Annotated in this window: 41 protein-coding genes, 1 tRNA gene and 1 pseudogene (1 of these 43 running past the window's edge); 9 read left to right on the forward strand and 34 right to left on the reverse strand. The window is 41.7% G+C overall.

The features are described 5' to 3' along the window. Window positions 1–307: 307 nt before the first annotated feature. From KTO63_RS18570 to KTO63_RS18605, 8 genes are all read right to left on the reverse strand, one after another. Window positions 308–2,656, reverse strand: a complete 2,349-nt coding sequence (locus KTO63_RS18570; protein ID WP_217793134.1) for a GAF domain-containing protein — start codon at window positions 2,654–2,656, stop codon at window positions 308–310. Window positions 2,657–2,660: 4 nt separating this feature from the next. Then, a complete protein-coding gene (locus tag KTO63_RS18575) occupies window positions 2,661–6,266 on the reverse strand; it encodes a BamA/TamA family outer membrane protein (RefSeq protein ID WP_217793136.1) in 3,606 nt (1,201 codons plus the stop codon). A 117-nt stretch (window positions 6,267–6,383) separates the two neighbouring features. Continuing rightward, window positions 6,384–7,259: an SdiA-regulated domain-containing protein gene (locus tag KTO63_RS18580; protein ID WP_217793138.1), complete on the reverse strand. Its 876-nt coding sequence runs from the start codon at window positions 7,257–7,259 to the stop codon at window positions 6,384–6,386. Window positions 7,260–7,356: 97 nt separating this feature from the next. Then, a complete protein-coding gene (locus KTO63_RS18585) occupies window positions 7,357–8,580 on the reverse strand; it encodes a Pycsar system effector family protein (RefSeq protein ID WP_217793140.1) in 1,224 nt (407 codons plus the stop codon). 170 nt (window positions 8,581–8,750) lie between these two features. Then, on the reverse strand, window positions 8,751–9,281 hold the full coding sequence (locus KTO63_RS18590; protein ID WP_217793142.1) for a DsbA family protein: 531 nt from the start codon (window positions 9,279–9,281) through the stop codon (window positions 8,751–8,753). 327 nt (window positions 9,282–9,608) lie between these two features. Then, window positions 9,609–10,373 carry an MBL fold metallo-hydrolase gene (locus KTO63_RS18595; protein ID WP_217793144.1) on the reverse strand — a complete coding sequence of 255 codons (765 nt, stop codon included), beginning with the start codon at window positions 10,371–10,373 and terminating at the stop codon, window positions 9,609–9,611. Window positions 10,374–10,650: 277 nt separating this feature from the next. Continuing rightward, window positions 10,651–13,089 (reverse strand): TonB-dependent receptor, encoded by a 2,439-nt coding sequence (locus KTO63_RS18600; protein ID WP_217793146.1) that lies wholly within the window; start codon window positions 13,087–13,089, stop codon window positions 10,651–10,653. Window positions 13,090–13,299: 210 nt separating this feature from the next. Next, on the reverse strand, window positions 13,300–14,295 hold the full coding sequence (locus KTO63_RS18605) for a helix-turn-helix domain-containing protein (protein ID WP_217793148.1): 996 nt from the start codon (window positions 14,293–14,295) through the stop codon (window positions 13,300–13,302). Window positions 14,296–14,461: 166 nt separating this feature from the next. Between KTO63_RS18605 and KTO63_RS18610 the strand changes: the two genes are divergently transcribed. Next, entirely contained in the window at window positions 14,462–15,175 is a 714-nt protein-coding gene (locus KTO63_RS18610) for a ferredoxin reductase domain-containing protein (protein WP_217793150.1), read from the forward strand. A 154-nt stretch (window positions 15,176–15,329) separates the two neighbouring features. Here KTO63_RS18610 and KTO63_RS18615 read toward each other — a convergent pair whose 3' ends face one another. The 8 genes from KTO63_RS18615 to KTO63_RS18650 form a co-directional block, all read right to left on the reverse strand. Next, a complete protein-coding gene (locus KTO63_RS18615) occupies window positions 15,330–16,727 on the reverse strand; it encodes a TlpA family protein disulfide reductase (RefSeq protein WP_217793152.1) in 1,398 nt (465 codons plus the stop codon). A gap of 76 nt (window positions 16,728–16,803) precedes the next feature. Next, window positions 16,804–18,234 (reverse strand): TlpA family protein disulfide reductase, encoded by a 1,431-nt coding sequence (locus KTO63_RS18620; protein ID WP_217793155.1) that lies wholly within the window; start codon window positions 18,232–18,234, stop codon window positions 16,804–16,806. Window positions 18,235–18,265: 31 nt separating this feature from the next. Further along, a complete protein-coding gene (locus KTO63_RS18625; RefSeq protein ID WP_217793157.1) occupies window positions 18,266–20,413 on the reverse strand; it encodes a S9 family peptidase in 2,148 nt (715 codons plus the stop codon). 113 nt (window positions 20,414–20,526) lie between these two features. Next, window positions 20,527–21,963 (reverse strand): RagB/SusD family nutrient uptake outer membrane protein, encoded by a 1,437-nt coding sequence (locus KTO63_RS18630; RefSeq protein WP_217793159.1) that lies wholly within the window; start codon window positions 21,961–21,963, stop codon window positions 20,527–20,529. Between the two features lie 19 nt (window positions 21,964–21,982). Next, window positions 21,983–25,885 (reverse strand): SusC/RagA family TonB-linked outer membrane protein, encoded by a 3,903-nt coding sequence (locus tag KTO63_RS18635; protein ID WP_217793161.1) that lies wholly within the window; start codon window positions 25,883–25,885, stop codon window positions 21,983–21,985. 210 nt (window positions 25,886–26,095) lie between these two features. Then, the gene (locus KTO63_RS18640) at window positions 26,096–27,265 is read right to left on the reverse strand and encodes a FecR family protein (RefSeq protein WP_217793163.1); all 1,170 of its coding nucleotides are present in this window, start codon (window positions 27,263–27,265) and stop codon (window positions 26,096–26,098) included. 138 nt (window positions 27,266–27,403) lie between these two features. Further along, window positions 27,404–28,018 carry an RNA polymerase sigma factor gene (locus KTO63_RS18645; RefSeq protein ID WP_217793165.1) on the reverse strand — a complete coding sequence of 205 codons (615 nt, stop codon included), beginning with the start codon at window positions 28,016–28,018 and terminating at the stop codon, window positions 27,404–27,406. Window positions 28,019–28,624: 606 nt separating this feature from the next. Then, window positions 28,625–28,698: transfer RNA gene (locus tag KTO63_RS18650), tRNA-Arg, on the reverse strand. Between the two features lie 84 nt (window positions 28,699–28,782). On the opposite strand from KTO63_RS18650, the gene ung reads away from it, so the two are divergent. From ung to KTO63_RS18665, 3 genes are all read left to right on the forward strand, one after another. Further along, the gene (gene ung, locus KTO63_RS18655) at window positions 28,783–29,454 is read left to right on the forward strand and encodes a uracil-DNA glycosylase (protein ID WP_217793167.1); all 672 of its coding nucleotides are present in this window, start codon (window positions 28,783–28,785) and stop codon (window positions 29,452–29,454) included. Window positions 29,455–29,588: 134 nt separating this feature from the next. Beyond that, the gene (locus tag KTO63_RS18660; RefSeq protein WP_217793169.1) at window positions 29,589–30,335 is read left to right on the forward strand and encodes a lysophospholipid acyltransferase family protein; all 747 of its coding nucleotides are present in this window, start codon (window positions 29,589–29,591) and stop codon (window positions 30,333–30,335) included. A 289-nt stretch (window positions 30,336–30,624) separates the two neighbouring features. Further along, window positions 30,625–31,692 (forward strand): T9SS type A sorting domain-containing protein, encoded by a 1,068-nt coding sequence (locus KTO63_RS18665; protein WP_217793171.1) that lies wholly within the window; start codon window positions 30,625–30,627, stop codon window positions 31,690–31,692. Between the two features lie 48 nt (window positions 31,693–31,740). Here KTO63_RS18665 and KTO63_RS18670 read toward each other — a convergent pair whose 3' ends face one another. The 15 genes and pseudogenes from KTO63_RS18670 to KTO63_RS18740 all read right to left on the reverse strand — a co-directional run bounded on the left by KTO63_RS18670 (window position 31,741) and on the right by KTO63_RS18740 (window position 49,896). Further along, the gene (locus KTO63_RS18670; protein ID WP_217793173.1) at window positions 31,741–33,186 is read right to left on the reverse strand and encodes an NADH-quinone oxidoreductase subunit N; all 1,446 of its coding nucleotides are present in this window, start codon (window positions 33,184–33,186) and stop codon (window positions 31,741–31,743) included. Window positions 33,187–33,355: 169 nt separating this feature from the next. Then, on the reverse strand, window positions 33,356–34,807 hold the full coding sequence (locus KTO63_RS18675) for a complex I subunit 4 family protein (RefSeq protein WP_217793175.1): 1,452 nt from the start codon (window positions 34,805–34,807) through the stop codon (window positions 33,356–33,358). Continuing rightward, window positions 34,804–36,693, reverse strand: coding sequence for an NADH-quinone oxidoreductase subunit L (nuoL, locus tag KTO63_RS18680; RefSeq protein WP_217793176.1), 1,890 nt, complete (start codon window positions 36,691–36,693; stop codon window positions 34,804–34,806). Before nuoL ends, KTO63_RS18675 begins: the two co-directional genes overlap by 4 nt. A 75-nt stretch (window positions 36,694–36,768) precedes the next feature. Then, window positions 36,769–37,080 carry an NADH-quinone oxidoreductase subunit NuoK gene (nuoK, locus tag KTO63_RS18685; protein ID WP_217793178.1) on the reverse strand — a complete coding sequence of 104 codons (312 nt, stop codon included), beginning with the start codon at window positions 37,078–37,080 and terminating at the stop codon, window positions 36,769–36,771. A 132-nt stretch (window positions 37,081–37,212) separates the two neighbouring features. Then, window positions 37,213–37,746 (reverse strand): NADH-quinone oxidoreductase subunit J, encoded by a 534-nt coding sequence (gene nuoJ / locus KTO63_RS18690; protein WP_217793180.1) that lies wholly within the window; start codon window positions 37,744–37,746, stop codon window positions 37,213–37,215. A gap of 3 nt (window positions 37,747–37,749) precedes the next feature. After that, entirely contained in the window at window positions 37,750–38,265 is a 516-nt protein-coding gene (gene nuoI / locus KTO63_RS18695) for an NADH-quinone oxidoreductase subunit NuoI (protein WP_217793182.1), read from the reverse strand. Between the two features lie 200 nt (window positions 38,266–38,465). Next, a pseudogene (gene nuoH, locus KTO63_RS18700) lies at window positions 38,466–39,425 on the reverse strand (NADH-quinone oxidoreductase subunit NuoH); the annotation flags it as partial. Window positions 39,426–39,574: 149 nt separating this feature from the next. After that, complete coding sequence (nuoG, locus tag KTO63_RS18705) at window positions 39,575–42,277, reverse strand: NADH-quinone oxidoreductase subunit NuoG (protein ID WP_217793186.1); 2,703 nt, start codon at window positions 42,275–42,277, stop codon at window positions 39,575–39,577. 152 nt (window positions 42,278–42,429) lie between these two features. Then, window positions 42,430–43,704, reverse strand: a complete 1,275-nt coding sequence (gene nuoF, locus KTO63_RS18710; RefSeq protein ID WP_217793188.1) for an NADH-quinone oxidoreductase subunit NuoF — start codon at window positions 43,702–43,704, stop codon at window positions 42,430–42,432. A 65-nt stretch (window positions 43,705–43,769) separates the two neighbouring features. Beyond that, window positions 43,770–44,249, reverse strand: coding sequence for an NADH-quinone oxidoreductase subunit NuoE (gene nuoE / locus KTO63_RS18715; RefSeq protein ID WP_217793191.1), 480 nt, complete (start codon window positions 44,247–44,249; stop codon window positions 43,770–43,772). Window positions 44,250–44,358: 109 nt separating this feature from the next. Beyond that, entirely contained in the window at window positions 44,359–46,107 is a 1,749-nt protein-coding gene (nuoC, locus tag KTO63_RS18720) for an NADH-quinone oxidoreductase subunit C/D (RefSeq protein WP_217793193.1), read from the reverse strand. A gap of 240 nt (window positions 46,108–46,347) precedes the next feature. Beyond that, complete coding sequence (gene nuoB, locus KTO63_RS18725; RefSeq protein WP_217793195.1) at window positions 46,348–46,986, reverse strand: NADH-quinone oxidoreductase subunit NuoB; 639 nt, start codon at window positions 46,984–46,986, stop codon at window positions 46,348–46,350. 161 nt (window positions 46,987–47,147) lie between these two features. Continuing rightward, entirely contained in the window at window positions 47,148–47,573 is a 426-nt protein-coding gene (locus KTO63_RS18730; RefSeq protein ID WP_217793197.1) for an NADH-quinone oxidoreductase subunit A, read from the reverse strand. A 101-nt stretch (window positions 47,574–47,674) separates the two neighbouring features. Beyond that, window positions 47,675–48,106 carry a CBS domain-containing protein gene (locus KTO63_RS18735; RefSeq protein ID WP_217793199.1) on the reverse strand — a complete coding sequence of 144 codons (432 nt, stop codon included), beginning with the start codon at window positions 48,104–48,106 and terminating at the stop codon, window positions 47,675–47,677. Window positions 48,107–48,447: 341 nt separating this feature from the next. After that, complete coding sequence (locus KTO63_RS18740) at window positions 48,448–49,896, reverse strand: DUF1254 domain-containing protein (RefSeq protein WP_217793201.1); 1,449 nt, start codon at window positions 49,894–49,896, stop codon at window positions 48,448–48,450. Between the two features lie 231 nt (window positions 49,897–50,127). Here KTO63_RS18740 and KTO63_RS18745 point away from each other — a divergent pair, with 231 nt between their 5' ends. The 4 genes from KTO63_RS18745 to KTO63_RS18760 all read left to right on the forward strand — a co-directional run bounded on the left by KTO63_RS18745 (window position 50,128) and on the right by KTO63_RS18760 (window position 54,937). Then, complete coding sequence (locus KTO63_RS18745; RefSeq protein ID WP_217793202.1) at window positions 50,128–51,153, forward strand: isoaspartyl peptidase/L-asparaginase family protein; 1,026 nt, start codon at window positions 50,128–50,130, stop codon at window positions 51,151–51,153. Between the two features lie 270 nt (window positions 51,154–51,423). Further along, complete coding sequence (locus tag KTO63_RS18750; RefSeq protein ID WP_232373250.1) at window positions 51,424–52,767, forward strand: alpha-L-fucosidase; 1,344 nt, start codon at window positions 51,424–51,426, stop codon at window positions 52,765–52,767. Window positions 52,768–52,845: 78 nt separating this feature from the next. Next, entirely contained in the window at window positions 52,846–53,715 is an 870-nt protein-coding gene (locus tag KTO63_RS18755) for an alpha/beta fold hydrolase (RefSeq protein WP_217793204.1), read from the forward strand. Window positions 53,716–54,103: 388 nt separating this feature from the next. Continuing rightward, entirely contained in the window at window positions 54,104–54,937 is an 834-nt protein-coding gene (locus KTO63_RS18760) for a hypothetical protein (RefSeq protein ID WP_217793206.1), read from the forward strand. Between the two features lie 124 nt (window positions 54,938–55,061). On the opposite strand, the gene KTO63_RS18765 is transcribed toward KTO63_RS18760, so the two are convergent. The 3 genes from KTO63_RS18765 to KTO63_RS18775 are packed head-to-tail and all read right to left on the reverse strand — an operon-like array spanning window position 55,062 to window position 56,954. Beyond that, on the reverse strand, window positions 55,062–56,039 hold the full coding sequence (locus tag KTO63_RS18765; protein WP_217793208.1) for an aldo/keto reductase: 978 nt from the start codon (window positions 56,037–56,039) through the stop codon (window positions 55,062–55,064). A gap of 10 nt (window positions 56,040–56,049) precedes the next feature. Continuing rightward, window positions 56,050–56,340: a putative quinol monooxygenase gene (locus tag KTO63_RS18770; RefSeq protein WP_217793210.1), complete on the reverse strand. Its 291-nt coding sequence runs from the start codon at window positions 56,338–56,340 to the stop codon at window positions 56,050–56,052. Further along, window positions 56,337–56,954, reverse strand: a complete 618-nt coding sequence (locus tag KTO63_RS18775) for an NAD(P)H-dependent oxidoreductase (protein WP_217793212.1) — start codon at window positions 56,952–56,954, stop codon at window positions 56,337–56,339. Before KTO63_RS18775 ends, KTO63_RS18770 begins: the two co-directional genes overlap by 4 nt. Window positions 56,955–57,054: 100 nt before the next feature. On the opposite strand from KTO63_RS18775, the gene KTO63_RS18780 reads away from it, so the two are divergent. Next, window positions 57,055–57,671, forward strand: the 5' portion of a protein-coding gene (locus KTO63_RS18780; RefSeq protein WP_217793213.1) for a LysR family transcriptional regulator. The gene runs 286 nt beyond the window's last position; only the first 617 of its 903 coding nucleotides appear in the window; it begins with the start codon at window positions 57,055–57,057; its stop codon lies off the right edge, out of view.

Raw genomic sequence — 57,671 nt, forward strand, 5'->3', positions numbered from 1 at the left:
TATTTACAAGCCGCCTAAAAACATTTTTTGGCAGTTTATGAGTCTTAGAATACACAAAGGTGACGCAACGGACGCAAAGGTCAGTCTCGAACGTTTACCACTAAGGCACTAAGGGCACTGAGGTTCACTAAGAGTACCCTAAAACAACATCACTTCGCTTCCTTTGCGCTTTTGAATACTACATAAAGAAGTAGTGAAATGCTTCTTCGCGTACTTTGCGGTAAAATGAATGCTGTAAAAAAAACTCTGCACATCCCAAAGCATGGTACACCTAAACAATTCCTAATTCCTAATTTCTAACTCCTCGTCAGTCCACCATCACCCCTACTCTCAACGCTTTCAATCCTGAAACGCCCTGAAGGTCTTCCAGATCAAGGTATTCAAGATCGTCCATTAACATTTTTTCGCCTTGCAGATATTTGATGTAAGAGATGTATTCGTCTGCTTCTTTCTGATTGAAATAGATAAGCGCTATTTTGTTTGGTTGCGTAAGACGCTCACCCGTATCGCGAATATGTACTTTGTCAATTCGTTTTTTAATGATGTGGTAACGGATATTGTAAGCCCCTTCCACATCAAAACGCTTTTCGTCTTTTCGGAAGCGTATATCGATCGGATGTGAGTGAATAAAAATAAGTTGCGTTGTTTCTACATGCCTAGGTATATGCGGCAACAGAGAGTGCGAATACTTGGCCACTGTAACCATTGATGTAAGCTGCATCAGACGAAGATTGCTGAGATACATGTCGTTGTACTGCTTATCGGGCGTAATGGACTGCCCAATATAAATATCATACTCAACACCATCCGTCCTGAACTTTTCAAAGTAACATGGATATGCTTGTTGTATTTCTATCTTCAGCAATTCAAAATAATTATTGAGCGATGAAATCACTGTATTCATCGATCTTTCAAGTTGCCGGCGATTATGGTACGCCTTGCCGGCTTTCTCATCTATCGCACTGAAATATTCATCTGTTACCGCTCTGTAGGCTGGATTGCTTTCCGTGAAATTGATCAGAAAGGGTGTGATATCATTCTCCAGAAAATCATTCAGCCTTACTTCTTCATTGAACTCATTGACTGCAGCTATCTTTTGAATCCATTGCTGGGTAACAAATATCTTTTCGTCGATCAATCCAAATCCTGAACGCTTTTTCAGTTCCTGCAACACCTTTACTAAAATATTGAATTGCACCTGCATGTCTTTGTAAAGGGCCGCGTTACGCTCTATGGTTGAATTGCGAATATCAACTGCTCCGTACAACGGATATACATTTTCGAAAACAATGTCTTCAATCTCCGGATTAGGAACCTGCTGCGATACATCGCGCATATGGTGCCATGCCACTTCATTGAATTTCCATTGAACGGAAGGCTGGATAGCAGTAAACTTTTCCTTTATCACCTTATTCAATCCGTTTCCAAACTCGTCAATGGTATTCTTCATTAACTGGGAAATCAGTGGTATTGCAGGATCAAGGCGCGACAATAAACCTTCAGTGAACACGCCTTCTTTTTTACAAAACACTTCCAACATTCCAACCAGCAGGTTGTTGAAGAAAACCGGAATAAATGCAAAGGAACGAACGCCTGCCAGTTTCATACATTTCAGATAGTTTTCCTTTTCCGTATCCTCTTCACTAATCTCATTATAAAAAACAACCTTCGGATTTTTGAAGTATTTATCAGTCAGGTTTGCATAGGCAGTTTCCATGTGCACAAAGTCTTTTGTGGATCTTACCAGCATACTATTTGTACACGCTTTATCCTTAAAAACGAGTTTGTTGTTTATCTGCAAAAATGGCAACGCCCCAAATTCAATATCCTTGCTACCTATCAGCGTTTTCAAAGCGTTGGTGATCTTTGCATAGTTTTCGCTTTCGTCATCGGAATGCGACAATAAAAGATTTTTAATTGTATCCAGTGCATAAGCAGATGTCACATCTTCCGCGTTTGTGATACCAAAACCTTCAAAGCGGAACATGCTTAGCGGCATGATTTCATGCAGCCTTGCAAGTATTTCATCTTTATCGGTTTGCCTTGATTGGAACAACGTCATATCCAGCTGTGGCAATGGTTTCAACGGAATGATGTCTGTAAATCTTGTATCAGGATTGATCTTGTAATATTTAGCCAATCCCGTTTCTTTGTCGTCCAATTGCTTGATCATTTCCTGGTTGAAAAAGCAGGGAATATCGAAGAATCTTTCAAGTATAAGAGAATAGGACATTTCAGCGTGTCCCTTGCGCAACTCTTCATTGTCCTTTGTGATCGCATTGTTGATCACGCCTTTCGCATTTTTATCAATAATGAGATTAAAGAATGCGTTTGTGCTGTAAAACAATGATGGAACACCGGGTGTGCAAAGCGCCCAGTAATGACTTTCTTCCTCTACTACAACCGGCGACACGGCAGCATATACCAGCTCCAATTGTTTTGAATACTTATACATTTCCTTTACATCAATCGGGCTCAACAATTCCGGATGGCGTTCAAACTGATCAATGATGTATTTGAAGAAATGATTTTTATGCATGTTGTCTTTGTCGTTCCTGCTTTTTAAAAAGCGGATGAATGGCCCGAATGACAATGCAACTTCAACAGTTGAATCAGGCGGCAAATCAGGGAAGACGTTTATTATCGTGTTCTGCATAGTATTAAAATCTAAATCCCATTGTAAAATAAGGATACCAGCCTTCGGGAGAGTATCCCATTACAAAATTAAAAGAGAGCATTGAAGCAGGCGCAAAATAAATGCCACCTCCTACGCCATTGTGCCATTTGTTAGAATTGTCAGGCACTTCCCACACACGGCCGATGTCCCAAAAACCAGTGAGCCCCAATTGTCCCGGTAAAATATAATTGGCAACATCTGCCACTTTTATTCTGAGTTCCAGGTTGTTGTAAAAACTATGCTGCCCTGCAAAGCGATATTGCCTGTAGCCCAGCAAGTTTTCTTGTCCACCGATAAACGCAGATTGATAAAAAGTTGTTTTGCCAACACTTACGGTTCCGCCAAATCTTTCTGCCAGCACGACAGTCGCACGAGGGTTCAAACTCTTGTACAATGCCACCTCGGGTATAAACTGCATGAAATCATTGGCGTATTCACCAATGCCTTTATAGGCCTGTATGCGCAGGCTTACATATGTGCCCCATTGCGGGATGACCTTGCTGTTTCGCTTGTCGCTTAACAACGTTATCTGGCCACCAAGGTGCATTTTGTTTTTATCGATGATCAAACTATCGTAAGAACCGATGTGAGAAGTATTTTCGATAAACCTGCCTTCGTTGTCCTCTGAGTCATAGGCGTAGTAGTACAATGACGGCCCTATGCTCAAACTACCATCCTTTCTGCCATTCCAGCGCAGCGCCGGGTCAAGTTGGTAAGCACCATACCTTGTGCGGTAATACCTTTTATAATCACCTGTTTTATCGTAGACGGTTTCATTACCTCTGCCAAAGAAATTGATCGTGTTATTCGGTGCCCTTACTACTGCCTGTAAAGTAAAATCTGCCTTACCTACGGCATCGATCCATTCGCCATTATATCTTATCCTGTATGCTTTTGTGGAGAACGAATGCCCGGCTACCAACTGATGCATACTTGCGTAAGGAAACTTCCTGAAACCTTCCTGCTTCGTGTATTTGAAGCCTGCGCCAACAATAAGACCATCATCAATATTAATGCCCACCAGCGCCATCGGCATCCAGATATTGTAAAGATTCGTTTGAGTGTAAGATGTATTCAAACTATCATCTGAGATGTGTCGTTTCAACAAAGATGTATCGCCTGTGAAACGTGAGCCATTGTTCTTATCGTACAATTTTACTTTGTTCTTCGAATCAACAATATTATAGCTCTTGCTGTCATCGCCGCCGATAATGCGCAGTTTAACAGCAGATGCCGGACTATTCAGGATCACGCTGTCGTTGCCATCGCCCAGATATAAACGCACTTCTTTAGTAGCACTGGCAGGATAGGTTTTGTTCATTAATTCATCTTTCACCTTACCATCCTTGTTGATCTTCGAAATACGAATGTTCATTCCTTTATCAGGCGCGTCACTTATTTCCACCAATTCATTTTTGTTACTTACCCTTATGTCAACGATCTTTTGAATGAAGTCATAATAATGCAGCATCGTTTCCGGAAGCCTGTCACGGCGAGATCTCAATATGGTAGTCAACTCATCATGCCGGATCGCGTAAGAGGCAGCAGGCAATCGTTTCAGTGATTCTTCTATTACTGAATCTGTAACCGCTTTGGCAAACTTGTCGGCTTCTTTTTTCCATTCTTCCCGGTTGAATTGCATCTCCGGGTAAGCATTACCAAATCTTGTTTTGAACAGCAACCATTTCCAATGCGATATTTCTGCATCGAAATTCCTGAATGTAGGCAACACATATTCTTTCGACACTATCTTAGGGATAAAGCCTTGTACTACGTGGAAAACCTGGTCGCGATCGCGTGGCACAGCGAGATATTCTTTAGCCTTTTTATCGTCATTATCATTGTACCATCGCCATTGATCTTCGTGCCTGTCCCAATCACCCAGCAGCGCATCCAACATTCTCGCCCGTAAAAATTCTTTTGCATGAAGTTGATTGTCGTTGTCCTTCTGCAAATTCTTTTTCATTTTTTCTGAGTTGTCGGATTTGCCCAAAGGCTCTCTTTCTTCCAACAGTACAACAAGATTTGAAAACACCCTGCCATACATACCAAGGTTCTTGTCCGGAGACAATACACCAATAACAGGTGATGCATGCGGCACCTTTACAGCATTCGCAATTGGCGGCACAACTAAGGCGGAGAAAGGATGCTGGCCGCTTGTTACATCATCCAGCCAATCTCTCGCAAACGTTCCTTTCAGTGCATCAGGCAATAACGCGTCGGGCAATTTTTCAACGCTGCGTATCACCCATTCTTTTCCATCTTTATCTTCTAATCGAAGTGACTTTGATTGCATACCACCGCCGAGTTGCAACGGCTTTAAGCCACCGTACAATTCAGAGATGCGCAACACCGGCAGCTTTGTGGGAGCGGCCCATTCTTTTCTGTAATTTTCGCCAAAGAAAAAGCGATGCGTTTTTCCAACAGAATCATACGACGCATGTACACTAACTACAACACTATCTTCTTTTATGGGCACACTGTTTGGCGCAGCAATTTCGTGTTCTGGTGCATACGGTATTGCATACGTGAAAGCCTGGTGTACCGTATCATTTTCGTAGATGTAGTAAGTTACACGCAGCGCTGAGGTATTCAACAGATCAACCGTAACATAACCTTGCGTGGCATCTGCAAACAAAGAGCCCTTTCCTTTTTTTGCATTGGTATGTTTTGCTCCTGCGCCACTTACAACCTGCGTGCCTTTATCTTCAATGAATTGCAAGCCATGTTCATGTCCTGCTACACGCACGAGATTGGGCGCACCCTCAAATACGGCATCTACGCGATTGATCATGTCCTGGTACAATGGATGTTTTAAATCTTCAGGATTGGGAAAAGTAGAACGTAAAAAAGGGTACAGTGAACCTATACCCGGCAGCGGAATGTATAAGTTTTTACTGATCGATGTTAAAGGAAAAATATGATCCTTCCAGGTGAACTTGCCGCCGTGTACGCCATAGCTTTGAAACGGATGGTGCGATGCGAGCAAAACAATCTTGCCCCTGTTGCGGTAACGCATTTCCGCAAGCTTGGCAAGCACATCTTTCTTTGTGTAGCAATCACAATCAGCATCCTCATTGCTTTTATCGAAGGGAAACAACCACCATTCGCTATCAAAGGCAATGATCACCAGATCATTGGTAAGATGTATCTCCACAGGATCGGGGCAACCGTTTGGTGGTATCAACTTCAACAATGAATCATTCTGTTCTTCCAGATACTGCCATTGGTATTTAATTTTCGACAACCCTTTAGGCCCCATCTTGTCCCAGTCATGATTGCCCGGAACAAAATATACAGGTGCACCTTTTGCACGCATCGGCTGAAATTGTGATTGTAATATCTGTTTTGTTTTGTCTGCATTCTTGCTTCCGGGCAGCGCCATTCCGCGGGGGTACACATTGTCACCTAAATACATCACGGTAGTTTTTCCCTGCAATATGTGATTGGAAGCATGTACCAATGCCTTTTGCTGTGCAGGATTCATTTCACCCGCATCCCCAATAAATATTACGCGATGCTCGATGCTGTCTTGTGCAAATAGCAGATTGACACATAAAATAGCTAGTATGGTAAATAGAGATTTCATTTGGTTCTTTGGTGTTATTGCAGTGTGGGATGTACGAAGTACGGTGTACGAAATAGTTTACGGTGTAACATCCAAATGACTTTCGTACATCGTACACCGCACATCGCACATTGTCTATTATTTCTCTTTTCTCTTAAACTTCAAAATATTTCCAGCAGACAAATCATCTCCCTCATTTGATATGTACATGTTGCCTTCAGCATCAAATGCAATGCCTTCCGGTTGATTGAACATGTTACCGTCTAAATGATAAGCGCCCTTCACCTTCCATTCACCGTCTGTAATGACCAACAATTTATTGACCGCCGACAAAATAAACCATTCTCCTGTGATCGGATTTTTGGTTAAGGCAGAAGGCCTGAATCCACGTTTAACCTTGCCGGTAAATGGTTTGATGGACTGCACATCAATTGTAAAACTTCCCGTTTGGTACACAGAGTCACCGCCCTGCAAAATGTAACCGGTTACAAAATCTTTGTTTTCATCAGTCTCGCAGTTTTTGCAAAGCACGTATAGTTTATTTGTTGCCTCCTCCGCAAACAAACCTTCGTATTCACCTTTTGGCAACAGCCCCTTCCATTCTGTTGTGCTGTCTATCTCTTCATACACTGCATCGCCAAAATCTATCACGTAAATACTCCCGCTGCTTTTAAGAATATACACTTTGTTATTTGCAATGCTAACATCTTCATAATCGCCGCCCTTTGCAAACTTTGCATGGTATTGCTTTTTGGCGCCCCATGCCAACCTAAACAATTTACCTTCTTCATCCTGGATCGCGTAAACCGTATCATTTCTGCCTTTGGGGAAACTAATTCCGGAAATTTCCAGCAATGTTTCTGGCATGGTGAAACGCTCAGGTTTTGACAGATCATAATGAGGCGGCATTCCCTTTTGTTTTTCGCCATCATCTCCATCAGCCGAGCCGCAAGCAAACAAAGCGAGCAATGCCATCAGCATACTTAAAAAATATATCTTACGATTCCACGTCATAATTTTCATTTACTTTAAATTTCTTTCGAAGTCGCAGCTTTTCCTTGTGATTACTTCACTAACTATTTGACCGCACTGTGCATAGCGACTCAACTTTTTAATGTGCAAAGAATATCACTGCTATTGTATAAGCAATTACAGAAACAATGACTCCAAACATGAAGACGTTGTATCCTGCACGAAGCAACCTGTATTTGCGCCCCAGCACTACGCCTTGCGAATACACATCGCGTGTAAGGTTGCCATATAGGAACTCACGATCGCTCATCATGTATTGCATTGCATCGCTGTACTCTTCATAATTCATGCGATAGAAATTACCGAAGAACAGGAGGTTCACTTTTTTATCTGCAATATCCTGTGGTGTAAAAGTTCCCGGAGGTATAGATGGGCGTGTTGACAAAATAGACAGCGTCATTGTTACTACACACACTGCCAGCAACAATATGGTCGGAATGATGAGATGGTGGTTATCTTCCAGTTTTCGCAACATTACACTTAGCAGCACGGATAAAATGATGGATGTTGTCGTGATCATGATATGCGCTTTGTTGTCGGCCATATCACTAAGTCGCTGATGATTGTTAGAAGTAATGCGAAACATTGTTTCAATGCCTCTTTCCGGTCTGTCTGGTTTCTGTTTTTTGGTTTCCGTTGGGGCCGGTTGTTCTGCAACCTCCGCATGGTTTGATTTTTTCACTTTCTTGTGTTTGTTTGGTTCGTCTTCTGCTTCTTTGCTTTTCAGTTTTTCCAGGTTCTGTTTTTTTACGGGATCGAGAAATATATGCGCATAATCTGTATGATAATGATGAAATTCAAAAAGTTTTATCGTTCCTAATCTCCATTCGTGTTTTGATATTTCTTTGCCAAGCCTATGCTCCATTTCTTTTCTAACCTGTTTATTTTGCTCGCTGAACTCTTCCGTGCCTAAATGATAAAGATCCGCATCGCATACGATCTGCTCAAGCAATGTTTGTGGCGCCTGTGGCAGCTTTGTAGCGAGTATGCAATTTTTGACAGCCTCGATAATGGATTGATCTACGGCCCTGGCAAGTAAAAAATTTTCTGCCATTGCGGCGCCCTGCTGTTCATGATCCCTTCCCCCTCCTATCTGATAACCGGTATCATGATACCAGGCAGCAGCGTTTACAATGAACGAATCTTTATCATCAAGCTTATAATAGCGGGCAATTTTTCCGACATTGGCCACCACGTTTTGCGTGTGTGCGAGATTGTGATAGGAATAAATCCCTTTATCGTTCATCTGAAAAAAAACCGTGACTTCATGTTTTATATCTTCTAGTAATTGGGCGTAGTTCATATGAGTGGTTTTGTGGCAATGGCTGAATAACTGAGTAACTGAATAACTGAACTTGAATGTCAACTAGTTCATCATTAATTCAATTATTCAATAATTCAAACCTTCAGTTATTCAGTTATTCAGTTATTAATCTTCGGTAAATTAAAACAATTCAGGAAATAACCTCCTCTTCACTGGTCTCCCAAAACACTGCTTTTGATATATTGCTCCAGCCTGTTGCCTTCCCAGCCAAGGTTATATTTTTCTCCGTTGATGAAAAAAGTTGGCGTGGCATTTACGCCGCTGCGAATGCCGGTCTCAAAGTCGCTGTCTACTTTTTCATACAACATTTCATCATCAAGATCGTAATTAAACTGTTCTATATCAAGCCCCAGCTGCTTTGCATATTTGAGGAGTGCCTCGCGGCTAAGGTCCTGCTGGTTTTCAAAAATAATATCATGCATTTCCCAAAACTTCTCCTGGCGTGCCGCAGCCTCTGTAGCGACTGCAGCAATAGTCGCTTCGGGATGGATTTTAGCTAAGGGAAAATTGCGGAAAATAAATTTAAGTTTGGAGCCAAATGTTTCCTGTAATTTTTTTACTATCGGGTATGCATGTCCGCAATGTGGGCATTGATAGTCGCCATATTCCACTAATTCAATTGCAGCGAAAAAATTCCCCTCGATATGGTCGTGGTCTGAAACCGGCGGTCTTAAAGACATGAGTGTTGTTTTGATTATAATACAATTTAGGGAGGATTATGTTTAGAAGCAACCTTAGGGAGTGCCTGCGGCACCTGTTTGCCACTGGGAAACAGAGGCGCGTTTTAAGGGTGACGTTTTTTTAACCGCAAAGAGCTCAAAGGTTGCGCAAAGGAAACGAAGGTTTTATTATTTGTAACCACCGCCTGCACGAGAGTCTTGGTCGAGAAATTAATGTGTTACACGCAGGAGCTCAGAAAAAATCGCCAACCTGATAAATTCTTAAAACAATTCTTTGCTTCCTTTGCGCAACCTTCGCGCTCTTTGCGGTTAAATGAACCTTGAGCTTCAACTCACGCAATAAACGGCTGTTTCACCAAATCTTGAGGCTACAATTATTTCAGTGCCGTTAGCGTGTTCGGTGAAAAGATTTTGAACAAGCTCGGGATTATTATTGTCTTTTGACAAATGAGAAAGTAGTAAGTGCGTCATGAACGACGGCCTATGATCTCTAAAAACCTGCAGCGCCTGCGCATTCGACAAATGCCCCTTGCCGCCGCGGATGCGGTTTTTAAGAAAATAAGGATAGCGTCCTTTTTCCAGCATTTCCTCGTCATAGTTTGTTTCAAGAAACGCGGCATGGCATTGCTGAAAATGATGGATCAGTTGCTCGCAAGGAGAGCCAATGTCTGTGAAAACACCAATATTGATACTATTGTAGCTTACCATAAAGCTATGTGGATCAGCCGCATCGTGCAATTTTGGAAACGCAGTTACCACCAGTTCGCCAACGTTTATAACAGCATTGCCATGCAACGGCATTACGACATGATCGTTCAGCAAGAGCCCTGCATACTGCAAAGTTGCAGCGGTAATATATACAGGTAGCCGGTATTTTTTTGCCAGTACCGCAACGCCCTTTATGTGATCGGTATGTTCGTGAGAAATAAAAATTGCCCGCACTTTATCCATCGATAAATTAAGCCTGCGCATTCTTTTTTCCGTTTCACGGCAGGAAATTCCTGCATCTATAAAAATAGCGTCCGTCTCGTTGCCCACGTAGTAACAATTCCCGTTGCTCCCCGAATTTAAAGATGTGATGTAGAGTGACATTGAGCTGCAAATAAACGATTTTTTTGGAAGCACCTGCGGCGCTTTTTTTGCCACAGAGGCACAGAGAACACAGAAAAAAAGGAAAGAAAGGTCAACCCCCGTTATTATAAAGGCAGGGAGCTAAAAAAATTTTCTATCTCGGTCTTTTTTCTTGTGTTTCACTTACTATTTGTTCAGTTATTTTTACTTTTTTTCGGTGTTCTCTGTGCCTCTGTGGCAAACAAAAAAAATGCGTCCCGAAGGACGCACTTGCAATTAAACTGTAGATGATAAAAAACTAGAAGCGGAAAGAGATACCGGCTACGAACCTCCTCGGCATTTGAGGTTCGATAGTGGACCAGCCTTTGTAATATTCTTTGTTGGTAATGTTATCCAATTTTGCGGTGATCGTGAATTTATCTGCATTGTAGAACAGAGAGGCATTCAACACTGTGTAAGAAGGCAATGTAAACACGCCTGTTGTTGTTCTGTTCAGAATCATATTTTCACTTGCATAGTTACCACCGAAGCCTGCGCCAAATCCTTTGACAGCACCTGATGTAAACTTGTAAGTAACCCATGCGTTGGCAAGATGTTTTGGACCTGCTTCTTCAGGGCGTCTGTCGATATAATCTTTCGCATCAGTTTCTGTGACCTTGCTGTTGTTAAATGAATAACCCACAATGACGTTCAACCCTGCCACAGGGTTTGCTGCAACATCTGCTTCAATGCCTTTGCTGTATCTTTTACCGCCCTGTATGTATTTGGTGGTAGTTGCTGTGTTTGCAGGATCAGACATCACAATGTCGCTAACCAGGATATCATAATAACTTACTGTTGCTACAACCTTGTTGTTTACCAAAGAAAGTTTCACACCACCTTCAACCTGGTTTGCTTTTTCAGGTCTAAACGTTTTCATACTTGTTTTACCATTATCCACTTCTTCTCTGGGTGCGGTGTTGGAAAAGCCGTTCATGTAATTAACGAACAATGAAACTTTGTCTTTGATTGGCTGGTAAACGATACCAAATTTTGGAGAGAGCGCAGTTTGCTCATATTGATCAGTGCTTGCAGAAGTCATGCCGCCGTTTTTAAAATGATCGACGCGAAGGCTCGCCATTACTGATAAATTAGGCGTGAAGTTGAACACATCAGATGCATACGCACTGTACACTTGTTGGGTAGTGTTTGAGTTAGAACCTGTCGCGCTTTGTAAAGCTGAATCTACTTTTGGCTGTGTAAGCAGATCAGTTTGCGGATCTGTCATTGTTACCATGCCCATACCTACATAGTCTGTACCGTTGCTGATCGTGTTTCTGTTGAAGTAATCGAGCCCTGCTACAATTCTGTTGCGCATGTTGCCAAACTTCACATCACCAATGAAATTTTGTTGAATATCGAACGTATTGGTCGATCCGTTTTGTTTGTTCAGATATCTTCCAAATACGCCCGGAATGTTTGGATAACCAGGGATGTATTGTGAAACTTCATACAGGTAAGAATAATATCCTTCTGATCTTGCAGTGCTTTGAGACACCACAGTTTGCGATGTCCACTGACCTGATAGTTTATAATTCATTTGCGCCTGCAATGTTGTAACCGGATTTTTTATGCTAAGGTTGTTGCTGGTGAAAGACATTTTTTTATTGTAACCCAATTCATCCAGGTTCTTTGCCAGCAAAGGCGCTGAGCGATCGAAGAACAACATCATCGGGTTTGTGCCTTCCTGGCCAAGGAATTCAGCATTCAGCAAAAATGAAAGCCTGTCGCTCACCTGGTAAGATAGTGAAGGCGCAAAGAATCTTATTTTCTTAAAGCCTGCATCCTGGAAACTGTTTTCATTATGGAAGGCACCATTCACACGCAACAACACTTTTCCTGCTTTATCCAATGGCGCATTGATATCAGCTGTAAACCGGTTCAGGCCATAGCTGCCGCCAGTGTAGCTGATGTCTCCACGAAAATTACTGAAAGGCTTTTTTGTTACCGTATTGATAAGACCGCCGTAGGAAATCAAACTGCTTCCATACAATGTACCGGAAGGACCTTTCACCACTTCAATGCGCTCGATGTTGGAAACTTCAAGGCCCCCGTTTGTCAAGCCTGGCAACCCATTCACCAATGTTGGCTGCACCGCAAAACCTCTTAATGAATAGTAGCTTGTACCATCTCCCTCTCTTCCTGTTGATGACCAAAGTTTATCAATACCCGGCGCATTTTTTACTGCTTCATCATAGCTGGATACCAATTGCTCTTTTAGTGTTGCTCCAGAAATCACCGCAAACACCTGCGGATTCTCCATGTTCTTCAACGGCATCTTGGATACGTAATCACTTTCTTTTTTCGTCACCTTACTGCCTGCGCTGACAATCACTTCTTCCAGCTGCTTGTTTGTAATAGTCAGTTTGATGGCAACATTAGCAGTTGCTTTCTCAGTCACCGTTACATCCTGCAACACGTCATTATAACCAACCAATGAAACTTCAAGTTGATAATTACCGGGTTTTATGTTTTTAATAATGAAAGTACCATCATCTTCTGTAGCCACTACTCTCTTAGTACCTTTTACTTTTACCGAAACAGCTACAGCCGCGCTTCCATCGCTGGTGGTGACTTTCCCTTTGATGACACCCGTACCGTCTTCTATTTCGTTTGCAAAAATTACCTGAGTTGAAAATATAATTACTGTGAGCGTGAATAGTAGTCTACAAATCTGCTGGTAATATTTCCTGTGCATAAGCTTTTAATTTGCCAGCAAAATTGTAACGATGACAATTAAATAGAAAACGAGATCGGGAAAAAGGTTTACGCGGAAAGGAAAAATCAATTAATAATTAATAATTAAAAATTAATAGTGCGGTTGCGAGATATTTTTGACTAGCGCGTCCGTGAAATATTTTGAAGTTTACATTTCAACATGACCGCTACACCTATTAATTCTTAATTATTAATTATTAATTCGCCCCGGCGTCACTCCAAACTTCTTCTTAAACGCCGTACTAAAATGTTGCACTGATGAATAGCCGAGATCATCGGCGAGTTCTTTGATGGAGATATTGCCTGAGCCGAGCAAATCCTTTGCCTGTCCTAGTTTGTGATCGGCAAGGAAGCCGAAGACCGTTGTATTAAATACTTCTTTGAATCCTTTTTTCAGCTTGAATTCATTGATGCCTGCTATTTTTGAAAGCTCGCGTAGTGTTGGTGGTTGTTGCGCATTTTGAATCAGATAGTCTCTCGCAAATAAAATACGCTCTTTATCAAAATCTGTTTTGATGATGGATGATGAAGGCTTGCCCAATGCATCTTCATAGGCCTGTGCCTGCAATATGAGTAGCTCAACACATTTTGATTGAAGGAACATTAACTTGAGTCCGCCTGTTACTTTGCAGTTCATTATTTCATGAATGCATTGGTGCATGGCAAGTGTGATGGGAAGATTTTCTTTACAAAAATCCGCGGCCTTGTTTGCTGCCACGCTTTCTGCAAAACTCATGAGCGCCGGACTGCTATTCTTACTCAATTCAAAAAAATATTCCGTTGTAAAATGAACTTCAAAAAATCTGTGCTGCTGTCCCTTCTTATAGTCACCCACTCCTGAAAACTGTGGGGTGTAGTGAAGGTTGTGTTCATTTTCCTTGAATTGGTAAGTTTGACCATTGGCAAAATTTGTCATGGCGCCAATGCCCTTTAAAGTAAAATGCATTTCCACCAGGTCGTGCTGTTCCACAACGTCAAATCTCAGGCGTTTGTTTTCCTTCATTATCATGTCGCCGTACACGATGTAAATACCTGAGAATGCTATTTGCACGAGTTCCGCATCGCCGAAGGGGAAGCTATACTTCTCGCGTCTTTCAGCCACCAAAGGTTTATCGATCGCGTCATAAAAAAAACCACTGCCTACTATAAATTTTTTGCCGCCGGAATCATATACATCCATCGCCATAAAAATCCGTTTTATATAATTTTCTATCCCGTTAGTGTAAAAGAGGAAATAACAAGCAGAATTAATATTGCATAAAATTAGTATTTAAAGAAGTTGCCCGGGTAATAATTATTGTTTCCATGTTGCAACTGCACTATTTGATTACACCATTTAAACCAACATCTATATGTCCACAATACCAAAATGGCTCGCAGATACTGTTGTCAACGTGTTTGATCCCTGGCTATATACGGCAGAGGTTGAAGACATGACCTATCTTTCCCAAGATATCTTGTCGGTTACTTTTACCGGAGAATACTACAGAACCGGATTTTTGCCGGGACACGAAATACAATTTCGCGTGGACGACAACAATTTCCGCCACTACACCATTTCCACGTTTGATGAGTTGTTCGGCCGTTTTACGGTGATATTTTACTTAAACAGAAAAGGCCCCGGAAGCGATTGGGTGACACACCTGGAAAAAGGTGATATACTTAGGTTTCACGCGGAAAGAAGCGACATGCAATACAATAAAAACACAAAGCATCACTTCTTCTTTGGCGATGAAACATCTATTGGCTTATTTCACGGCTTTAAAGAAATCGCGCATGAGCTCGATCATGAGTACTTGGGCGTACTGGAGCTAAGGGAGGAAAATGAATGTGCGTTGAAAGAGTTGAGCCTGTTGCTGGAACGTGTGGAAGAATCCGCGGACGCTCCTGCCGTTAACAGTATTCAATGGATGGAAGATATGCACGAGAACTGCTGGGAAGTTTGGAAGAATGCCACATACTATTTAGCGGGAAGAATATATTCCATTCAGCGTTTTAGAAAATACCTGATGCAAAGAGGCGTAAGCAAAGGACAGATAAGGGTAGCACCGTTTTGGGGAAAGTAGAGACGCATTGAACGCGTCTCTGTAACAGCGAATGAATGCAAAAAAATCAGCGGAATCCTACATCACGTTGTAAACGAATGCACGATAGAAGAAAACGCTTTCATCTATCGGGCATTCGTTTGGGTGTAGCGGAGACGCGTTCAACGCGTCTCTACTATTTATTCAACGTCTTCAACAACAAATCCTTTAACGCAGGCTCTGAAGGTCTTGGAGCGTCTGCACTTACGATCTTTCCTTCCTGATCGAACACAAGGAATCTCGGTATGGTATTCACTTTATAGTATTCACTGAATACATTGTTAGGACCATTCGTGAAAAGTTGTATACCGCCCATTTGCTTTTCAGCGATCATGTTTTTCCACTTCTCTTTGTCCTTTTCAAGATCAGTTGACATGCTTATGAACGCAACGTTTTTATCTTTCAACTCATCTTCCAGTTTTTGCAAATGAGGAAGCTCGCCTCTGCACGGTCCGCACCAGGTGGCCCAAACGTCTACCAATACAACTTTTCCTTTCAGGTCTTTCATGGAAACATTTTTTCCATTGATGTCAGGAAAAGAAAATTCAATTGCTTTTTCACCTGTTGCCAATGTTGCAAGCGTTTTCTGATGCAATGCTACTTTTGCTTTCATTGAATCAGTAACAAGATATTTGCTGTACGGCTCTACAACTGTCTTTTGCAGATCATCAAAAGTTCTGAAGCTACGTAGATTGAAAACAATGAAAGCTCCTTTTATACTGTCGTTGCAAAAAAGATTAACACCGTAGCCAAAATCCTTGTAACTCACTTTGTCTTTTCTTTGGCAATAAGATGCATACATGCCGATCCTTCTTGCACCATCACCCAATTGCAAAATTCTTGCGTCGCAGTATTTTTTATCTTGTTTGATGGTAGCATAAATCGCAGGAAACACGGTTGTAGAATCAGGATGTTTTACTCTTGGCGTTGCAAGAAAATTCATTGCGGCTGCTTCCACATCATCATCAACCACGAAGTCCATCAGGTTGTTGAATTTTTCATTCTTTGTTTTTAGCTGTTTCTTAAATGCAGCAACTTTTGGGGTGAATGCTTCAATTACAGGAAACACGCCCGTATAACCTACTCTGTCTGACCAGAACTGATAAGCCGGTTTTGTGATTACTGTATCAAATTGTTGCCATTTATCAAGCGCGATGTTTTCTGGCGATTGAGTGATCATTTCATAATTATCATCCTTCAAATTAAGGATCATGCTTGTGCCCGGCTTCAGATAAATGCGTGTAGAAATTTCTTTCCCTCCGCCCATGCAATCGCTCACATAATAAAATCCTTCTTTTGGATCCGGCACTGCGAACGCGTAGCTTCCTTTTTCATCCAACACTGCAGTGGCCAACTCTTTGTAGTTGCCTTCGTATGCTTTATAAAGCTTTACATTCTTTACATAAGATCTTGTTACTGTTCCTTCGATAACGGCCATGTTGCCTTTGATCTTCATGGGTGCTTTTGCCTGGGCAAACACGCTGCTTATGCATGCAATTGACAAACTGCATGCAGCAAAAATTGTACGTATCATTATTAAACTTTAAAATTGATTATTTACTATGTTGCAAGACCTGACAGGTTTTTGGAAAGCTGTCAGCTCCGAGTCTCTAATTATTCAACGTTTGAAGCAACAACTCTTTTAATGCGGGTTCTGATGGTCTTGGCGCATCAATGGTTACTACTTTTCCCTGTTTATCAAACACCATGAACCTGGGAATGGCATTTATCTTATAAACAGTTGTAAATCCTGAGCGGAATCCTCCGTCCGCTTTCAGCTGAATGCCTTTAAGATCATTCTCGGCAACAAATGTTTTCCATTTTTCAAGATTCACATCTTCATCGGAAGACAATCCTACGAATACGATATTATCATTACCATGAAACTCATCTTCCAGCTTTCTTAAATATGGTAGCTCTGCCTTGCACGGACCGCACCATGTGGCCCAAACATCTATCAGTACAACTTTCCCTTTAAGATCGGAGAAAGAAACTTTATTTCCTTTTGCATCTTTGTAAGTGAAATTGTAACCCGGCGTTCCTTTCTTAAATTCAGAGACCTTTTTAAACTGATCAGCAAGCATTTGCTTTTGCTCTGGCGTTGTTAAGTATTTACCATACTTGGTTTCGAAATCTTTTAGCTTCTCATAAGACCTGATATAGCTAATGCCAGATGCCATGTACACACCCTTTAAAGTATCATTTGGTATGTAACGGAAAACACGCTCGTAATATTCATTTTCAGTCTTTACGGTATCTCCTTTTAACCTGTCTAGTCTACCCATCACTCCTGTTAGGCCGTTTAGTTCCTGCTGTCCAAAAGGTAAGTTTAGAATAAAACCATCGCGCATCAATTCTTTAAAATCTGTATGCAAAATATATGCGCCGAAATCTTCGGATTTCTGTTCCCATTTGGAGTTGGCAGGCCTTGGAGAATTTACATACCTTGTTGCGTACAGCGCAACATCATTCGGTACAGTCCTTTTTAGTAATGCATCAAATGCAGCATTTCCCGAATGTTGCTTTTTTATCCATTCCTTTGACAGTCCATCAAGACTATCGACAACTGCATAAGCAGCCTTGAAATCAGCTCCGTTCTTTAAAGGATTTAATTTGGTAGCAAGCAACATCTTATTCCATTCAGATAATATTTGATTCTCTTTAGTATTTCCTGCAGCCATTGTATAGCTCGTGAGATCCGTTATATCCATATTTACAACATCGCTCCCTTTCGCATAGAAACAATACTTCGCAATATCGGAGTATATAAATCTTGCCTTTGGGAGTGCAATACCTATCATATAATATCCTTTGTACCCAGGTTTAAAGGAAAATGTAAATGTACTGTCTCCATTGACTAACATTTTAATACTATCTACTTTTTCTAATGTACCCATTTTCACTTTGTATAGCTCCACTATACTACTATCCATTTTCTTCAAGTGAATTGTTCCGTTTACAGTTGTATAGCCTTTTTGTGCAGCTGCAAACAGAGCGCTGCATGAAAGCAATACGACGAACATCAGTTTTTTAAATCCCATACCTGTTGTTTAATTAATTAAAAAACGCTTTTTATTTTCTCAATAGATTTTTATCAATAAATGCCTGATCTTCTTTTCTGTAATGCGCATACTTTTCGTGCAGGCTCAACCAGCCGTGTGCGCCGCCGGGATAGAACATCAACTCGAAATGTTTGCCGGTGTTTTGCAAAGCAGATACCAGCTGCATGGTGTTTTGCATATGCACGTTATCATCCATTGTACCCTGTGTTAATCGCAGCAGACCTTTATAATTTTTTACGTAGGTCATAACATCTGCTTGCTTGTAACCTTCCGGATTGTCTTGCGGCGTGCCCATGTATCTTTCCGTATAAGGTGTATCGTACAACTTCCAATCCGTTACGCTGCCGCCCGCAAGTCCGTACGTAAATACATCGGCGGCTTTCGTAAGCGCGAGACATGTAATGTAGCCCCCGTAGCTAAAGCCTGAAATGCCTATTCGTGTTGAATCAATAAATGGATATTTTTTCTCTAAAAATTTTATAACAGTCGTGTAGTCTTCTATCTCCCACTTACCTAACTGACGATACAAATAGTCCTGTCCCATTTTTCCAAACTGACCCGAACCCCTGTGATCCATTTGGATAGAAATAATATCATCTGTTTTTTCGTTGGCTCCGAATGTTCCGGCAAAACCGTCCTGCACAAAGGAAAAATCAGGACCACCGTAAATCGCAGCCATCAAAGGATATTTTTTTGTTGAGTCGACTTTATCCGGCCAACTGATCCTTACCGGCAACTCAAACCCATCAGGTGTTTTAACCCTTATTATTTCGGAATGGCGACCCAGTGTTTTAAACTGTTCATAATCCTTGCCTTTGCTATCTGCAAGCTCTCTGATTATTTTTCCATTATTATCTACCAATGCTACTTTCTGAGGCTCCGCATAATTGCTGTAAGTAGTAATAAAATAAGATGCATCCGGCGATAACACTACACGATGATTATACTCGCCAAAAGTCAGGCGCTGCATTTTAGAACCATCTAATTTTACTTTGTAGAGATCAGTTCGTGTAGAGTTCTCTTTTCTTGCAGTAAAGTAGATCCATCCGTTCTTTTCATCGGCATAGTTGATTTCCTTTACTGTCCAATTTCCATTTGTAAGCGGCTTGATGAGTTTGCCGTTCATGTCATAAGCGTAAATATGTCTCCATCCTGATTTGTCACTCATTAACAGGAACATATTTTTAGAAGGCAAAAAAGTTATTCGATCGTCTTTATCAAGATCGATCCATGTTTTTTGCGTTTCGGTATAAATGTTTTTGTGTGAGCCGTCTGCAAGATTTACAGATTCAACTTTTAAAGAATCCTGCCTCCTGTTCATCCATTGCACCCACAATCCGCTTCCGTTTGGTGTCCAGTATGGCTGACCAAAATACTGATCTGCTTTTTCGTCAAATGCGGCCCATACAACACTTTTAGCTGCAACATCCGCTATACCAGTTTTCACTTGAGGATTCGCATCACCAGGCTGGGGATAGTGTATCAATTTGTGTTTACCATGTACGCCCTCATCATCAAAATGATCGTACACCGGCACATTGGTTTCATCGAAATGCATGAATGCAATGCGCTTGCTGTCGGGGCTCCACCAGAATGCCTTGTAGTTGGTACCGCGACCAAGTATCTCTTCGTTATATACCCATGCGGACCAACCACTGTACACATCTTTGGAACCGTCTGTTGTTACGCGCCATTCTTTTCCGGATGCAATACTGTACACAAACAAATCATTGTTTCTTGTGTATGCAATGCAGGTTGAGTCCGGAGAAGGAGTAGCGTTCTGTGTATTAAGAATACTATCCGCTGTACTAGTTCTAACTAACACCACCTCACCATCTCTTTTTGAATATTGAACACCGCCGATTATATCATCAGTACTTGCTTTGCGAATAACAACAGTTCCCGTCTTTTTATTTATGGCAATTCTTTCACTTGCAACTACTTTACCTCTAACATACTGTGACGACTGTCCCGTTTTTGCGTCCGTAACAGACAATTGTGTGCTTCCAAAAGTTCCACCGACATAGTGTGCGTTGTCCTGCCAAAAATAATTGGAGACTTGTTTAAAATATTCCGGCTTACTGCCCTGTTGCTGTGCTTTCAATCGGGTACCGGCTGCTATGCAAAGAAGCGCCGCGGATAAGAAATGGTGTTTCAATTTGAGTGATGAGTTTTGAGTGATGAGTGATGAGTTGGGTTTTGAATGATGAGCTATGAGTGATGAGTTTTTGGATACAACTCACCACTCACAACTCATCACTCACTACTTCCCTACCAGGTCAATGCATCCTGGCTATTTTCCTTCATGTTCGGGTTGTTGATGATCACATCTTTTACAAACGGAATAACATATAAGGGCGATGTTGGGTTAAGTGTATAAGTTACTTGCGGCACCGTTGTGTTTACTACGGGGAATACCCTTTTCACCGTAATTGCATAATCAGGTTCTTTGCCCAATCTTCTTTGATCCCAGAAGCGGTTGAATCCGAATAGCAATTCTTTTCTCCTTTCTGTGATCACCATATTTACAGCAGACTTTGTGTCTGTTGCAACTGAGGGTGTGAAGGCAGCAGGCAATATTCTTTTTCGTCTTACAGAATCAACAAGGCCGATTGCTGTTTGCACATTGCCCGCTCTTGCTTCACATTCGGCAAGGATCAGGAAAACATCAGTCGTTTTAAGACCGGCGGTGTTGTAACAATATCTTACAGGAGTAATGCTGCTTATACTTTTTATGAATGCTGCACAGCCAGAGCCAGTTTGAACCACAGGAGACGTCGTTGAAAAATAACACATTCTTCTTGCATCGCTTGCATTGAATGAGTTGTAAAACTCCGCAGAGATCACAGAATTCAAAGGCGTTTCAGCTGAAGTGTTACCATAGGCGTAGTAAAGATTTTCTGCCATGCCCATATCAACTGGATCCGATTGGCCGTTCTGATAATATTTCACAAGATCAAAAATATAGCTGTTCAATGCCAGCGACTGTTTGGCTGCTTCTTTCGCTTTGTCAAACTGTCCTTTGAATAAATACATTTTCGCGAGCAGGCCATAGCCAAACGCTTTTGAAGGATGAAAAGCATTGTCGGGCGTATTGGATAGATCCGGAATAGCAGCCTGCAGTTCAGATTCGATGAAGTTGTACACTTCATCAACAGTTGATGGAGAAAGCGTTTCTTCCAGGTTGAAACTGTTTTTAATGATGATCGCGTTGTCTGTTTTTGCCGTAGCAGCATCATAAGGTTTTGCATACATATTGAGCAAAATAAAATGACAGTATGCACGCAATGCTTTTGCTTCTGCGATCAGCTGTTTCTTTTGTGCATCGGTGGCACCGGTTGCAGCGCCAACGTTGTCAATGATCAGCGAATACTTTGCAATGTTAGCGTATGGGCCATTATAACTTGTGGACTGTACGGTGGGAATTCTCGTTTTCGATTCATCGCACAAGAACTCGATCGTTATAACGCTTGGATCGCGTCCTATAACTGCCAGTTCATTGATCCACCACTGGTCGCTAAGATATCTTACATCATATTCATTGTATCCGTGAAGTGCCATGTAATTCACAACTTTGTTGTAATCATCAAAAGTGGTCAATATTGTTTTTCCGGCTGGTGTTATATCAAGATACTTTTTGCAGGAAGAAGTTGTTAATGCAAGACATCCCAATGCAATCAGTAATTTATTTTTAAATGCTTTTTTCATTTGATTCTTGTTTTTGACATTAAAGGGTTACGTCGAGGCGGAACAAATAAGATACTGGTGTTTGATAGCTGCGTGTTCCTGCAGAACCCGCACCACTAAAGGTATCCGGATCGATATCATCTTTTGCTGAGAACCAGAACCACGAGTTGTTTACCTGTGCACTCAGTTTTACATTTTGCGTATACAACTTTCTGGCAATACCTTGAGGCAGGTTATATCCGAGCGTTATATTTCTAAGTCTTATGTAATTTGCGCTTACCACTTGTACATCAGCTTGCTTCCAGTAGTTGTTGAGATATAACACACTTGCCCCTTGTCCCTGTGAGTAATCAGGCAAAGTTTTAGGAATGTTTGTATTTGGATTTTGCGGGGTCCATCTTTTTGCAATATCCATATCAATGGCTCCTCCACCGATAGATCCCGTGTATAGGTCAACCGCGTCTTTTCTAATTTTATAGCCACCATATGCAACAAACAATACGTTCAACTCAATGCCTTTAAATGCAACACTCTGTTGAAAAGAACCGTTCCATACAGGAACAGCAGAACCCATGTATTTAGCGGCGTTTACATTGAAAGAACTTGACTGTGCAACAGTAGTGGTGGTGCCCGAATTGGCTACTTCAACGTTTTTCATTGATGCATCTGTATAGATCAATGGAAGGCCATTTTGCTCATCATTGCCTCCGGTAGACAAGCCTGCATATCTGTACGCATAAATGGAAGATATCGGATTACCTGTGAGATAATAACTGCTGCTTGAAATCAATTGATCAGGATTTGTAACTGCCAATGCTATTTTGGTTACTTTGTTTTTATTGTATGCAAACGTGGCCATAGACGTCACCAACCAATTTTTTGTTCTTACCAAATCACCGGTTACACTTACTTCAACTCCACGATTGGTCATTGCGCCGTTGTTCACTTTTGCAGAAGCAAATCCGTTTGTTGCATCCAGTGTTTTCGTTGCCAGGAGATCCGTTCCTAATTTGTAATACATATCAACTGTTCCACGCAGCCTGTTGTTGAACATGGCGTAATCAATACCCGCGTTATAAGTTGATGTTTTTTCCCAACGCAGCAATGGATTAGGAGCCGAACCAATAAAGTTATAATCAAGTAAAGGCTGATAAAGTGAGTTCGTGCCTCCAGATGCTACCACATATGGAGAGGATGTCTGATCTACGTTCCCTGTTAAACCGTATGATGCTCTGATCTTTAAAAGGTCGAGCCATTTTGCTGTTCCTTTCAGGAAATTTTCATTTGACAGTAACCAGCCTCCACCAACTGACCATAATGGACGGTATCTGTATTTGGGATCAACACCAAAAAAATCCGCCTGGTCCACACGTACGCTTCCAAAGAAAGAATACAAATTTTTGAAAGTATAGGAGCCTGTTCCATACATGGAAAAGAATCTATGTTTTGTAGGCGCATAGCTGTTAAGGCTAACAGGGTTTGATACTCTTTGTTTTGATGAACTCTTTGACCAGATATATGAAGTTACACCCGTGTTATACATGGTAGCCTGATCAAAAGGAACGGTGTTCAGTGTTACTGGATTATAGCCATAATACACGGCATCTACAGATTGCGGAGAATAAGTTTGTCTTACCTCTGTTCCTGCGAGTAAGTTGATATTATGGATATTTGAAAAACTTTTGTTGAAGTTCAGCTGGTTGCGCCAGGTGTAATTGTTGGTTGCAGTAGATGCCTGTTGCAATCTGCCGCCAGATGCGGAAATCGGGTACGTTAACGTAACAGTAGGATCTGTTATAGGATTTCCGGTGCCGGAGTTATACGCCATGCGGTTCACCATAAAGCGCATTTTATAAGCATCCTCTTCCACTACATAATCCATTTTCGATTTTGCAATTTCATACTGAAATGTGGAAGTGTAGGTAAGTCCTTTATAAAGCTTCGCATCAATATTTGCGAAGGCTCTTATTCCCAGCTTATCAAGTTTGCTGTTGTTGCGGGCAAGCTCATCAAGCGTATTATAACCAAATGATTTTAATCTGCCTGCTTTAAGCATGTTAATGGAATCTATTTGCGCTGCGGTTCTTCCGTTAATTGCCGTTGCACCCAATGAGCCAAAAGCATCACTCAGGTTTACATAAGGAGTATACACGCGCTTGCCCGATGCATCCACTATTGCGTTGTAAGGTTCAAGAAATGCTGTAGGGCTTGTATAGCTTCCGTCATTTACCTGGTTGCTTAAAGAATATTGTGTGTTGATGCCGACAGATACGTTAACTCCTTTACTGATCTTTTGACCGGCTTTTAAGTATAAATTGAAAGCCTGCCCATCATTGGAGATCAATTTGTCTTTTTGACCCACGTAGTTAAGTGAGAAATAAACATCCTGTTTATCATTTGAGCTTCCTACAGAAAGATTATAACTCTGTCTTAGAGCATTGCGCCATGCGAGATCCGCAAACTGTTTCCGGGAATCAATCGTACGCATGGTAGCAATCTGTTTATCCAAATCACCCTGGGAAATTTTTCCTATAGATTGCAAACGGTAAAGATTGACCAATGGTGAGTAATAAGAAACATTACTCGCGGAGCCAATATATCCCATTGTATTGAAGTAGGTTGCCGGATCTCCCAGGCCTAAAGTTGCAACGCCCTTTTTGTAAAGCGCCGTCTCATAGTCGATCAAATCAGATGTTGATGCGTAGTGCATTTGATCCAGGTTGGGTTTCTCCGTTACTATCATGTCTGCACTGAACTGTACGGTGATTCTGTTTTTGCCCATTCCTCTACCGGATTTCGTGGTGATCACCAACACACCATTTGTTGCTCTTGCCCCATACACAGCAGTAGCGGCTGCATCTTTTAATAAGGTTACACTTTCAACGTCATTGGGATTGATGATGGAAGAAAGGTTGTTTGCGAGCGTGTTGGAAGTGCTCGGAGTTGGTGGCGCATCAAAGCCTGAAAGCGCAACTGTTTCAGACGGCACGCCATCAATCACTATCAATGGTCTTGTACCAATGCTACCGGAAAATGTACTTTGGCCGCGTGCCACCATTTTGTTTTGAAACATACTAAGGCCCGGCAATTTGCCCTCAAGGGCAGACATAAGATCGGGGTTGATCTTCCTGTTCAATTCCTTGTTATCAACAGAAGAAACCGCTATCGGCGCTGTAGCCTTGCTTAAGGACTGATAGCCGGTAACTACGACTTCATCAAGCGTTTTATTGTTAGCAGTTGTTTTCTGCAAAGAAAATATTGGAGTGGGGTTGTTGGCAATGTCAAATACATCTAACACAAAGCCAAGCTTGGAAATAGAGATTTGTCCGTTTGCCCGCGCACTATTTAAAGTAAAGTAGCCTGCGTTATCACTTTGAACTCTTTTGCCTTTCGAGGGCCAGTTAGTCATAACAAGCGCTCCAGGCAAAGGATTACCATCAGCGTCAACAATTTTACCATGAACATCGATCAGAGTGTCTGTTTCACCTTGTTGCGCCTGGGTTTGCTGGCCCGGGTCAACTACACCGATAATGCTGACAGGTGTTTCCTGTATTTGCTTACTTCTGATTGTGGTTACGGTTTGCGCATATTTCACCACAACGGTTTTGGCCACTAAAGAATAGCTTAGCGGCTGGCCCCGCATACACTTTTTCATTGCATCTTCCAATGAAGCATCTCTCACATTCATTGTGACAGGATAGCTCTTTGTAGCCACATCATCGCTGTACACAAAGTTGTAGCCTGTTTGCTTTCTAATGGCGTTAAACACCTTAACGATTGGCTCTCCTTTCACAGATAAGGTAACATTCTGTGCGAGGCCGCTGGCATTCGCCCACAGAACCGTTGTTAATAAAAGCACTGTCAATTTCATCGTCAGCATTTTTTGTTTGAGTACAGGCAATAAGCAGCCCGTACCCCTTTTTGCGTAAGGGAATAGTTTCATACAAAAAACTTAGTTAGTTTAGTTTTTAATAGTTCAATGATTTGGAAAAGGCAATTCCATCCTGATCATTACCATTCAATACGGTAGTGATACATCAGGCGGAGCCAATGGTGTAAGTCATGAGAACCTTAATGTGTGTTGCTTTGGTGTTGCTTAGTTTTGGTTGAATTCTTTGGTTGTTGCTTTGGTATATATCTAACTGCAGTTATTCTATTCTTGTGATACTACTATCTTTTTGCCCTGAACATTAAACTTCACATTACCGGCAAGTGTGAGTATTTCCAGCACTTGCGAAAGCGGCACGCTCATTTTAATATTTCCGTTTAACGATGCCGAAACATTTCCTTTGTACTCCACATCTACATCGTACCATCTTGAAATCTGTTTCATAATGGAATGGATATCGGCACTGTTAAAACTAAATTGATCCTCTTTCCAGGCTGTCACTTCACTTATGTTCACGTTCGACAACACTTTCATTTTTCCATCTTTTTCAATTGCCGCCTGCTGACCGGGTTTCAGCAAATTGGATGTATTTCCCTTGTCAACTTTCACTGCGCCTTGCAACAGTGTTGTCTTAGCTTCATCCTCATCGCCGTAAGCCATTACGTTGAAATGCGTTCCCAACACCTCTACTTTCGATCCGTCATTTACTTTTACAATGAACGGTTGCTTTACATTTTTCGCAATTTCAAAATATGCTTCACCAGACATTTCCACTTCTCGTTTTTCTCCGTTGAACGAAGTAGGAAAACGCAGTGATGATGCAGAGTTCAGCCATACTATCGATCCATCGGGCAATGTTATTTTATAATGTCCGCCTCTTGGTGTGGCAAGGGCATTATGGAAAACCGTTTGTCCTTTCTGTGCGTTGTAAGCCAACTCGCCGTTGTTCAGTTTCGCAACAGAAGTATTTCCCTGCATTGCCAGTTGCCCGTTTGCTGCATGATCCAGCACTATCGAAGAACCATCGCCAAGTGTCAGGATCGCTTTGTTTCCACCTGGTGCAATGTCAGGTTGAGCCTTTGCAACAACAGGTATTTCTTTTTTATTTTGTTTTGAAAAATACCATATGCCTGTTCCAGCTACCAATATAACCGATGCTGCTACAGCAATGCGCTTCATCAATGTTATCACCGGTACTTTCTTACCAGAACTTTGTTGCGGCGCTATACTGCTCCACATTTGTTCAGATTGCATTTTTGTAAACACCACTTCATTCGACGGATCATAGCTTTGCCACGCACGTTGCATAAACGTTTCCACGTCTGCGTCGTTGCCGCTGTAATCCAACATTTCCATCAACTCCTCTGCTTCTTCAGCAGTGGCTTTTCTGTCGAAATACTGGTTAAACAAATAATGTAATCTTTCACTTTTCATAGAAACCAGTTTAATTAGAGATTGCAATCATTAAAGGATTCGGACATCTTTTTCTATTAAAAAAAGGAGCGCTCAAATAAAATGACAACGTTTGTAAAGAGAGGAGGTAATGGCGCATTAACTTTTTTTTATTTTTTTTTAGAAAATGTTTTTTGCCTGCACAATCAACTTAACAAAAAATACCAGGATACTAATCGTGTGGGCGCTCACATAAGTACGTATCGCTTTCAAAGCCAGCACCATATGCTTTTTCACTGTTTCGAGTGCTATGCCCAGACGTTCGGATATTTGCTCGTGCGTCAAACCTCCTTCCCTGCTAAGCGTAAATACATCTTTTTGCCTTGGCGGAAGTTGCTCAATGGCTTTTTGCATAATTGCAGAAATCTCCTTGTAACCGCTAAGTTCTTCGGCCAAAACAGTGAGTTCGTTTTCCTGTGTTTGCTCCCAGGCTTTTTTACGTGCCTGTTCCCTTGCCATTTGCTTTAGCACATTGAATGTGTGATTGCGGGCTATTGTAAATAAATAAGCATCGAAATTGTTGATGTCGCGAAGTGCATGCCGGTTGGACCAAACTTTCAAAAATGCGTCCTGCACTATTTCCTGTGTGAGTTCGAATGAATTTGTAAGCCTGAATACATAGCCGCCCAACTTAGGGTGATGCTTATCGAAAAGCGAACGGAACGCTTTTTCATCACCCTCAGCTATTAAATGCAGTAAGTTTTGCTCGTCGCTATGGCCTAAAAATGTAGACAAATGGTCGGTTACTTAATCTTAATGATAGCGCTAAAGATAAGGAAAACTGAATAACTGATTAACTGAATAGCTGAAGGGGTGAATATTTGAAAGCCTTTTTTACAATCGAACTTTACAGTTATTCAGTTAATTTAATGAAGAGTACTGCAATAAAAAAAGACAGCCATATTGTTGTGACTGTCTTTTTTTGTGAACCGGATTGGATTCGAACCAATGACCTTCCCGATTTAGCATCGGGATGCTCTATTCGAAGCGCTGAGTTGTACAAAAAGAGTTGAGTGAACCAATTAAAATAAAAAAGACAGCCATATTGTTGACTGTCTTTTTTGTGAACCGGATTGGATTCGAACCAATGACCTTCCCGACTTAGCATCGGGATGCTCTATTCGAGGCACTGAGTTATATAAAAAGAGTTGAGTGAACCAATTAAAATAAAAAAGACAGCCATATTGTGACTGTCTTTTTTGTGAACCGGATTGGATTCGAACCAATGACCTTCCCGATTTAGCATCGGGATGCTCTATTCGAAGCGCTGAGTTATATAAATAGATTTGTGGGGGAATAAGCCAATAAAAAAAGACAGCCAATTGTTGACTGTCTTTTTTGTGAACCGGATTGGATTCGAACCAATGACCTACTGCTTAGAAGGCAGTTGCTCTATCCAACTGAGCTACCGGTCCTTTTTGAAATTTTTTCCCTAACATTTTGTTCGAGAAGGCTGCAAAAGTAAAAAATGTTTAGTTTGCACCCAAACAATTTTTCTAATGGATGTAAAAATAGACGAAAGTTGGAAAGAAGCGCTTAAGCAGGAATTCCCTAAAACCTACTTCCAGCAAATAGTTACGCACCTGAAAACCGAAAGAATGACCGGAGAAACTATTTATCCACCGGGGTCATTAATTTTCAATGCCTACAATCTTACACCGTTTGAAAACGTAAAAGTGGTGATTATTGGCCAAGATCCATACCATAATCCCGGCCAGGCGCATGGACTGAGTTTTTCTGTGCCAGATGGCGTTACACCGCCGCCTTCCCTCATTAATATTTTTAAAGAACTACATACCGATATTGGCATGGCTATACCCAAATCGGGTAATCTTACCAAATGGGCTGAGCAGGGCGTATTACTGCTCAATGCATCTCTTACGGTAAGAAAAAACGAACCGATGAGCCACGCAAAGATCGGCTGGGCAGAATTTACCAATAGCACGATCAAAAGAATTTCTGAACAAAAAGAAAATGTCGTTTTCCTTTTGTGGGGAAAATTTGCGCAGGAAAAACAAGAGCTGATCGACGAAACAAAACACCTTGTATTGAAAGCCGCGCATCCGTCGCCGTTCAGTGTGGAAAAAGGATTTTTCGGCTGCCAGCATTTTTCCAAAGCAAACAATTACCTGGTTAAAAACGGCATCGATCCTATCGATTGGAAATTGTAGAAAGGAAAAATTCAAAAGTAAAAAGTAAAAAAATTAGATTCGCTCAGTGAACCGCTTTTTGAATTTTGCCTTTTTACTTTTGCCTAACCATTAGTTCAGTAAACCGGATTGACCAATACAACTTTTCGCAGCACATGAGAATCATAAGGGAGATACTTGGAAGAATATTCGCACTTTGGGGCCTGTTGATCTTTTTTATTACTATGCTGGTCGCATTGCCCATCATTTGGGCGACGGGTTCTTATGGCGAACCCAAAAGCACCGTCAGCTTTGTGAAAATCGCAAAAAGGTGGATGCATATTTACCTGTTTCTGATTGGTTGTCCTGTGACTGCTAAAGGGCAGGAGAACTTTAAAGAAGGTGAAACTTATATCGTGTTGTGCAACCACAACTCGCTGATGGATGTGCCGCTCTCGTTTCCTGAAATTCCTGGTGGAAACAAAACCATTGCAAAGGCTGAGTTTGCAAAGATCCCCCTGTTTGGCATGATCTATAAAAGAGGCAGTGTATTGGTTGATAGGAAAAGCGATGAGAGCCGCAGGAAAAGCATTGATGCTATGAAAAAAGTACTGCTCTCTGATATGCACATGTGCATCTATCCCGAAGGCACGCGCAATCAAACGAATAAACCGCTGAAAGAATTCTACGATGGCGCTTTCAAACTGGCAACAGATACCAAAAAACCCATCATTCCGGGAATTATTTTCAATACAAAAGCAACATTGCCTGCCGACAAGTTCTTCTTTTTGTGGCCTCACAAATTGTCCATTCATTTTCTACCTCCTATTTATATAGACGACAATATTTCCAGCAAGGAGCTGAAAGAAAAGGTGTTCCGTGTAATGGAAGAGTACTATGTGGAAAATAGTAACGCTAAATAATCCACAAAAAGCTCAGCGTCTCGAATACACCAACCCGATCTTAATCGGAATGGTCGTTGACTATTGCTCCAAAAAAATTAGCAGCATCAAAGCAGCCAGCTGAGAAGCTTCGACATTTTTGGCTTGTGAGCAAGCTTTACCATAAAACTATTCTTTCTATCTTTACAGTCCGGATTTTCTACCTACTCTCTCGTATATCTTGAACACCCAGCCTGATATAGTTCTGAAAACATTTGTCCGACTTTAATAAGTCTCTTTTGATATTATTATAAATGTTAAAAGAAGTTTTATGAAGCATGTATTCTTACTACTATCTTTCATATGGCTCAGTAAGTCTCTATGGTCGCAGAGCTTTACTTTTCCTTCGGTTACTACGCCTGCCGGGTGCGTGCCGCCAGACAACTATACTTTATATATTGCTATATCCGTTTCAAAGGTTATCATTACTCAAATATATAGTGACGATGGCGTCACCGGATCATTTGCATACAATGTTTATATAAACGTTACCGACCGTTTTGATGGCTCTGTAGCAAGCATTGGAAATTTTTATACATATACAGTAACGCTTTACTCAACAAATCCTGCTGCCACAAGCACTTTAACGAACAACAGCAGCACGGTTCCTTTGACTAGCAAGACCAGACAAGATGTTCCCATAGGCACCAATCCTACTTTTAATGGCTCGGCAAGCAGCTTAGGGCTCGTGCTCAACGGTGTCTATTCATCTCCGGACACCTTAGTAAAACTGGGTTATACCAAAGCATCCCTGGATATAGATGCTCCCTGCATTGGCCCTCATACTTTGAATGCTGACGGCATTATATTGCCGGTAACACTTTCGGAATTAAAGGCAACAAACAATGGCGACCGGGTCATACTGGAGTGGGCCACATTCACTGAAATCAATAATGCAGGCTTTTATGTAGAGCGCAGTTTCGATGGCCGGCACTGGCAGTCTATAGCATGGGTAGCCAGTACTGTTAATAATGCTACAACGAAAACAAACTACCACTATATAGATAGCATCCCGCTTTCAGGAATCAATTTCTATCGCTTAACTCAAAAAGACATTGACGGAAAGACTGTAGTAAGTAATAATGTTTCCGTGATTGTGAGGAATCACTTATCACAAAACATAACGGTAACGCCAAATCCCGCTTACAGTACAATAACGTTGACAGCCAGCAACCAAACCCCTTTTGATTACTTACTATATAATACAGCGGGACAATTGATCATTAAAGGAAACTCACGCGGAAATAAAAAAGTTATTTTGACTGTGAGCAATTTACCAGAAGGATTATATCTATTAAAAACGGATAGCGGGGTTCACAAATTGACGATAAAGCATTGATGAATTATCTCAGCTTTTCGTTGTCGTTCAATTTTACCAGATAGTGTATTAATTTCCGATTAACAAAAACTGCTTAATGCCAGGGATAATTGTCGCGGGCATAACGCCAAAACCCAAAAGCAGCAATACCAGTACAACTAAAGCAGTATAGGAAGCCGCGTAAAAAAAGGGATGCAGTTTTTTTTCTTTTTCGATGGCAACAGATACATCCGAAAACAGTGTACTAATGATTCGCAAATAATAGTATAAGCCAATTACACTCGTTACGACCAATACAATAACAGGCAGCCATGCTTGTTGTTGAACACCGGCCATTAATACATAAAATTTTCCTATAAACCCGGCAGTTAACGGTATGCCGGCTAAGGAAAGTAAGGCCACTGCAAGTACAATGGCAACAAAAGGTTTCTCCCAAAAAAGACCACGGTATAGACTCAATCTTTCAGCATCCTTATCTTTTGCTGACAACAATATGATAACGCCAAAGGCAATTAATATAGTAATAGCATACGCAATTAAATAAAAGGCAGCGGCCTCCACGCCTGCACTGTTTCCTGGTAAAAATGCTACTAATAAATAACCAAAATGTGCAATTGAAGAATAAGCGAGCAACCGTTTTATGTTCTGTTGCCGCAGTGCGAGTAAGTTTCCGCTTATCATAGAAAAAATAGCAATGACAGAAATAATCGTCATGATCGAATGGTTGTTTTGCAAATGAAGCTCCTGCGCAAAACGAAGCAGCACGGCGAACACGCCTATTTTAGAAACAGTAGCAATAAAGCTGGCCACAGGTGGCGGAGCACCCTGGTAAACATCTGCGGCCCATAAATGAAACGGCACCAATGCCAGCTTAAAACCAACGGCTATCATCATTAAACTAAATCCCACAAGGAATAACGGTGACGATTGTTCGGCAGTGTGTAGCTTCTGAGCTATTGCAGAAAAATCCATGCTGCCGGCATCCATATAAATCAGCGCCATTCCAAACAGAAGAAAAGCTGATGTAAGTGCCGCCAACAGAAGGTATTTGACGCCTGCTTCAACGGCATTGTTTCTTGTACGCAAGTAAGCGATTAAAGCATACAAACTTACACTCAGCAATTCCAGGCCGATAAAGAAGGAAATAAAATGCCTGCTGATCGTTAGTATTGCAGCACCGAGTGTGCTTAAAAAAATAAGGATATAATATTCACGCGGATTTTCTTCCCGCTCTTCAAAATAAATATAGGAGAATAAACCCACTACCAATACACAGAATATAATCAGTCCTGTAAACAAAGCGCCATAACCATCAACTATCAGCAGCGGCATAATTGTTTGAGGCAAAAAGTCTCTGACATACCACATTGTAAAAATAACCAGGCACATCATGAGAAAGCCTGTAACCTGTATTACGGTATGCCCCTGACGAAATGCAATCAGCAATATAATAACGATGGATGCAGTTGCCAGCACCATAAAGGGAAGAAGCGCCATTAGCTGTTCATGAGTCATAAGTTACTTTATATATTGAACAAGTTCTGCGTTAAGTCAAAAGGGAAAAATCAAAATTCAAAACGATGTAACGCCGCCTTGTCTTCTATTAACAAATATGCCTTTAAGGTTTTTTACTTTTTACTTTTTACTTTTTACTTTTTACTTTTTACTTTTTACTTTTTACTTTTTACTTTTTACTTACCACCAAATCCATCACCATTTGCGGATAGAGCCCCAGCAACACGATTGCAATGCTTAACGTCGCAAGAATGATCATTTCTCTTGCTGTTATATCATGCAACTTTTCGTCGTTGGTAGCAGGGCCCAAAAAAACTTTTTGCATCATTCGCAAAGAATATAACGCTGAAAAAACTAACCCGGTGGAAGCCAAAACGGTTAACCATACATTGGCCTGGAATGTACCCATCAGGATTAAAAACTCTGCTATAAAATTTCCCAATACCGGCAAGCCAAGTGATGCCATGGTAAACAGCATTGCGATACCGCCCATCGCAGGCATGGATGTCCACAGCCCTCCCATCTTAGAGATATCCCTTGTGTGCAGGCGTTCCTTGATCATGCCTGCAAGAACGAACAATGCACCTGTGCTGATGCCGTGTGTTACTATTTGCATTACAACGCCTTGCATAGCTATTTCGCGGAACGCAAATATACCGGTGAGCACAAAACCCATGTGGCTTACAGATGTGTATGCGATGAGCCGCTTAATATCTGTTTGCGCGAAAGCCATCATGGCTCCATAAATAATGCCGATCACTCCTAACAACATTGCCCACCAGGCAATATCAACAGCAGCTTCATGAAAAAGTGGAAGTACAAAACGTATGATACCATAAGCGCCGGTTTTAAGCAACAGCCCGGCTAGTATAAGACTGCCAGCAGTGGGCGCTTCGCTATGTGCGTCCGGCAACCAACTGTGAAATGGAACCATCGGCAGTTTGATAACAAAAGCGATCATAAATCCCATCATGATCCACTTTGCAGCAGAGGGTTCAAGTTGCGTGTTCAAGAGACTGAAATAATCATATGAATAGCTACCACTTTGAGCGCCATGTATATAATATAATGACAGTATGGAAAGCAACATCAGTAAACCACCTGCTTGTGTAAAAATGAAAAATTTATAAGCGGCATATCTCCTGTTCTTATCGCCCCAGATAAGTATAAGCAGGTACATGGGCACCAGCATTACTTCCCAGAAAAAGTAAAAGAGAAAAAGATCCAGCGCAACAAACACACCGCTTATGCCAGCCAGCGTCCACAACAGGTTGAAATAATAAAATCCTGCACGATTCTTTATTTCTTTCCATGAACACAATACAGCAAGCGTTCCTAAGAAAAAAGTAAGCAACAGTAAGATCAGGCTTAATCCATCTATTGCAACATGGAAGCTAATACCGAAAGATGGTATCCATGCAGTTTGATACTGGATCATCCATGTATCTGTACCTGCCTGTACTCCTCTGCCGTACTGCAACCATATGTTCACGAGGATAGCAAGATCTACCAGCACTGCGCATAATGCAATCCATTTTGCGGCCAATGGATTCCATCTTGCACTGAGCCAACATAGCATGCCGCCACTCAATAAAACAACTATGATCCACACTAGTATCATAAAATAAATTGTAAGGCTAGAATAAAAATGATACCTATCAATACACTTATTACATACGTTCGCACAGAACCATCCTGGCTTACAGAGAATATTCCATTCAGCCATTGGAACATGGATACAATGCCTGTATATATTTTATCAATTACATCCTGTTTGTTCAAATTGGTTACAAACACGAACGGACGCACAAACAATGTGTGATACAATTGATCGAACCGCCATCCACTGAAGAAGAAATTTCGCAGCCCAACCAATGCCGGCACCTGCTTCCATTTTGCTACTATGGAAGTATTCTTTTTATACAAGAGGTACCCCGTATATACTCCTGATAAGGTTGCCACCACCGCAATCAATTGAAAAATAGCTTCTGAAGGAATGGGTTCCTTTTCTGTTACAGGCGGGAGTACTTTTTGCACTACATCTGAAAACAACGTAACATGCAACAGGTTATGCGGCCATTCAATAAAACCGGCTACAACACTCAACAGTGCCAAAATAATCAAGGGCCATGTCATCAATCTGCCGGGAGCTTCACTTACATGAGTTTTCGCCTCGCCCCAAAAAACCACCAGCATTAAACGTGTTGTATAAAAAGCGGTAATAAATGCACCGGCAAGAGCAATTAACCAAAGCAAAGGACTGCCTCCTTCCGCACTCCATGCATACCATAAAACCTGGTCCTTGCTAAAGAAGCCTGCAGTTACCAGCGGCAATGCAGCCAATGCTGCGGCACCTGCAAGAAATGTATAAAACACAACAGGCAGTTTATTTTTCAAGCCACCCATTTTAAAAATACCATGTTCGTGATGTAATGATTCTATCACAGCTCCTGCTGCAAGAAATAGTAAGGCTTTAAAAAATGCGTGTGTAAAAAAATGAAATATGCCGGCACTCCATGCACCCACACCGAGCGCTAAAAACATATAACCCAACTGACTTATCGTTGAGTAAGCAAGAATGCGTTTTATATCTGTCTGCACCATGGCGCTGCATCCTGCTACCAGCAATGTTACAGCGCCCACAATTGCCGTTATATTCATTACAAATGGTGATAACTGAAACACTCCATGCATTCTTGCTACCAGGTAAACACCAGCTGTCACCATTGTTGCGGCATGTATTAGCGCACTTACGGGAGAGGGGCCGGCCATTGCATCCGGCAGCCAGGTTTGTAAAGGTACCTGGGCCGACTTACCCATTCCGCCCGCCAGCAACAACAATGCGATGGAAGTTATAAGAGATGAATTTTTGACGAAATGTTCCGGTGCTGCATTTTGAATGGAGGGAATATCAAGTGTCCCTAATTCACGGAACAGAAGAAAAAGACCTATTGCCATGGCAGTGTCGCCAATCCGCGTGATGTAAAATGCTTTGTTGGCCGCCTGAACATTGGCGGTGGTTTCATACCAAAAGCCGATGAGCAAATAACTGCAAAGGCCCACTCCTTCCCAACCGAGGTACATCAATACCAGATTGTCTGCCATTACAAGTATCAGCATGGCGCAAACAAAAAGATTCATAGATGCGAAGAACCGCGCATAGTCACGATCGTGTTTCATAAAACCTGCGCTGTAAATATGTATGAGCGCGCCGACAAACGTTATTACAAAAAGAAAAACAAGTGATAATGCATCTACGCGCAAGCTAAAGGAACAATTAAAATTAGCTACGCTCATCCAGCGCCATAAGGTTACTGTATACGCGCCATTTTCCGGTGGGATTTGCAAAAAATTAATTCCCAGCCAGATCGTTGCGATCGCTGCAATGCAAACAACGCCGGCGCCTACAACAGCAATCACTTGTTTTGACAAATGTCTTCCTGCAAGGGATAATATCAAAAATCCCACTAGTGGTAAAGCCGGGATAAGAAATAAAACTTCTTGCATGGCAATCGTTTTTGTATACCGTAGAGACAAGGCATGCCTTGTCTTGTTGCTGCCAGACAAGGCATTGCCTTGTCTCTACACTTCTATATCATCTTTAAGATTATTCAATTTACTAACATCAAGTGTTTTATGCTGGTGATATACCTGCATCACCAATGCCAGCCCAACTGACACTTCGGAAGCTGCCATTGCTAAAATAAACAAGAACATCACCTGACCATCCGGTTGTCCCCATCGTGCACCGGCAGCCACAAATGCCACTCCTGCGGCATTCAGCATTATCTCGATGGAGATCAATATGAAAATTATGTTTCGCCGCGTAAGCACACCTAACAATCCTAGTACAAAAAGTATGGCGGCTACAACAAGTACTGAATATGATTGCATCGTTTATGTTTTAGTAGAGACAAGGCAATGCCTTGTCTTTGACATTCTATCACGCTGTTTATGCAGACAAGGCAATGCCTTGCCTTTGACATTCTATCACGCTGTTTATGCAGACAAGGCAATGCCTTGTCTCTACACAGCCTCTTCTTCCTGCTTCAAAAACCTGTGCAGATATTTTTTCTTATGCCTGCCTATATGTGCAGCGCCTACAATGCCAGCCATTAAAAGAAAGCCTGTCAGCTCGACTGCTATTACATACTCACCGTAAAGTGAGAGTGGTATTTTTTTCAGGTCAACAGTTTGTTGTGGCATTGGCGCAGATCCTCCCATGGTTAACAGTACCAGTAATTCTCCCAATAAAATGGCTGTTAATATGGAAGGGCCTATCCACGTTTTGGGTTGCATCCATTGCCTTTCCTGAATAGCGGATTCTCTTCCTAAATTGAGCATCATCACTACAAAAATGAAGAGCACGATAATTGCTCCAGCATACAATATTATTTCCAACGTGGCTACAAATGGAGCACCCAGTGACAAGAAGATCATTGCTACGCCTAAAAAAGAAACTACCAGGTACAACAATGCATGCACCGGTTGATGGCGCGTTATTACCATAACGGTCGCTGCAATTGCTACAATCGATGATATGTAAAACAGATAGTTCATTCCTTATGGCATTAAGCTGTGAATATCAACCGGCGCATCTTCGTTCTCCCCTTCTCCTTTTTCTTTTACGCCGGCATTCATTCCTGCAACTTTGTAAAAATTATAACCGGGATATTTCCCCTGGCTGTTTATCAGCAGATCTTCTTTTTCAAACACGAGATTTTGGCGATTGTATTCTGCCATTTCAAAATCCGGTATCAGCTGGATCGCATAAGTTGGACATGCATCTTCGCAATACCCGCAAAAAATACAGCGTGAAAAATTGATGCGAAAAAATTCAGGGTATCGCCTGCCATTTTCGTCTTCTGTTGCCTGCAAAGCGATGCAATCAACGGGGCAGGCTACGGCGCACAAATAGCAACCCACGCAGCGTTCTCCGCCATCAGGATCTTTTGTCAGCACTATCCTTCCGCGCCAACGCGGACGTAATTTTATTTTCTCTTCCGGGTATTGTATGGTCACATGTCTTTTAAAAAGATGAAGAAATGTTAACCATATGGTTCGTATATGACTAAACATAGATCATGTTTTATCGTTTAATATTTCACGCAAAGGCGCAAAGAGAAAACAAAGAACACAAAGGAAGATTGAAGTTTGACTTTGTTTTTTCCTTTGCTACTTGTTAATAATCTGATTTCTCGCGTTTCAAAATAACAGATTGACACCACTCTCTCTTTGCGCCCTTTGTTTTCCCTTTGCAGCTTTGCGTGAAACCTTTCTCAGCCTCTTACCAAAAGCGCTACAGCACCTGTAATCATCAAATTCGCCAATGCCAAAGGCAGCAATATCTTCCAGCCGGTTTCCATTAGTTGATCATATCTTGGTCGTGGCAACGATGCACGCAGCAATATGAAAAACAGAATAAAGACAAATGTTTTCAAAAAGAACCATGCCCATGGTGGCAGGAATGACCAGCCCAGCCATCCACCGAAAAACATGGCAACAGTAACTGCCGAAATAAGTGTTATGCCTAAATATTCGCCAATGAAAAACATACCGAATTTCATTCCTGAATACTCTGAGTGATAGCCGGCTACCAGTTCACTTTCTGCTTCCGGAATATCAAATGGAAGGCGATGCGTTTCTGCTATGCCTGCTATAAAAAACAGGATCAGTCCTAAAGGTTGTTTCACAACAAACCACATATCTTTTTGCGCATTAACAATATCTCCCAGTTTAAAAGAACCTGTCAACATTACCACGCCCATCAAGCTTAGGCCCATGAACACTTCGTAAGCAATCATTTGCGATGCACCACGCATAGCACCTAGTAATGAGTATTTATTATTCGATGCCCACCCACCCAACACAATGCTATACACGCCCAGGGATGACATGGCCAGAAAAAACAGAATGCCTACGTTTAGATCTGATACTATTATTTGTGGTGTAAAAGGTATGATCACAAAACTCATTAACACACTGCCAACCACTACCGCAGGAGCAACGATGAACACCCACTTATCTGCAAAGGGAGGAATCCAATCTTCTTTAAAAAACAATTTCAATGTGTCTGCCAAAACTATCAAGATACCAAGTGGGCCCGCCCTGTTCGGCCCGAGCCTGTCCTGCCACATAGCCAGCATCCTGCGTTCAACCCAGATGAGGCCCGCTGCAATATTTAACAGCACGAATAGTACTCCTAACACAATCCATACATGTTGCATGACAGTCATTTTTGTGTTACTTAAAAAAAATCAAAAATCAAAAGTCAAAAGTCAAAAACATCGAAACACTGTTTTGTCTTGTAGTAATAGGTGTTTAAGTTTCTTTTACTTTTTACTTTTTACTTTTTACTTTTTACTTTTTACTTTTTACTTTTTACTTTTTACTTTCCAATCTGAACCCTTGCGCCCCAGCTCATTCCAATTGATTCGCGTAATCCTGCTGTAACAAGCACCACGCCATCACACAAATTCTCATCTGCTTTAACAGGCAGTGAACCATACACAATTCCTGCATCCATTATTTGTAGCATATCTCCCTCTTTCGCTTCTAATGCTAGTAAGCTTCCTGGCGACATAATCGCAAACGGCTGTGGAGAAAGCGTTTTCAGCGCCGCTGAATAACTACTTAGCTCACCTGAACCCAATGCATCAAGCTTTGGCAATAACAACCAACGGTCCTTTGCTGCAACAAATGATTCAGGCACATCGTTGAAGAAAAGATCCTTATTATCAATTTTCTCTTTAAACAAGAGCAACCCGGGATTGCCACCACGAAGCGCTCCATTGGTCTCATCCTGGTACTTGTTAACAGATTGTACTGAGTTCCATCCTGGCGACCAAAAGAAGGGAACCACTCCTGAAGGAGGCGTTCCTTTGTACCCTTCCATTGTAAATGACAATGGAGAGTCTTCATCATTAAATGGTTTTGGTTCACTCACATTTTTATTCGCCAGTATGGCTGTGCGTCCGCTATAACGATGTGGCGCTCTCGGTATTTTTTCACCATGAATTGTAAAATCATGTTTAAGTGATACACTTGCTATGTCTTTAAACTGCGGCAACGCAATTTCCATTTCACGCAGCAAATCATCCGGATGTAATGCATGACCATTGAGCGTGTGCAATTTCAATGATTGCAGTTTTCTCAACCATCTCCAGCTTTCCTGTACCTGTGAGGTTGTATTGGGAATAACCTGAAAGAATCGCTGCGCACGGCCTTCATTATTTACCAGTGTGCCATCTCCGTCTGCAAAAGTTGCTGCAGGCAGCAACACCTGCGCTTTCTCTGTTGTCGCATTATGTAACGCATCCAACGCAATCACATGATCGCAGCTATTAAAAAATTCGTCGGCAAGATTTGACGTTACATGTTTGTAAATATCATTCTCCAAAATAACAGCCGTAGCATGGCCATTGGTTTTGATGTTTTCATTTGCAACACTAAATGAAGGAGCTTCCATCATGGCAAGGCCCATGCTGTTACATTCCGTCATCACGCAACAGAAACCAGTCTTCCGGTCGCTTGTACTTAACGCAACAGCAACATCAAAAGCAGCTTTAATAACATTATCGTTGTAGCAGGATATCCCCGTAATAACAACCGGGTTCTTTGCTTTTTTTAAAGCATCTCCAATTGTTTTTGCACGGTTCAATAACTCTTCGCTGAAGTTTGTATTATTTATTTTTCCCGGCTGTAAATAAGAAGCTATTGCGAATCCAAGCCTGGCCAGATCATCGGGCGCAGCATGCCATGAATGCGTTGCTATATCATCAACCGGAGATGTAGTAACCGTAAGCGTTGCTAAAAAACCTTTTTCTTCCTGTGTCAACTCTTTAATAGCCGAGTCGAGCCATACTGGAATTTTTATTTCTTGCGAAGCCTGGGACGCTGCTGTTTTCACAACGGCCTGACGAACCGCCAATGCCAGCATCGGCGCGGTGTTCCATATATCCTCTCCCATTACTAAAACGGCATCGGCCTGCTCTATGTCTTTTAATGATGCACTGTGCACGCATCCTGAGAAAAGCATTTCTACAACAAGCCTGTTTAAATGCGCTTCATCTTCGCTAATGCCCTGGTAAAAATTTTCTTTGCCCACCAATTGCATCAATGCAAAATTGCTTTCCAGGGAGGCCCTCGGCGAACCTATGCCTACGAGTTTATTTACAGAAATAAGTGGCTGCAAATGCTCCATTATTTCGTCTTCTGTTGCTGCCTCATTTGTGCGGTTTCTGATGAGGGCTTGTTTAATACGGTTTTCACTATTTACAAACTCATATCCAAAACGACCGCGATCGCAAAGGAAATAACCATTTACATCGCCATTGTACCTGTTAAGCATACAACGCAATTCCCCGTAGCGTTCTGCTGCAATAGTATTACAACCTACACTGCAATGATTGCAAACCGAAGGGGCCATTGTAAGATCCCATTTGCGGGTATAATGTTCTTTTAAAGTTTTGTCAGTAAATACGCCGGTGGGGCAAACCTCCGAAAGATTACCACTGAACGGGCTTTGCAACACTCCGTCTTTTTCTCTTCCAAAATATACATGATTGTGCGCCGCAAATACATTCAGATCGTCACCACCTGCATAGTCGCGATAATAGCGAACACAACGGTAACATTGAATGCACCTATTCATTTCATGATTGATCAACGGGCCGAGATATTGGTTGGTGTATGTTCTCTTTTTAAAGTTATATCTGCGGTAGTCATGGCCGGTCATTACCGTCATATCCTGCAAATGACAGGCACCGCCTTCATCACACACGGGACAATCATGCGGGTGATTGGTCATTAACCATTCAATCACCTGCTCACGAAATGCTTTAGCAGTTTTATCTTCAATGGAAAGACGTAAGCCCTCTGTTACAGTTTCCATGCAACTCATCACCAGCCTGCCCTTCGTGTCATTCTCATCTTTGAACACTTTAACGGCGCATTGCCTGCAAGCCCCCACGCTACCCATTGCCGGATGCCAGCAGAAATAAGGCAGATCCAAACCCAGCGTAAGACAGGCTTCCAGTAAATTTTTACCGGCTTTTACAGTGTATGATTTGTTATCGATGAGAATGGTCATGGCCGACAGTTAAAAATGCGAATCAGTTTCAATTAATAATTAACAATTAATAATTAATATGGCATCTAGCTAAAACTTTGATCTCTCCTTAGTTCCTTCCAAAACAGGGCGCTGAGTTTTGTAACGACTGCGACCCTATTAATTGTTAATTATTAATTACCATAAGGGCATTTATGTTTTTCTATATGTGCCATAAAATCATCTTTAAAATATTTCAATGCACTTTGTAATGGTTCCATAGCACCGGGTGCCAATGCACAATAAGTGTTGCCGGGGCCGAGGTATTGCGTGTGCATTTGCAATAACTCTATATCTTCTGTTGATCCCTTTCCTTTTTCAAGACCCAATAAAATTTTTTCAACCCAAGGCAATCCTTCACGGCACGGAGTGCACCAGCCGCAGCTTTCCTGCGCGAAAAAATGTTGCAGGTTATGCACAAATCCCACGGGACATGTTGCATCATCCATTACAATCATTGTCCCAGTACCTAAGCGACTGCCTGCAGCAGCCACAGAGGTATAATCCATTTTTATATCAAGATGCTCCTCTGTTAAAAAATCTGTTGATGCGCCGCCCGGCAATACTCCTTTCAAACGATAGCCGTTTGCCATACCTCCTGCATATTCTTCAATAATTTCACGCATGGTTGTTCCTAAAGGCAGCTCCCAAACACCGGGACGTTTTACTTTTCCGCTGACGCCGTAAAGCTTGGTACCACTGTCTTCGCTGGCACTTAAACTTTTAAACCACACTGCACCATTGTTAATGATATGGGGTAAACAGCTAAGTGTTTCCACGTTGTTTACAATTGTTGGCTTGCCATATAAACCACTTACCTGTGGAAAGGGAGGCTTGGCCCTCGGCGTTGCCCGTTTGCCTTCCAGCGCATTTAACAAAGCCGTTTCTTCTCCACAGATATATCGTCCAACTCCTGTATGTAAGTACATTTCCAAATTCCAGCCGGTGCCCAAAATATTTTTACCGAGGTAACCTGCTGCATATGCTTCACTGATGCTTCTCTCCATAATTTCCGCCGCCTGTCGGTAGGCCCACCTGAGAAATACATAAGAGATGTCTGCTTTGATCGCATAGGCCGCAAGGATCATCCCTTCAATTAACTGATGCGGATTTCCTTCCAGCAGCAACCGATCTTTAAATGTACCGGGCTCCATTTCATCTGCATTACAAATAAGATATTTGGGATGCCTGGCATCATCACCCATTGGCACAAAACTCCACTTTATACCTGTACTGAAACCTGCTCCACCACGGCCTTTCAGCCCACTGTCTTTTACCATTTGCTGCACTTCCTGTGGCGCATTATTCTTCAGCACTTTTCGTACAGCCGCGTAACCACCCGCCTGCTCATATTCCTTCAGACTGAGTGTTTGTCCTGCTTTGATATTTTTTGTTAGCGGCTGTTCCATATTTAGTAAAAATTTAAAATATCAGCACCCTGTAGAGACAAGGCATTGCCTTGTCTCTACGGCGGCTATTTATATGCTTCTAAAATTTTATCAAGTTGTTCTTCCTTTACATCTTCATACAAATCTTCGTCTATCATCATTGCCGGTGCATGATCGCAGCAACCAAGGCATACATTAGGCAGCAACGTGAACAGGTTGTCTTTTGTTGTTTGCCCAAATTGAATGCTTAATCTCTTTTGCAATGCCTGGTATATTCTGCCGTAGCCCATTACATAACATGATATGCTGTCACACAACAATATCACATGTTTGCCAACAGGCTTGCGAAAAATAAGGTTATAAAAAGTAGCTACGCTATCTACTTCAGCAGCACTCATTTCCAAATAATTTGCAATCGCGTCAATACTTTCATCACTTATCCAGCGTCGTTGCTTTTGCACTATTTTTAAAGCCTCTATAACCGCCGCTTTTTTATAAGGGACGAGGCTTATTTCATGATCAATGGCACGCATTTCTATTTCCGTTAGCAGTTCCTTTTTTTCCATATGTGCATGATCATTATGTTTCTGTTCGAGTATAAAATTTGGCTCGTGCATCTATTCATTTTCCCCGCCTGACTGACGCAGTCGGGCAGGAATTTTCATTTTTTTTCAATCACCTGTCAATGTCTGCCAGCACAAAATCCACACTTCCCAAAATAGATAACAGGTCGGCAACGGTATAACCCTTGCTTACATAGGGCACCATTTGCATGTGTGGAAATGACGGCGTTCTTATACGTGTTCTGTATGATGATGTATTGCCATCACTCACCAGGTAATAACTATTGGCGCCTTTTGTTGCTTCTATGCAACTCATGGCTTCTCCGGCAGGTATTACAGGCCCCCAGCTTACATTCAGAAAATGCGTGATGAGCGTCTCTATATCCCGCATGGTATATTTTTTTAAAGGCGGTGTGGTTAGCGGATGATCTGCTTTGTAGCTGCCCTCCGGCATGTTATTAAGGCATTGTTCTACTATGCGGAGGCTTTGCCACAATTCTTCTACCCGCACTACCGCACGATCATAGCAATCGCCATTTTGCGCAGTCGGAATATCAAAATTGAACATCTCGTAGCCGGAGTAAGGTCGTTTTTTTCTAAAATCCCATTCATAACCACAGGCGCGCAAACCTGGCCCCGTTACGCCCCATTCTATCGCTTCTTCCAATGTATAAATTCCTATTCCTTTTGTTCTTCCTTTAAAGAGGCTGTTGCGAATAACCATGTCGGTGTATTCCTTAATTTTCTTTGGAAAATATTGAACAAAGTCGCGCACCAGGGCATCCCATCCATTAGGAAGATCCTGCGCTACGCCGCCAATGCGGAACCAGTTGGGATGCATACGTCCGCCGCATACAGCTTCAATTATATCAAATACTTTTTCACGATCGGTAAACATGTAAAACACCGGGGATAGCTGGCCCACGTCCTGGGCAAATGTGCCAAACCAAACAAGATGGCTTGATATGCGGAACAACTCGCACAGCATAACACGGATGACCTTTACTCTATCCGGAACTACTATGCCTGCCAGTTTTTCCACCGCCAGTAAGTAAGCAAGATTATTCATCACGCCGCCGAGATAATCAACGCGATCTGTGTAAGGTATGTAGGTGTGCCAGCTTTGCCGTTCTCCCATTTTTTCTGCACCGCGATGGTGGAAGCCAATTTCAGGAACGGCATCAACAATATCTTCACCATCCAGTTGAAGTACAATTCGCAGCACGCCATGTGTGCCGGGGTGCTGTGGTCCTATGTTTAGAAACATAAAATCGGCATCATCGCTTTCACGCTGCATGCCCCAATCTTCCGGTTTAAATTGCAGTGCATTCTGCTCGCGATCGATTATTTCGTTTAACAAACGATATGGCCCGATCTCTGTGGCTCTTGCCGGATGTTCTTTTCGAAGCGGATGTCCTTGCCATGTTAATGGCATTAGGATGCGCTGTAAATGCGGGTGTCCTTCAAATTTAACACCGAACATATCATACACTTCACGTTCATACCAGTTGGCATTTTTAAACTGGCTCGTTATCGAGGGAATGGACGGATACTCGCCTTCCAGCGCGACTTTTAGCCGTATGAAACTATTGCGTTCGAAAGAAAATAAATGATAGATAACAGTGAAATCTTTCACAGGCAGCTTTTCCTTACCGGCCCTGTCGCGTTCGTCCATGCCGCACAGATCGTATAATAAATTGAAAGGTTGGGGAATGCCTGTTTTGAGATATGCTGTAACGGATATTATTTTTTCTTTAGGAAGCCAAAGCGTAGCTATATCATCTACTGTAGGTTGCTGTGTAAATGTATCTGCGCCAAAATGTTGGTGCAAAAGATCTAATATGGCAAAGGCATCAGACATAGGTCAAACTAAATTCAAAAGCGAAAAATCAAAATTCAAAACGTCAACGTTTTGCGTGGCTTACAATTTTTTTCATGAAACCACCTGACGAATAAGAATTAAGCATCGTTGTGTCACTCCCTTGTACTGTTGATCCTCTATTCAGCCTAATGAAATAATATTAATAGTTTTATTTACTAATTGAATTCCTATTCAAAAGCAATCCTTTTGAATTTTTACTTTTTACTTTTTTACTTCCAATCACACTTCATCTATTGGCCTGAAGTTTACCATGTTCATTCTTTCTTCACGTCGCTTGTCTTTCATGGATGTTAATTGGGGCTTTTCAACACCCTGGTCACCAATTACCCAACTCAGCGGTCTTCTTTCGCTCTTTACTGCTTCACCTAACAAAACAAGTCCCTGCATGAACGCATCGGGTCTTGGAGGGCATCCGGGTACATATACATCAACGGGTAAAAATTTATCTACACCCTGCACCACGCTATAAATGTCATACATTCCACCACTGTTGGCGCAACTGCCCATAGATATTACCCAGCGTGGCTCCATCATTTGCTCATGCAATCTTTTGATGATGGGCACCATTTTTATAAACACTGTTCCGGCAATCACCATAACATCCGCTTCGCGTGGTGTACCTCGAATTACTTCTGCCCCAAAACGCGCCACATCATATTTACTGGTAATACTGGTAGCCATTTCAACAAAACAGCAACTTAACCCAAAGTGAAACGGCCACATGGAATTTTTTCTTCCCCATGCAAGCAAATCCTGCACAGTTGTAAGCATAATACTTTTACTCACAGCTTCCTCCATGCTGCCATTACCGTTAAAATTGCCGGTATCATTGTCTGTTTTGCTGAACCAAAATTTCATGGTGAGTGATGAGTTTTAAAAACGGAACACCCGCCTGAATGACTAGTCGGGCAGGCAGATTTTCATGATTTTCATGATTAATGATGATTTGAAATTTGAGGTTTAAAATTGGACGGCTCGTTCAAATTTCAAATTCAAAATATCTTTACAAATCATCACAATCATGACAATCTGCGTTCCTGTCTCTTAAATGCTTTCAATATCTTCTTTCCATCTGGTCCAAAGTCAAGTGCACCTATTCCCCATTCATAAATCAATACAACCACCAACTGGACAATAAAAATTGATATGCCTATGTAACCTGCCCACCCCAATTCATAGAAGCCGAGCGCCCATAACATAATAAACACAGCTTCTACATCAAATATCACAAACAACATGGCCACCAGGTAAAACTGTGCTGAAAAGCGAATTTTCGTGGATCCTGTTTGTTGCACACCTCCTTCATAAGGCAAATCTGTGGCTCTTTCTTTGTGCCTTTGACCCAGTACATACGACAGTGATAGTATAAGAACAAGCAGGAAAACCACTATCACTGCATACAACAGAAAAGGCCATAAAACAGCATGATCATTACTTTCTGGCATATCGTTCACATTTAGCAATAATCTATTTACCGGCACACATTATGCTGCCAGGTAGAGACAAAGGATTGCCTTGTCTCTACAGCAGAATTTCCCGCCTGAACTCAGCTTTTAATATACCTTTCCAGGTGCTCTATAATCGAATCCTTTTCAGTAATAATGTACTTTACTAAATCTCCTATGGAGATAACCCCTACCAATTCTCCAAGGTTGTTCAAAACGGGAAGATGACGGATATATTTATCTGTCATCATTTGCATGCATTCTTCAATAGTTGTGTCAGGAGTTACAAAGATCGGGCGGCTTGTCATGATGTGTCGTACAAGCGTTTCTTTAGATGAGCGCCCTTTGAGGATAACTTTGCGGGCATAGTCTCTTTCCGTAAAAACTCCAATCAATTTTCCATTTTCTATTACAACGAGAGCACCTAAATTCCTTTCTTCTAATGATTCTAATGCGTCATACACGGAACTATCAGGACTTACCCCGTACACTGTGTTACCCTTTTTTTGCAGGATATCTCGAACAGTGTTCATAAAAAATATTTAAGAGAACTATAAAATGTCACTTTAAATTAATACCATTTATTATCAAATGCAAAAAATCGCATAAAATAGTTTTGCAGATAAATTTCATCAGAGATGCTCAAGGCAAAAGGTTAAAATCCTCAACCTCATGCCCAGCATGAATTTCCGAAGAATTCGGTTACCCAACCTGTTAATAATTTTGATAACCTTTCTTGATCGGACCACGGAAAAATATTTCAGTTATCACAATTATACTTTTGAAAAAGGTCAGACGATCTAATTCAAACTTTCGCACAAATTCAAACGATCTGGTTCAAAAAAAGACATCAAAAAATTACAATGCCGTCAATCTATTTTACTTTTTCTACATCGCCTAGTTTCCATGTTTTGGTAAAAAAAGATTTGTCAGGTCCATAGAACCGGGCCATTAACTCGAATGTACCATTAGCATCCGTGGGAACCCAGTTCGCTTCCTTCCCTTCGGGAGCTTTCGGGCCAAAGTAAACGTCTACTGAACCATCGGCATTTTTTTGAATGCCCGCACTTTGTGAGGAACGGTTAAAGCGATCAAAGTTGCGTATGAACGCATGTGTTGCCGCATCGTAGACGGTTATTGACCAATACTGACGAATAGGTACATTAGCCGGAACATGCAGGCGATAATTTTCATTGCCTTTAAACGGTTGCTTATCCTTGTCTGCTATTGCCATAAGATAAAACTGCCCTTCACCCACATGTTTCGCGCTGAAAAAAATAAAAGTATAAAGTATGCCGCGCATGTCTATCGGGTAACTGTTCGGATCTGTAAAGCCCGCCTTTACATCAACACCAAATTCTTCTGTAACGGGAAAGGACCAATTTGTTCCCTCATAAAACGGCTTTTTGAAAAGATCTTCGAAACGATCCCTGAACCATGTTTTTGCATCGCCGATCGCGTAACCAAGAATTTCTTTTGTGCGCGCATCAGGATTAAAAGGCTTTCCTTTTTCAATGCCAATGTATTTCAACGGGTCTATCATCGCCTGGTCCTTTGTCAGCCAAATATCATCCTGCACCACACGATTGAGTGATTCATAAAAATTAAAATCGTAAGGGATCAGCGAGTTGTATTCTTTGCCTGATGCATCTACCCAGATTGTTTTTGGCGACTTGCCCGCCTGGGAAAGCGGATACAGTTGTATGCGCTTCGCGTAGCCCACAGCATTGGCAACTCCTTTTTCGTCGCCACTTTTCAGCACTACTCTCAGCAATGAATAGCCAAGGTATGTACCGGACTGCATGGGAATGTATCCCGCAGGTATTTTTTCTTTATAGCCGGGCGGCAGAATGAGATATTTCCCCCCTTTGCCTTTATCCAATCCAGCGGGGCCAACATCATCAATAGCCATTTGCCAGCGATCCATTATACTGCCCACAACTGTTCCGGTATCTGCCGGCGGTATTTCCAGCACCATGGGGCCGGCATCTTTCGTGTTTACAAAAGGCATCACATAAATAACATCAGGATTGGGGGTGATGGTTTGATTCTTCCAGTCAAGCAATCGGGGCCATATCACGATTTGATTATAATCACCACCTGCCCGCTTCGTTGCCTGAACCATCAAATCAAAATTTACTGCGGACATGCCCCAGTTGGCAGCCTCTATTGCACGGCTGTAAATCATTTGCTCCCTCATGTTCGCGGCTCTAAACGTTTTATTATCAGCAGCGGTAACAGCAACAGGAGTTTCTGTTTTTGAAGCTTTTTCTTTACAAGCCATTACCAACAATGGGAACGCAAATATTAGTAACCTGTTCATTGTTTTTCATTGCATTAACAAGAAATCACGGTGGGAGTTCAAAAGACTGTCATTTAAGTATGAGAGGACAAAGGCAATCTCTTCTTTCTATTCACAAAAAATCAGAAATCATTCAAGGATATTGCTCTAATTTATTAGCCATTAATACAACAAGGTAACTTTGTATCTTCCATCTTTGTTTGCTAATGGGATTGTCCATAGTTTTTTGCTCATAAATAATTTTAAAGCCACATGTTAAACAGAAAAAGCTTTCTTCAATTAAGTTCATTAGGATTAGGTAGCCTGTATTTTTCAAAACTCAACGCTGCCACTCGTGGCGGTGGTTTCAAGCCGATCGTTATTTCAACCTGGGCGGAAGGCATTAATGCCAACAAGGCCGCATGGGAAATTCTGAAAAACAAAGGGCGGGCTCTTGATGCCGTGGAAGCCGGTGTGATGGTTACGGAAGCTTCGCAAAACTGTTGTGTGGGTTTAGGCGCAAATCCTGACAGGGACGGCATTGTTACATTGGATGCCAGCATTATGGATGAAAATGGCAATTGTGGAAGTGTTGGCGCGATCGAGCGCATAAAACACCCTATTTCGGTGGCGAGAAGGGTAATGGAAAAAACACCGCACGTAATGCTTGTGGGGCAAGGCGCACAACAATTTGCTGTAGCTGAAGGTTTTCCGCTCGAGCCTCAAAAACTATCAGATGACGCCGAACGTACGTACAAAGAATGGCTGAAAAAAGCAGAATACAAACCTGTTATTAATATTGAAAACTCCGGCCAAAAAGGACACGGCCCGTTTGCGCCTACACGCTTTGACAATGGCGACTGGAACCACGATACCATTGGCATGATAGCACTCGATGCAACGGGCAACCTAAGCGGAAGCTGTACCACAAGCGGCATGGGTTTTAAAATGCGCGGAAGGCTTGGCGACTCCCCTATTATTGGCGCCGGCTTGTTTGTAGACAATGAAGTGGGCGCAGCCACAGCAACTGGAATGGGAGAAGAAGTTATAAGAATCTGCGGTACCCACCTGGTGGTTGAATTGATGCGGCAAGGATATAAGCCTGAAGATGCCTGCAAAAAAGCAGTAGAACGCATTGTAAAGAAGAATTACGAGAGAGCAAAAGCAAACCAGGTTGGATTTATAGCGATCAATAAGAAAGGCGAATTCGGCGGTTTCTGTTTACAGTCAGGATTTAATTTTGCTGTATGCTATGGAGACAACACCAATTTCATGGTGGATGCGAAACATTATTTCTAAGCCAATCAAAAGGTTGTAATGCAGTGTGCGATAGTTGTGTAAGGGCATCACGACTATGGAGCACCCTCATTTACCACTAAGGCACTAAGGACACTAAGTTGCACTAAGGATCTCTCTTGGTGAGGCTTCGTGCCCTCAGTGCCTTAGTGGCAAAGACTCAAGATGAGCACCAGAAACCTGTTAATATAATGGAGCTTTTTGACTTTTGACTTTCAAATTTTGACTTAACATACAATAGTTTTACACCGTTCAAAATACGCAGCATATTATATGAAAAGATTATTTCCTGTAACAGGTTTGATATTAATGTTACTGTTTTCTGTAGGCACCTTCGCACAAACACAAACAAATACACAGCCTGATTCAATACGCGAGAAAATGCAGTGGTTTGCAGATGCAAAGCTGGGCATATTCATTCACTGGGGCATCTATGATGTAAATGGTATTGATGAAAGCTGGAGTTTTCACAATAAAAAAATCAGCTGGACTGATTACATGAAGCAGATGAATGGCTTCACCGCTTCAAAATACAATCCGCAGCAATGGGCGACATTGATCAAAGAAAGTGGTGCACGCTACGCCGTTCTTACCACCAAACACCATGATGGAGTGGCGCTCTGGCCCACTGCACAAAATCATTACAGCGTAGTTAAAAATACACCTGCGAAAAGAGATTTAGTAAAACCTTTCTTTGAAGCGCTGGATAAACAAGGCATCAAACGCGGCGCCTATTTTTCCCTGATTGACTGGAGCTACCCTGACTATCCGGGCTTCCTGAAAGATAGTAGCCGTTATAAAGTTTCTGATGACCCGCAACGTTGGGAACGCTTTCAAAAATTTTACGAAGCGCAAATCAGCGAAATAAGCAAGCAATATCATCCCGATCTATGGTGGTTCGATGGCGACTGGGAACACAGCGCAGAAGAATGGCAGGCGGATAAAGTGCGTAGAATAATTTTGGGCGACAAACCCACAGCCATCATTAACGGACGTCTGCAGGGCTATGGTGATTATGATACACCTGAACAAAATTTTCCTGTATCAAGACCCGCATTTAAATGGTGGGAACTGTGCATGACCATTAATGGCAGCTGGGGTTATCAGCCAAAAGATACTGCATGGAAAACACCATATGAAGTCATAACCATTTTTGCTGACGCTATTTCCAACGGCGGAAACCTGCTCCTCGATATAGGCCCGAAAGAGGACGGCACCATTCCTCCGCAGGAAGTGAATGTTTTAAAAGAACTGGGTGCATGGAACAAAAAACATGCAGAAGCTATTTTTAATACTGTGGGCGGCATACCACAAGGACATTTTTATGGACCTACAACTTTATCAAAAGATTCCACAACACTTTATCTATTTCTTGCTGGTAAAGTCACAGGAAATATTATGCTGAAAGGTTTGAACAACAATATTAAAAGCATAAGAGTAGTAGGCACACAACAAAAGCTGCAACACAAAGTAGTCGGCAAAATATCATGGAGCCCTGTTCCTGGCCTGGTTTACATCGATGTACCGGCATCTGTGCAGGACAAATACATGTCGGTGCTGGCAGTTGAGTTAGACAAGCCGATAAGTCTTTACAGAGGCAAGGGAGGCTTGAATTAAACTAAATGTTTTTGTTTTAAGATAATAAACCTGCTTTATTTAAAATAAGGCAGGTTTTATTATTTATACATTTACCTGATGAACTCAACCATCAGCTACACGAAAGACTTTGTTATATCAAAGGATGGAACGAAGATTGGATATAGGCAACTAGGAAATGGCCCTGGATTAATTCTTGTACACGGCGGTATGATGGCTGCTCAAAATTTGATGCAGCTTGGTGCACTTTTGGCTGATCAATTCACTGTTTACATTCCGGATAGGCAAGGCCGGGGACAAAGCCAGCGACACAACAACTTCGGGTTGGTGGCTGAGGGTGAGGATATACAAGCACTGGTGAACAAAACAAAAGCAGAGAACGTATATGGCCTTAGCGCCGGTGCAGTTGTAACACTGCAAACAAGCATCATTGAAAAAGGTATTAAAAAAATCTGTCTCCACGAACCACCCATCTTAGTTGATGAAACAAGAACGGATTGGATAACGAAGTATAAAGAGTCAATGAATAAAAAAAATTATGGAAAAGCATTTATGAGCATTGTGAATGGAACTGACGATCCTTCTTCATTGTTTAATATTTTACCAACCTTTCTAATAGCCCCTTTAATGAACATTGCGATCAAGAGTGAAGCCAAAAAAAAGAAAGAAAATAGTGATGACGTACCCCTAAAACCTCTGATAGATGCTATGTTCTACGACATAAAAATAATTGAAGATTCAGCGGGCATTATCAACAAATACAAAAACACTACAGCAGATGTTTTACTAATTAAAGGAACAAAAAGCCAGCCTTATCTTAGAAATACAATTGATAAATTAAGCGCAGCCCTACCCAAGGCAAAGTTTGTAGAATTAGTGGGACAAGGCCATACCGTTTCAAACAATGGCGAAAAACCAGAATTGGTTGCAGCCGAATTAAAGCGATTCTTCATGAACAATATTCATTAGTTAATTGCCTCTTATTCATCAGCAAACGCACACCAGCAGCAAATAATAATCTTAGCACACCGAACATCTACATTAGTACACCTCACAACAACCTCGTACACCATGCACCCCAACTCTTACCGCTTTGTGGTATTGCAGGGACCAGTTGATTTATTTATCTTGGCGATGCTATCCTAAAAAATTCTATTCTTCTTTCTTACCTCGCTTCGCGCAAACTTGAGACTTTCTGGTTTATCTTTTTGAGTGTATTTAAACACACTGAACAAGTTCATTTACTCTTGCTTCTACGTTGAAGCACACACTCAATCCGTAGATGATTTACCCCGTGACAGCTTTAATAATCCTGCCTGAAAAAGCGTATTATTTTTTCATTTATAAAACCTATGTTATGAAATGTAAGTTCACCCCTTTTCTCTTTTTAGCTCTTATGATCTTAGCTAACGGCTGTAAGAAAGCATACGATTACATTGAACAGAATCCTTTTGCCACTTGCGACGTATGTAAAGTGAATCAAATTATTATGTACACTGGCGGTACGAACCTTGTGTATAACGTAACCTATGACAAAAAAGACCGTATGACAAAGATGGTTACTGATCAGGGATTCTCGGGAGTTTACAATTTCTATTTTCGTTATGACAACAAAAACCGATTAACAGATTATATAAGAACACAGAGCGGTGCAGACTATGCAATTGAATGGAGAACATATCAATACTATCCCAACAAAATCACAGACACCTTTTACGTCTATTGGGGAGGCCCTATGATTGGTACCAGTAGCTCCCCGGCTCCATCTCCCGACTTTCCCTCATGGGCAAAGATCCTGGAAGTTTATACGCTGGACAGCAAGGGCCGCATAACCCAGCGTTTTCAATCCCAGGGAGCGAACTCAGTAACATTCAATTTCACTTACAACGCCAGCAACAATCTTGTCTATGATCCTACTCCATTATACGACGATAAGATAAACCCTTACCGAACAAACCCCGTATGGCAGCTGACGCAGTGCGACTATAGCGCTAACAATGCCTATTATGTAACAGATGGCACTGTAAGAAATCTTCCAAAGCCTACTATCACAAAATACAATACTTATGGATTGCCTACTAAATACGTAGTCAATGACTTTTATTCGAATCAGCCCCAATTTGGGATTATTTTTTATGATTCACTGGAAGTAATATATGATTGCGACTTGTCCAGTGTGAAAATAAAATAACCGCAACAAATAACAACTGTCCCGAAGATTACCACTAAGCCACTAAGGACACCGAGCCGCACTAAGGAAATCACTTAGTGAAACCTTGTGTCCTTAGTGGCTTAGTGGTAAAAAACATTACACACTAAAACAATGCTGCATTAATAAATTGCAACTCATCGGTCGTTAGATCAATATCAACAGCCTTTGCATTTTCTATGGCCTGCGCTGCATTTCTTGCTCCTGCGAGTACTACGCTAATACCCGGCTGCAGCGTCGTCCAGCGCAACACCAATTGAGAGAGTGTGGCATTTTTCTTTTCGGCAATCGGTTCGATGGCTTGTAAAAAGGCTTGCACTTTTTGCAAATCAAACTGCGAGAAATAGCCATTGCGGTGATCGTCTTCTTTAAGTTTTCCTTCTTTGAAATACTTGCCGGTCAACAATCCTCTTTCCATCGGACTGTATGCAATGATACCAGTGTTCGTTTGCAACGAATAAGGCACGAGTTCATTTTCAATGGCACGATTCAACATACTATAAGCAACCTGGTTGCTTGCCAATTTAATAGTAAGCGATGCCTCTTTCATTTGATCCACACTATAGTTGCTCACTCCTGCCGCACGGATCTTTCCTTGCTGTATCAGCAACTCCAGCGCTTCCATCGTTTCACTGATGGGCGTTGTACCATCCGGCCAGTGCAATTGTAAAAGGTCAATATAATCCGTATTTAAACGCTTCAAACTTTCCTCTACTTCTTTGACAATATTTGCTTTCGAAGCATATTTGAATACCGGAATTTTCCTTCCATCATCTGTTGCGTCAAAGAAAAATTCACCCTTACCATTGTTGCTGCCGTCCCACACAAGGCCAAACTTTGTCAGCAGCTGTATGTTTGATCTGTCTTTTCCTTTAATTGCCTCACCTATCATTTCCTCGCTCAATCCAAATCCATAAAAGGGCGCGGTGTCAATTGTAGTCACACCATGATCAAGCGATGCGTGAATCGATGCGATGGAATCTTGTTTATCGTTGCCACCCCACATGTTGCCGCCGATAGCAAATGCTCCATGTGTGATCACCGAAAGTTTCAAATCTGTATCTCCTAATTTTCTATACTCCATTGTTGATGATTTATTGTATTAATGTCGTCAATAAGATCGTTGGTTTTTCCTGTAGCTTTTCTTCTACCAGTTCGCCAAATGCTTTGATGTATGGTTGTTGATTATGCGCATCCAAACCTTCCTTACTTTTCCATACTTCATAAAAAGTAAATAGATTTTTATCTTCCATACCCTGATGCAGGCTGTACAATTCGCTTGCTTCTTCCTTTCTTGTTTGCTCCACCATGTTCTGCAGTACAGCCACCAGTTCGTTTCTGTATTGATCTTTTGTTTTGATGATCGCTGTCAAATATATTTTCATGCTACTGCTTTTTCTTTTGATTCAAGCGCAAATACTTCTTCCAGGTGTTTGCGATAAATTGCCATGTCACGCGCTACGTCTGCATTTTTCTCTACATCATGAAAGTGAAAACTTTTAAGCGGCTGCATACCTGTGAAAGCATTCATTCTGTGAAAGCCAAACAGCGCACCTTCATCTACACTGTGTTCGTCAAAAAATTCCCCGGGCAAGGTGAAAGCCGTTTCAGGTGCGTTCCAGCTGGTGGTAAGCATATAAGTTCGTCCGTGTAGCATGCCGCCCGTTCCGTAGTTGATCTTTGGATTATCGGCAGAGCGTCCGTCGCTGCGGTAAATACCTTTCTGGTGACCGGCAGTAAACACTTCGTCGATATACTTTTTGAAGCCGTGTGGCAACTGAAACCACCATATGGGTGTGTGGTAGATCACCACATCTGCCCATGCAAAATTCTCTACTTCTTTCTTTGGATCGTAACCTTCAGCAATCACAGTTTCACGCACTTCCACATTTTCCTGCTCCTCAAAAAAAGAAAGCGTTTCCTTTGCAATGGTGTTGTTAAACTTCCCGCCAGAGTGGCCAAAGTTTTGTCCTGCGTTTATTATAAATATCTTTTTCATTTTCTTTTAAGTTTTAAACCGGACACAAAATTATCTCCGCCAGCGTTATCATTAAAATAGCATGATTTATACCTTTGTATAATTAAAATAATAGATCATTATGGTAAACCTGGAATGGTACCGCACCTTTAAAGCGATATACAAAACCGGAACACTCACCGGCGCTGCTGAAGCACTATTCGTTTCCCAGCCTGGCGTGAGCCTGCATTTGGGCTCGTTGGAAGCTTATGTCGGCTACAAACTATTTGATCGCACTGGACGAAAAATGATTCCCACAGAACGTGGCAAAGTTTTGTTCAATGCCATTTCAGAACCACTGGCGAAATTGGAAGATGTAGAGAAAAATTTTCAAAAATCAATAGAGAAAACAACGCCCACCATCAGCGTTGGCATGTGTTTCGAAACTTTCCAGATAACGCTTGAGCAATACGTTTCATCGCTTCCGTTTAATCTTATCATTAGTTTTGGCGAGTATCCTGAAATGCTCGACCAATTGGATAAAGGCATTTTGGACCTGATTATTACGCCTAAAAAAGGAACGTCTGCAACCATAGAGCACGAAGCATTTTCGTCGGAAAACATTGTACTCGTGGGAGGAAAAGATGTTGATGTAAAAGCTTTTAAGAAGATCATCAAAAGCAAAAACAAAGATCAGACAGAGCAATGGCTGAAGAAACAAAAATGGTACGGCACAACGGGAGACATGGAGCATCTGTT

It is taken from the genome of Pinibacter aurantiacus (assembly GCF_019130065.1).
Lineage (GTDB): Bacteria > Bacteroidota > Bacteroidia > Chitinophagales > Chitinophagaceae > Pinibacter > Pinibacter aurantiacus.

Excerpts from the sequence above, each read along its gene's own strand:
- KTO63_RS18570 (WP_217793134.1), bottom strand. The coding sequence starts at position 2,656 with ATGCAGAACACGATAATAAACGTCTTCCCTGATTTGCCGCCTGATTCA.
- KTO63_RS18575 (WP_217793136.1), bottom strand. The coding sequence starts at position 6,266 with ATGAAATCTCTATTTACCATACTAGCTATTTTATGTGTCAATCTGCTA.
- KTO63_RS18580 (WP_217793138.1), bottom strand. The coding sequence starts at position 7,259 with ATGACGTGGAATCGTAAGATATATTTTTTAAGTATGCTGATGGCATTG.
- KTO63_RS18585 (WP_217793140.1), bottom strand. The coding sequence starts at position 8,580 with ATGAACTACGCCCAATTACTAGAAGATATAAAACATGAAGTCACGGTT.
- KTO63_RS18590 (WP_217793142.1), bottom strand. The coding sequence starts at position 9,281 with ATGTCTTTAAGACCGCCGGTTTCAGACCACGACCATATCGAGGGGAAT.
- KTO63_RS18595 (WP_217793144.1), bottom strand. The coding sequence starts at position 10,373 with ATGTCACTCTACATCACATCTTTAAATTCGGGGAGCAACGGGAATTGT.
- KTO63_RS18600 (WP_217793146.1), bottom strand. The coding sequence starts at position 13,089 with ATGCACAGGAAATATTACCAGCAGATTTGTAGACTACTATTCACGCTC.
- KTO63_RS18605 (WP_217793148.1), bottom strand. The coding sequence starts at position 14,295 with ATGGCGATGGATGTATATGATTCCGGCGGCAAAAAATTTATAGTAGGC.
- KTO63_RS18610 (WP_217793150.1), top strand. The coding sequence starts at position 14,462 with ATGTCCACAATACCAAAATGGCTCGCAGATACTGTTGTCAACGTGTTT.
- KTO63_RS18615 (WP_217793152.1), bottom strand. The coding sequence starts at position 16,727 with ATGATACGTACAATTTTTGCTGCATGCAGTTTGTCAATTGCATGCATA.
- KTO63_RS18620 (WP_217793155.1), bottom strand. The coding sequence starts at position 18,234 with ATGGGATTTAAAAAACTGATGTTCGTCGTATTGCTTTCATGCAGCGCT.
- KTO63_RS18630 (WP_217793159.1), bottom strand. The coding sequence starts at position 21,963 with ATGAAAAAAGCATTTAAAAATAAATTACTGATTGCATTGGGATGTCTT.
- KTO63_RS18635 (WP_217793161.1), bottom strand. The coding sequence starts at position 25,885 with ATGAAACTATTCCCTTACGCAAAAAGGGGTACGGGCTGCTTATTGCCT.
- KTO63_RS18640 (WP_217793163.1), bottom strand. The coding sequence starts at position 27,265 with ATGAAAAGTGAAAGATTACATTATTTGTTTAACCAGTATTTCGACAGA.
- ung (WP_217793167.1), top strand. The coding sequence starts at position 28,783 with ATGGATGTAAAAATAGACGAAAGTTGGAAAGAAGCGCTTAAGCAGGAA.
- KTO63_RS18660 (WP_217793169.1), top strand. The coding sequence starts at position 29,589 with ATGAGAATCATAAGGGAGATACTTGGAAGAATATTCGCACTTTGGGGC.
- KTO63_RS18665 (WP_217793171.1), top strand. The coding sequence starts at position 30,625 with ATGAAGCATGTATTCTTACTACTATCTTTCATATGGCTCAGTAAGTCT.
- KTO63_RS18670 (WP_217793173.1), bottom strand. The coding sequence starts at position 33,186 with ATGACTCATGAACAGCTAATGGCGCTTCTTCCCTTTATGGTGCTGGCA.
- KTO63_RS18675 (WP_217793175.1), bottom strand. The coding sequence starts at position 34,807 with ATGATACTAGTGTGGATCATAGTTGTTTTATTGAGTGGCGGCATGCTA.
- nuoL (WP_217793176.1), bottom strand. The coding sequence starts at position 36,693 with ATGCAAGAAGTTTTATTTCTTATCCCGGCTTTACCACTAGTGGGATTT.
- nuoK (WP_217793178.1), bottom strand. The coding sequence starts at position 37,080 with ATGCAATCATATTCAGTACTTGTTGTAGCCGCCATACTTTTTGTACTA.
- nuoJ (WP_217793180.1), bottom strand. The coding sequence starts at position 37,746 with ATGAACTATCTGTTTTACATATCATCGATTGTAGCAATTGCAGCGACC.
- nuoI (WP_217793182.1), bottom strand. The coding sequence starts at position 38,265 with ATGTTTAGTCATATACGAACCATATGGTTAACATTTCTTCATCTTTTT.
- nuoG (WP_217793186.1), bottom strand. The coding sequence starts at position 42,277 with ATGACCATTCTCATCGATAACAAATCATACACTGTAAAAGCCGGTAAA.
- nuoF (WP_217793188.1), bottom strand. The coding sequence starts at position 43,704 with ATGGAACAGCCGCTAACAAAAAATATCAAAGCAGGACAAACACTCAGT.
- nuoE (WP_217793191.1), bottom strand. The coding sequence starts at position 44,249 with ATGGAAAAAAAGGAACTGCTAACGGAAATAGAAATGCGTGCCATTGAT.
- nuoC (WP_217793193.1), bottom strand. The coding sequence starts at position 46,107 with ATGTCTGATGCCTTTGCCATATTAGATCTTTTGCACCAACATTTTGGC.
- nuoB (WP_217793195.1), bottom strand. The coding sequence starts at position 46,986 with ATGAAATTTTGGTTCAGCAAAACAGACAATGATACCGGCAATTTTAAC.
- KTO63_RS18730 (WP_217793197.1), bottom strand. The coding sequence starts at position 47,573 with ATGCCAGAAAGTAATGATCATGCTGTTTTATGGCCTTTTCTGTTGTAT.
- KTO63_RS18735 (WP_217793199.1), bottom strand. The coding sequence starts at position 48,106 with ATGAACACTGTTCGAGATATCCTGCAAAAAAAGGGTAACACAGTGTAC.
- KTO63_RS18740 (WP_217793201.1), bottom strand. The coding sequence starts at position 49,896 with ATGAACAGGTTACTAATATTTGCGTTCCCATTGTTGGTAATGGCTTGT.
- KTO63_RS18745 (WP_217793202.1), top strand. The coding sequence starts at position 50,128 with ATGTTAAACAGAAAAAGCTTTCTTCAATTAAGTTCATTAGGATTAGGT.
- KTO63_RS18750 (WP_232373250.1), top strand. The coding sequence starts at position 51,424 with ATGAAAAGATTATTTCCTGTAACAGGTTTGATATTAATGTTACTGTTT.
- KTO63_RS18755 (WP_217793204.1), top strand. The coding sequence starts at position 52,846 with ATGAACTCAACCATCAGCTACACGAAAGACTTTGTTATATCAAAGGAT.
- KTO63_RS18760 (WP_217793206.1), top strand. The coding sequence starts at position 54,104 with ATGAAATGTAAGTTCACCCCTTTTCTCTTTTTAGCTCTTATGATCTTA.
- KTO63_RS18765 (WP_217793208.1), bottom strand. The coding sequence starts at position 56,039 with ATGGAGTATAGAAAATTAGGAGATACAGATTTGAAACTTTCGGTGATC.
- KTO63_RS18770 (WP_217793210.1), bottom strand. The coding sequence starts at position 56,340 with ATGAAAATATATTTGACAGCGATCATCAAAACAAAAGATCAATACAGA.
- KTO63_RS18775 (WP_217793212.1), bottom strand. The coding sequence starts at position 56,954 with ATGAAAAAGATATTTATAATAAACGCAGGACAAAACTTTGGCCACTCT.